Annotated in this window: 53 protein-coding genes, 1 other RNA gene and 1 pseudogene; 50 read left to right on the top strand and 5 right to left on the bottom strand. The window is 39.3% G+C overall.

Translation table 11 applies throughout. The annotated features are described in order from the left end of the window. On the top strand, nt 1-200 hold a 200-nt coding region (locus BLP54_RS15980), incomplete at its 5' end, for a hypothetical protein (RefSeq protein WP_207646782.1). A 248-nt stretch (nt 201-448) separates the two neighbouring features. After that, nucleotides 449-1,423, top strand: coding sequence for an aldolase catalytic domain-containing protein (locus BLP54_RS13575; protein WP_090170567.1), 975 nt, complete (start codon nt 449-451; stop codon nt 1,421-1,423). On the opposite strand, the gene BLP54_RS13580 is transcribed toward BLP54_RS13575, so the two are convergent. Continuing rightward, nucleotides 1,420-2,580, bottom strand: a complete 1,161-nt coding sequence (locus BLP54_RS13580; RefSeq protein ID WP_090170569.1) for a glycosyltransferase — start codon at nt 2,578-2,580, stop codon at nt 1,420-1,422. The genes BLP54_RS13575 and BLP54_RS13580 overlap by 4 nt on opposite strands. A gap of 86 nt (nt 2,581-2,666) precedes the next feature. Here BLP54_RS13580 and BLP54_RS13585 point away from each other — a divergent pair, with 86 nt between their 5' ends. The 3 genes from BLP54_RS13585 to ilvC all read left to right on the top strand — a co-directional run bounded on the left by BLP54_RS13585 (nt 2,667) and on the right by ilvC (nt 5,017). Beyond that, on the top strand, nt 2,667-3,323 hold the full coding sequence (locus tag BLP54_RS13585; RefSeq protein WP_090170571.1) for a 4'-phosphopantetheinyl transferase family protein: 657 nt from the start codon (nt 2,667-2,669) through the stop codon (nt 3,321-3,323). Nucleotides 3,324-3,460: 137 nt separating this feature from the next. Beyond that, entirely contained in the window at nt 3,461-3,961 is a 501-nt protein-coding gene (ilvN, locus tag BLP54_RS13590) for an acetolactate synthase small subunit (protein WP_090170574.1), read from the top strand. 27 nt (nt 3,962-3,988) lie between these two features. Continuing rightward, nucleotides 3,989-5,017 carry a ketol-acid reductoisomerase gene (gene ilvC, locus BLP54_RS13595; protein WP_090170576.1) on the top strand — a complete coding sequence of 343 codons (1,029 nt, stop codon included), beginning with the start codon at nt 3,989-3,991 and terminating at the stop codon, nt 5,015-5,017. A 138-nt stretch (nt 5,018-5,155) separates the two neighbouring features. Here ilvC and BLP54_RS13600 read toward each other — a convergent pair whose 3' ends face one another. Beyond that, entirely contained in the window at nt 5,156-5,965 is an 810-nt protein-coding gene (locus tag BLP54_RS13600; protein WP_090170578.1) for a hypothetical protein, read from the bottom strand. 79 nt (nt 5,966-6,044) lie between these two features. Here BLP54_RS13600 and BLP54_RS13605 point away from each other — a divergent pair, with 79 nt between their 5' ends. The 16 genes from BLP54_RS13605 (at nt 6,045) to thiI (ending at nt 23,485) form a co-directional block, all read left to right on the top strand. Next, complete coding sequence (locus BLP54_RS13605) at nt 6,045-6,764, top strand: AzlC family ABC transporter permease (RefSeq protein WP_242870713.1); 720 nt, start codon at nt 6,045-6,047, stop codon at nt 6,762-6,764. Then, nucleotides 6,757-7,062, top strand: a complete 306-nt coding sequence (locus BLP54_RS13610) for an AzlD domain-containing protein (RefSeq protein ID WP_090170582.1) — start codon at nt 6,757-6,759, stop codon at nt 7,060-7,062. Before BLP54_RS13605 ends, BLP54_RS13610 begins: the two co-directional genes overlap by 8 nt. Nucleotides 7,063-7,252: 190 nt before the next feature. Continuing rightward, complete coding sequence (gene chvE, locus BLP54_RS13615; protein WP_090170584.1) at nt 7,253-8,392, top strand: multiple monosaccharide ABC transporter substrate-binding protein; 1,140 nt, start codon at nt 7,253-7,255, stop codon at nt 8,390-8,392. 66 nt (nt 8,393-8,458) lie between these two features. Then, complete coding sequence (gene mmsA / locus BLP54_RS13620) at nt 8,459-10,021, top strand: multiple monosaccharide ABC transporter ATP-binding protein (protein WP_090170586.1); 1,563 nt, start codon at nt 8,459-8,461, stop codon at nt 10,019-10,021. Then, nucleotides 10,011-11,177 carry a multiple monosaccharide ABC transporter permease gene (mmsB, locus tag BLP54_RS13625; protein WP_090170588.1) on the top strand — a complete coding sequence of 389 codons (1,167 nt, stop codon included), beginning with the start codon at nt 10,011-10,013 and terminating at the stop codon, nt 11,175-11,177. The genes mmsA and mmsB overlap by 11 nt, the downstream gene beginning before the upstream one ends. Before the next feature lie 71 nt (nt 11,178-11,248). Next, entirely contained in the window at nt 11,249-12,028 is a 780-nt protein-coding gene (locus BLP54_RS13630) for a response regulator transcription factor (RefSeq protein WP_090170591.1), read from the top strand. After that, the gene (locus BLP54_RS13635; RefSeq protein WP_090170593.1) at nt 12,029-13,846 is read left to right on the top strand and encodes a sensor histidine kinase; all 1,818 of its coding nucleotides are present in this window, start codon (nt 12,029-12,031) and stop codon (nt 13,844-13,846) included. Continuing rightward, nucleotides 13,836-14,783: a substrate-binding domain-containing protein gene (locus tag BLP54_RS13640; protein ID WP_090170595.1), complete on the top strand. Its 948-nt coding sequence runs from the start codon at nt 13,836-13,838 to the stop codon at nt 14,781-14,783. The genes BLP54_RS13635 and BLP54_RS13640 overlap by 11 nt, the downstream gene beginning before the upstream one ends. Nucleotides 14,784-14,795: 12 nt before the next feature. Continuing rightward, the gene (locus BLP54_RS13645; RefSeq protein ID WP_090170597.1) at nt 14,796-15,833 is read left to right on the top strand and encodes a galactose ABC transporter substrate-binding protein; all 1,038 of its coding nucleotides are present in this window, start codon (nt 14,796-14,798) and stop codon (nt 15,831-15,833) included. Nucleotides 15,834-15,851: 18 nt separating this feature from the next. Then, the gene (locus BLP54_RS13650) at nt 15,852-16,742 is read left to right on the top strand and encodes a cation-translocating P-type ATPase (protein WP_090170599.1); all 891 of its coding nucleotides are present in this window, start codon (nt 15,852-15,854) and stop codon (nt 16,740-16,742) included. Nucleotides 16,743-16,777: 35 nt separating this feature from the next. Then, entirely contained in the window at nt 16,778-18,448 is a 1,671-nt protein-coding gene (locus BLP54_RS13655; protein WP_090170601.1) for a glutamine--tRNA ligase/YqeY domain fusion protein, read from the top strand. Between the two features lie 29 nt (nt 18,449-18,477). Further along, the gene (locus BLP54_RS13660) at nt 18,478-19,359 is read left to right on the top strand and encodes a DUF2225 domain-containing protein (protein ID WP_090170603.1); all 882 of its coding nucleotides are present in this window, start codon (nt 18,478-18,480) and stop codon (nt 19,357-19,359) included. A 61-nt stretch (nt 19,360-19,420) separates the two neighbouring features. Beyond that, complete coding sequence (gene prmA / locus BLP54_RS13665) at nt 19,421-20,380, top strand: 50S ribosomal protein L11 methyltransferase (protein ID WP_090170605.1); 960 nt, start codon at nt 19,421-19,423, stop codon at nt 20,378-20,380. Nucleotides 20,381-20,389: 9 nt separating this feature from the next. Next, the gene (locus BLP54_RS13670; RefSeq protein WP_090170607.1) at nt 20,390-21,121 is read left to right on the top strand and encodes an RsmE family RNA methyltransferase; all 732 of its coding nucleotides are present in this window, start codon (nt 20,390-20,392) and stop codon (nt 21,119-21,121) included. Nucleotides 21,122-21,123: 2 nt separating this feature from the next. Beyond that, nucleotides 21,124-22,281 (top strand): cysteine desulfurase family protein, encoded by a 1,158-nt coding sequence (locus BLP54_RS13675; protein WP_090170608.1) that lies wholly within the window; start codon nt 21,124-21,126, stop codon nt 22,279-22,281. Between the two features lie 22 nt (nt 22,282-22,303). Next, on the top strand, nt 22,304-23,485 hold the full coding sequence (thiI, locus tag BLP54_RS13680; protein WP_090170610.1) for a tRNA uracil 4-sulfurtransferase ThiI: 1,182 nt from the start codon (nt 22,304-22,306) through the stop codon (nt 23,483-23,485). A 63-nt stretch (nt 23,486-23,548) separates the two neighbouring features. On the opposite strand, the gene BLP54_RS13685 is transcribed toward thiI, so the two are convergent. Continuing rightward, nucleotides 23,549-23,779, bottom strand: a complete 231-nt coding sequence (locus tag BLP54_RS13685; protein ID WP_015549566.1) for an HPr family phosphocarrier protein — start codon at nt 23,777-23,779, stop codon at nt 23,549-23,551. 119 nt (nt 23,780-23,898) lie between these two features. On the opposite strand from BLP54_RS13685, the gene mtaB reads away from it, so the two are divergent. The 11 genes from mtaB (at nt 23,899) to yajC (ending at nt 33,623) form a co-directional block, all read left to right on the top strand. Next, nucleotides 23,899-25,224, top strand: a complete 1,326-nt coding sequence (gene mtaB / locus BLP54_RS13690) for a tRNA (N(6)-L-threonylcarbamoyladenosine(37)-C(2))-methylthiotransferase MtaB (protein ID WP_090170612.1) — start codon at nt 23,899-23,901, stop codon at nt 25,222-25,224. Between the two features lie 68 nt (nt 25,225-25,292). Then, nucleotides 25,293-25,559 (top strand): IreB family regulatory phosphoprotein, encoded by a 267-nt coding sequence (locus BLP54_RS13695; RefSeq protein ID WP_090170614.1) that lies wholly within the window; start codon nt 25,293-25,295, stop codon nt 25,557-25,559. Continuing rightward, nucleotides 25,559-25,984 (top strand): Holliday junction resolvase RuvX, encoded by a 426-nt coding sequence (ruvX, locus tag BLP54_RS13700; RefSeq protein ID WP_090170617.1) that lies wholly within the window; start codon nt 25,559-25,561, stop codon nt 25,982-25,984. Before BLP54_RS13695 ends, ruvX begins: the two co-directional genes overlap by 1 nt. A 2-nt stretch (nt 25,985-25,986) precedes the next feature. Beyond that, nucleotides 25,987-26,250: a DUF1292 domain-containing protein gene (locus BLP54_RS13705; protein WP_090170625.1), complete on the top strand. Its 264-nt coding sequence runs from the start codon at nt 25,987-25,989 to the stop codon at nt 26,248-26,250. Nucleotides 26,251-26,290: 40 nt separating this feature from the next. After that, the gene (locus BLP54_RS13710; RefSeq protein ID WP_090170628.1) at nt 26,291-27,967 is read left to right on the top strand and encodes a ribonuclease J; all 1,677 of its coding nucleotides are present in this window, start codon (nt 26,291-26,293) and stop codon (nt 27,965-27,967) included. A 1-nt stretch (nt 27,968) separates the two neighbouring features. Further along, complete coding sequence (locus BLP54_RS13715) at nt 27,969-28,616, top strand: O-methyltransferase (RefSeq protein ID WP_090170630.1); 648 nt, start codon at nt 27,969-27,971, stop codon at nt 28,614-28,616. Continuing rightward, nucleotides 28,613-29,842: a peptidase U32 family protein gene (locus tag BLP54_RS13720; RefSeq protein WP_090170632.1), complete on the top strand. Its 1,230-nt coding sequence runs from the start codon at nt 28,613-28,615 to the stop codon at nt 29,840-29,842. The genes BLP54_RS13715 and BLP54_RS13720 overlap by 4 nt, the downstream gene beginning before the upstream one ends. 20 nt (nt 29,843-29,862) lie before the next feature. Next, a complete protein-coding gene (locus BLP54_RS13725; RefSeq protein ID WP_090170633.1) occupies nt 29,863-30,915 on the top strand; it encodes a lactonase family protein in 1,053 nt (350 codons plus the stop codon). 72 nt (nt 30,916-30,987) lie between these two features. After that, complete coding sequence (aroC, locus tag BLP54_RS13730; protein WP_090170637.1) at nt 30,988-32,082, top strand: chorismate synthase; 1,095 nt, start codon at nt 30,988-30,990, stop codon at nt 32,080-32,082. Beyond that, the gene (tgt, locus tag BLP54_RS13735; protein WP_090170638.1) at nt 32,079-33,215 is read left to right on the top strand and encodes a tRNA guanosine(34) transglycosylase Tgt; all 1,137 of its coding nucleotides are present in this window, start codon (nt 32,079-32,081) and stop codon (nt 33,213-33,215) included. The genes aroC and tgt overlap by 4 nt, the downstream gene beginning before the upstream one ends. Before the next feature lie 108 nt (nt 33,216-33,323). Beyond that, nucleotides 33,324-33,623 carry a preprotein translocase subunit YajC gene (gene yajC / locus BLP54_RS13740; RefSeq protein ID WP_090170641.1) on the top strand — a complete coding sequence of 100 codons (300 nt, stop codon included), beginning with the start codon at nt 33,324-33,326 and terminating at the stop codon, nt 33,621-33,623. A 49-nt stretch (nt 33,624-33,672) separates the two neighbouring features. Here yajC and BLP54_RS13745 read toward each other — a convergent pair whose 3' ends face one another. Further along, a complete protein-coding gene (locus tag BLP54_RS13745; RefSeq protein WP_090170644.1) occupies nt 33,673-34,536 on the bottom strand; it encodes a putative ABC transporter permease in 864 nt (287 codons plus the stop codon). Between the two features lie 140 nt (nt 34,537-34,676). Between BLP54_RS13745 and BLP54_RS13750 the strand changes: the two genes are divergently transcribed. From BLP54_RS13750 to BLP54_RS13780, 7 genes are all read left to right on the top strand, one after another. After that, entirely contained in the window at nt 34,677-35,198 is a 522-nt protein-coding gene (locus tag BLP54_RS13750; protein ID WP_090170646.1) for a hypothetical protein, read from the top strand. 111 nt (nt 35,199-35,309) lie between these two features. Further along, complete coding sequence (secG, locus tag BLP54_RS13755; RefSeq protein ID WP_015549579.1) at nt 35,310-35,552, top strand: preprotein translocase subunit SecG; 243 nt, start codon at nt 35,310-35,312, stop codon at nt 35,550-35,552. Between the two features lie 68 nt (nt 35,553-35,620). Then, on the top strand, nt 35,621-37,876 hold the full coding sequence (rnr, locus tag BLP54_RS13760; RefSeq protein ID WP_090170649.1) for a ribonuclease R: 2,256 nt from the start codon (nt 35,621-35,623) through the stop codon (nt 37,874-37,876). Nucleotides 37,877-37,878: 2 nt separating this feature from the next. Next, nucleotides 37,879-38,346 carry an SsrA-binding protein SmpB gene (gene smpB, locus BLP54_RS13765; protein ID WP_028247901.1) on the top strand — a complete coding sequence of 156 codons (468 nt, stop codon included), beginning with the start codon at nt 37,879-37,881 and terminating at the stop codon, nt 38,344-38,346. After that, entirely contained in the window at nt 38,343-38,897 is a 555-nt protein-coding gene (locus BLP54_RS13770) for a Maf family protein (RefSeq protein WP_090170652.1), read from the top strand. The genes smpB and BLP54_RS13770 overlap by 4 nt, the downstream gene beginning before the upstream one ends. Before the next feature lie 109 nt (nt 38,898-39,006). Then, nucleotides 39,007-39,348, top strand: a transfer-messenger RNA (tmRNA) gene (gene ssrA / locus BLP54_RS13775). A gap of 142 nt (nt 39,349-39,490) precedes the next feature. Further along, complete coding sequence (locus BLP54_RS13780; protein WP_176754576.1) at nt 39,491-40,630, top strand: D-alanyl-D-alanine carboxypeptidase family protein; 1,140 nt, start codon at nt 39,491-39,493, stop codon at nt 40,628-40,630. Nucleotides 40,631-40,725: 95 nt separating this feature from the next. On the opposite strand, the gene BLP54_RS13785 is transcribed toward BLP54_RS13780, so the two are convergent. Further along, on the bottom strand, nt 40,726-41,370 hold the full coding sequence (locus tag BLP54_RS13785) for an HAD family hydrolase (RefSeq protein WP_090170658.1): 645 nt from the start codon (nt 41,368-41,370) through the stop codon (nt 40,726-40,728). Nucleotides 41,371-41,539: 169 nt separating this feature from the next. On the opposite strand from BLP54_RS13785, the gene BLP54_RS13790 reads away from it, so the two are divergent. From BLP54_RS13790 to BLP54_RS15695, 11 genes and pseudogenes are all read left to right on the top strand, one after another. After that, on the top strand, nt 41,540-42,067 hold the full coding sequence (locus tag BLP54_RS13790) for a GNAT family N-acetyltransferase (RefSeq protein ID WP_090170661.1): 528 nt from the start codon (nt 41,540-41,542) through the stop codon (nt 42,065-42,067). A gap of 82 nt (nt 42,068-42,149) precedes the next feature. Beyond that, nucleotides 42,150-43,076: a glycoside hydrolase family 25 protein gene (locus BLP54_RS13795; RefSeq protein WP_176754577.1), complete on the top strand. Its 927-nt coding sequence runs from the start codon at nt 42,150-42,152 to the stop codon at nt 43,074-43,076. Between the two features lie 17 nt (nt 43,077-43,093). Next, the gene (locus BLP54_RS13800; RefSeq protein ID WP_090170667.1) at nt 43,094-43,531 is read left to right on the top strand and encodes a GatB/YqeY domain-containing protein; all 438 of its coding nucleotides are present in this window, start codon (nt 43,094-43,096) and stop codon (nt 43,529-43,531) included. A 247-nt stretch (nt 43,532-43,778) separates the two neighbouring features. After that, entirely contained in the window at nt 43,779-44,312 is a 534-nt protein-coding gene (locus BLP54_RS13805) for a GNAT family N-acetyltransferase (RefSeq protein ID WP_090170682.1), read from the top strand. A 5-nt stretch (nt 44,313-44,317) separates the two neighbouring features. Continuing rightward, on the top strand, nt 44,318-44,569 hold the full coding sequence (locus BLP54_RS13810) for a hypothetical protein (protein ID WP_090170671.1): 252 nt from the start codon (nt 44,318-44,320) through the stop codon (nt 44,567-44,569). Nucleotides 44,570-44,685: 116 nt separating this feature from the next. Beyond that, nucleotides 44,686-45,144: an isochorismatase family protein gene (locus BLP54_RS13815; protein WP_090170674.1), complete on the top strand. Its 459-nt coding sequence runs from the start codon at nt 44,686-44,688 to the stop codon at nt 45,142-45,144. 72 nt (nt 45,145-45,216) lie between these two features. Further along, complete coding sequence (locus tag BLP54_RS13820) at nt 45,217-45,810, top strand: HD domain-containing protein (RefSeq protein WP_330386171.1); 594 nt, start codon at nt 45,217-45,219, stop codon at nt 45,808-45,810. Nucleotides 45,811-45,816: 6 nt separating this feature from the next. Then, nucleotides 45,817-46,038 (top strand): hypothetical protein, encoded by a 222-nt coding sequence (locus BLP54_RS13825; RefSeq protein ID WP_072912303.1) that lies wholly within the window; start codon nt 45,817-45,819, stop codon nt 46,036-46,038. Between the two features lie 333 nt (nt 46,039-46,371). Then, nucleotides 46,372-46,620 (top strand): type II toxin-antitoxin system RelE/ParE family toxin, encoded by a 249-nt coding sequence (locus BLP54_RS16365; RefSeq protein WP_242870715.1) that lies wholly within the window; start codon nt 46,372-46,374, stop codon nt 46,618-46,620. Further along, the gene (locus BLP54_RS13840; protein ID WP_072912308.1) at nt 46,617-46,883 is read left to right on the top strand and encodes a helix-turn-helix domain-containing protein; all 267 of its coding nucleotides are present in this window, start codon (nt 46,617-46,619) and stop codon (nt 46,881-46,883) included. Before BLP54_RS16365 ends, BLP54_RS13840 begins: the two co-directional genes overlap by 4 nt. Before the next feature lie 237 nt (nt 46,884-47,120). After that, nucleotides 47,121-47,270, top strand: a pseudogene (locus BLP54_RS15695) (IS5/IS1182 family transposase); the annotation flags it as partial.

Here is a 47,270-nt window from a genome sequence, read left to right on the forward strand (position 1 = left end):
AAAGGAAACAACACCTGACGGTGTTGCCTTTAATAAACGTGCTTCGCACAAACCTAATCTTTCATTTGCTTGATTTACAGTGTATCTGCCCAGAAATGGGAGTCAAGGATGCTACGCACCGAAGGCTGAAGTCCTTGACACCCATTTCAAGGCAGATAAAATATCAACAAGCAAACGAAGGATTATTTGTCGTACAGTAAAGTACGCTTTGTGCACTTAATTAGAGGCCTGCGAAGCAGGGCTTCCTTTTAAAAGAGAAAAAGAGTAAGATTATAACAAATCTAATTCTTATCATAAAACACATGGATAGTCTTTTCTGTGATTTCCGAGTACAAATTTACGCTGCCCGCTTTGGTTAATCGATTGACTTTGCGTTGTTGTACGATTATAATTACTTTATCGCTTTTAATTGCTAAAGTGGAACGACATACTTAGGAGGATACGAAAGATGAAAGAGGTTTCAAAGCTTCTTGCTGTGCGAGAAAGCGTACGTGTAGTTGATGCAACTTTGAGAGATGGAGGTCTTGTAAATGATTTCTATTTCACTGATGAGTTTGCAAAGGCTCTTTATTTGACTAATGTTAAGGCGGGAGTTGACTACATGGAAATGGGCTATCGTGCTGATAAGGAGCAGTTCGATGAGTCGAAGTTTGGACCATGGAAGTTTTCATCTGATGACTATATTAGAAAAATAGTTGGAGATAATAATACTGACTTAAAGCTTGCTATCATGGCTGATGTTGGCCGTTGCAACTACAAGGAGGATATTCACCCAAAGGCTGAAAGCCCGGTTGATTTGATTCGTGTGGCAACCTATCTTCACCAGTTACCAGGTGCTATCGAAATGATAGAAGATGCTGACAAGAAGGGCTACGAGACAACCTGTAATATTATGGCTATTTCTACTGCATCAATGGAGGATGTAAAGGCTGCTCTTGATATTGTTTGCCAGACTCCAATTTCCTGCATTTATATTGTAGATAGCTACGGTTCACTCTATCCAGAACAGATTGAGCGTATCGCAGATGTTTACTGCAACGCAGCCGCTAAATATGGTAAGAAGGTTGGTATGCATGCTCACGACAATCAGAAGCTTGCATTCGCAAATACTATAGAGGCTGTTGGTGATGATGTTGATTACCTTGACGGAACATATTGTTCTATGGGACGTGGCGCTGGAAACTGTGCCATGGAGCTTTTACTTGGCTTCCTCAAGAATCCAAAATATAAAGAGCGCTATGCAATTAAGTTCGTAGAAGACTACATGCTTCCGCTTAAGGAACAGGGAGTTGTTTGGGGCTACGATATGCAGTACCTTGCAACAGGCCTTTTGAACCAGCACCCACGTACAGCTATTGAATTTACCAAACAGGGTCGTAAGGATTACTTCAATTTTTATCAGGAAATGCAGAATATAGATTAATTCTTAATTGTGAATAATATTTTATGTGCAATATTATCCCAGGTATGGTTTATCGACGCTATGTCGTAGCCTGCCTGGGCTATTTTTTTGAGATTAGAAGGGTCTGAAAGGGCAGAGTTTACCTTTTCAGTTACGGCATCAATGTCATCTAAGCTGTAAAATAGGATGCTTTGATTATCTTTATACTCGCATTGTAAGAGCGTAGTAGAGTCTGTAAGAGAAACGGCTCCATTTAACTGACCTGAGAAGACGCGATCGTGGCTCCCTGCTTTAAAGTTTGGCATAATATTTACACTGATTTTTGACTTCGCAAATACGGTAAAGGTGAGATTGAATGGTATTTCTCTGTGAAGCTCGGCGTGTTTTAGGTTTAGTTCTTCCCACAATGCACCAAATAAATGGAATTCATATCCGGTTCTATCCAGTGCCTGTACAAGCTTCTTTCTATTTAGACAGCGTATATATGTATCAGCCAGATAGAAGGTCTGGGTGTGTAATGGCTTATCTGAATTGATGTATTCATAGAATTCGTTTTCCGCAAGAATATCTACGGCAGCCTCTATGGTCATAGTGCTATCTGCTTTCATCATATCAATTAACGTATATACGTTTTCTGAGATTATTTCTGGCATTTTATTAATGGCAGTTTCGATTCTGACAGGGTCAGTATAGGTGCCAGAAAAGAGAATATCATAAGGCCGCAATTCCCAATTGTCCCAGTCAATTGAATCATGACCAAAGGCAAGTTCTCCAGTCATAGGGGTTACAGTTACAGATTTAATGTGTGGATAGTATTTTTCGATATAAGCCTTGTGGAGTGAATCAAGGCATACTACATGAAAATTATTGAGTTTATGCTTAAGCGTATCATGGTGATATAGTGGATGATCTAAAATTACATCAAAAAATGGTGCATCAACATGATCCAGAAAATGGGAATCGTCATCCATAAGAGCTCTAGGCAGGTCAGAATTGAAATCAATAAGAGCGTCATAGTGCTTTCCTACATATTGCTCTAAATCATCGAGGGTATTTTCGTCTACCTTGAAATATTCAACATTATGCCCTAATTTTGTCAAAGCAGCACCGAGAGAGTCTCCGAAATAGAGATAGGAATTGTAACAGACGGTTTTCATTTCGAAAATCAAAAAGTTCATAATCTCACCCCCTATGTTTAACCAAATTTTAACATACTTTTTACTCACTATGATATACTTTGTATTAAGAAGAGAAAGGGGAATCTATGATTAAAGCGGCTGCGTATAATTGCGAACCACTACAAAATCCATTTATTTTTGACGAAGTCTACGATATGATTAGCCCTCAGCGCAGGGCTCACGTGGATGAAGCCAAGACCCTCAAGGGAAAGTGCGAGAGACTCGGCGCGTCCCATCTTTTGGAAAAGCTATTGTGGGAAAACCACATTCAAAGACCTTACGTTTATTCAAACACTTCACAGGGCAAACCTATTTTTCTACAGCCAAAGAACGTGGACTTCAGTATAAGCCATGCAGATTTTTTTGCGGTAGCGGCTATATCTGATAAGCCAGTTGGAATCGATGTAGAAAGAATAAGGCCTTATGATCCAGATTTGGTAAAACGCTTTTTTACGAAGTATGATTTAGAACTTTTAGAGTCGGTAAAGAAGGCGGAGGTTAATAAGAAATTCACTGAGGTATGGACCTTTAAAGAGGCCACCTGCAAGATGATGGACAGGCCGTTGATGCAGGTACTACAGTGGGTAGATTACAGTGAATACTGTGACTGCGAAAAGGGCAATGTGGAATGGACAAAACAAGGCTTCGAGTTTAGGGATTATTACATCACCCTTTGCTATGAAGACAAAAGACAGCCTATTCAGATGGGTCTATATAATCCGTATGACGGGAAGTACTACTAAATAACCTTTGGGGTACTTCCTTTTTTATATTATTATTTAATAAATATTCAAGTTCGTATTGACATATAGATGGTTTGTGATAGAATTCTATTTAGTTTCATGCTTCACAGTAGTGAAGTGGAAAAGGAGTATAATTTATGGAATCTACAAAAGTTCTTTCAATATTAGTTGAAAACACACCAGGTCTGGCAAGCCGAATTTCTGGCTTATTCTCACGCAGAGGTTACAATATTGATAGTTTTTCATCTGGAGTCACAGCTGACCCTAGATACACCAGAGTTACAATTGTTACTCATGGTGATGAGCAGGTTCTTGATCAGATTGAAAAGCAGGTTTCAAAGCTTACAGATGTTGTTGATTTGAAGGTTTTGGAACATGGTATGTCTGTTAAGAGAGAACTTATGCTTGTAAAGATTTCTGCTAGAAATACAGACAGACAGGATGTGCTTACAATAGTTGAGATTTTCCATGGCAAGGTTGTTGATGTTACACATGATTCAATGATTCTTGAGGTTACTGGAAATCAGGATAAGTTGGCAGCATTTTTAGATATGCTTGCGGATTACGATATTTTGGAGCTCGCGAGAACTGGAGTTACAGGTCTTACAAGAGGCTCCGATGATGTTGTAATTTTATAATACAAACAAAAGTAGGAGGATAAAAGAATGTCACAGGAAGCAAAGATCTATTATCAGGAAGATTGCAATCTTTCATTATTGAAAGGTAAGACAATAGCTATTATCGGTTATGGTAGCCAGGGTCATGCACATGCACTTAACCTTAAGGAGAGTGGATGCGATGTTATTATCGGTCTTTACGAGGGTTCAAAGTCATGGGCTAAGGCTGAGAAGCAGGGACTTACAGTTTACACAGCAGCAGAAGCAGCTAAGAAGGCTGATATCATTATGATTCTTATCAACGATGAGAAGCAGGCTGATATGTACAAGAAGGACATCGAGCCAAACCTTGAGGCTGGTAACATGCTTATGTTTGCTCATGGTTTCAACATCCACTTTGGCTGCATCAAGCCACCAGCTGATGTTGATGTTACTATGATTGCTCCTAAGGGACCAGGCCACACAGTTCGTTCTGAGTACCTTGCAGGTAAGGGGGTTCCTTGTCTTGTTGCTGTAGAGCAGGATGCTACAGGTAAGGCTCTTGACCTTGCACTTGCATATGCGCTTGGTATCGGCGGTGCTCGCGCTGGTGTTCTTGAGACTACATTCAGAACAGAGACAGAGACAGACCTCTTTGGTGAGCAGGCAGTTCTTTGTGGTGGTGTTTGCGCTCTTATGCAGGCAGGTTTCGAGACTCTTGTTGAGGCAGGCTATGATCCAAGAAATGCATATTTTGAGTGTATCCATGAGATGAAGCTTATTGTAGACCTTATCTATCAGTCAGGCTTTGCAGGAATGAGATATTCTATTTCAAATACAGCTGAGTATGGTGATTATGTAACAGGTCCTAAGATCATCACAGACGAGACAAAGAAGGCTATGAAGAAGATTCTTTCAGATATCCAGGATGGAACATTTGCTAAGGAATTCTTACTTGATATGTCACCTGCAGGACGTCAGGTTCACTTCCAGGCTATGAGAAAGCTTGCAGCTGAGCATCCATCTGAGAAGGTTGGAGAGGAAGTTAGAAAGCTTTACAGCTGGAATAATGAAGAAGATAAGTTCATTAATAACTAATTATAACTATTTTCTATTCCAAAGGAATAGAAAAAGTTATACTGGAAGCCCCAAATTGCCGTAGGCAATTTTTAAAAATGGGGCTGACTGTCCTTAGAAAAAAGGGGTAATATCATTTATTGATATTACCCCATAATATTATGCTTCTCTATAGTTTTTATTTCTGAAGAACTTATATAAGTGAGATGATATTTTTATTTCAGTATATATATCTGCGTACTCTCTAGGTGAGTATTCAGAAACAAAGTTTGTGGGGAACTTCCTCTTCATGCCACGCGAACGGCATAAGTCCACGGCTTTATTGTAGGCTATGGCAGCCTTTGCTTCGCTGGAGTATCGTCCTACTATGAAGTCTCCATTTAGATGAATTTTGGCAACGTACTTTACCTTGCCTTTTTTTTCTTCTTTTGAGACCCCGTGATATTTATTTACAAGTATGATGTTGGAATATCGTAAATCCGTATCATCACCGTTGGCAAATTTATAATCACGATCCTTTACGCTGTAAGGTTTTATTCCATAGCGACCAAGAATGTTGTATTGCATTCCGTAGTCACTTACAAACATGTGCCCACCGCGGTTTTGAATTTTGTGAGTTGAGTAGTAGAACAAATCATCATTATCAAATTTAAGAACAGTGGACGCATCCAAATAGTATACAAAATAATTTCTTTGAAGATAGATAGGATTCTTAATATAAATCTTATTATCTCTATAATTTATAAGAGTGACCACCTTATCGAAAGGTAAATCTTTTATTACGTTTTGATAGGAGAGCAAGGTGATTTTATTATCCTTTAGAAGCTTCCAGGCTTCCTTGTAAGCGCGGTTGCACTGAGCTTCAGTGTTATAACTTCCGATGCTGATGTGCTTTCCGTTATAGGTAATGTTTCCACGGTAGTAGGAAGTACCATTTTTTCGTGTTGCTTCATAAACGCCAGGCTTCATCGTTTGCCTCCTTTTTTATGACTATTATTATTTTACCCTTTTGCGAAAGTGAAAGTATTAAAATTCTATGAAAAATTTGATGACAAATTCTAAAAAACAAGCCTTTAGAGAGGGCTTTAAAGATGGTATTCCAATAGGACTTGGATATTTCGCAGTGGCGTTTTCTCTTGGAATACTAGCTAGAAACGCAAGCTTTACACCTCTTCAGGGCTTTATAAATTCCTTTTTGAATCACGCCAGTGCGGGGGAGTATGCAGTTTATACTGTTGCTGCAGCTGCCTCTGGATTTATAGAGATGGCTATTATGACGCTTGTAGTCAACGCTAGATATTTGCTTATGTCCACAGCTCTCAGCCAGAAGTTTGATGAGTCCACATCAATGCTGGATAGAATATTGGTTGGTTTTACTGTTACAGATGAATTATTCGCAATTACGATAAAGCGCCCAGGGTTCATCGAGCCAATATATAATTACGGTGCATTTCTTATTGCGGCGGTATGTTGGTCTGCTGGAACTTCCTGTGGAATTGTGGCAGGAGAGCTTATGCCAGTTAGACTTGTTAGTGCATTATCGGTTGCTTTGTATGGAATGTTTTTAGCCTGCATTATGCCAGAAGCTAGAAAGCATAGAATAGTGGCAGTTTTGATTCTGATTTCCTTTGTTTTAAGTTACATTGCTTCCAGATTATCTGTATTTGCTAGCATTTCTGCTGGCACGAAAACTATTATTCTCACAGTTGTGATAGCTTCTGTGGCTGCTATTTTATTTCCCCATCCGGAGGTAGAAGACGATGACTAATACCTATATGTATATATTGGTGGCTGCAGTTGTCAGCACCCTGATTAGGGTTTTGCCAGTCACTGTTTTTCGAAAGCCAATTAAAAACCGATTTGTAAGGTCATTTCTTTACTATGTGCCATATGTCACACTTGCAGTAATGACTTTCCCTGCCATCATCGATGCCACCCAAAATAAAATCGCAGGCATCCTGGCGTTGATTTGTGGAACAATAGCAGCATGGCTTAATCAGTCACTTTTTAGGGTAGCATGTATATGTTGTGCTGTTGTTTTTATATGTGAACTTGTTTTATGTTAATAAGTAATTGTAGGTCCAGCTTTATAGCTGGGCCGTTTTTATTTAGTAAAAGATAACACTGTGTAGAAATTTAAAGCTTTATAATAGAATTTTATATTTATGTCTAAACTGTGAACTGATAATATTTATGTAGATAAAAGAGGTATGCAGCCGGGGGGCTGCTAACATCAGATTTTAGGAGGAGAAGGAAATGAAAAAAAGAGTTCTAAGTTTAATGCTCACAGCACTCATGACTATGGGGCTTGCAGTTGGATGTGGACCTGCTGATACAGGAGCAGCTCCTGATGCAGCAACAGACACTGCTAGCGAAACAGTGGAAGATTCAGAGACACCATTGGCTGGTGGCAAGAAGGTTGCAGTGGCAATGCCTACACAGTCTTCTGAGAGATGGATTAATGATGGTAGCAACATGAAGGAAAAGCTTGAGGCGCTTGGCTATGAAGTTGACCTTCAGTATGCTGAGGATGATGTACAGGCTCAGGTTTCTCAGATTGAGAACATGATTGCTGCTGGTGCAGATTGCTTAGTTATCGCAGCTGTTGATTCATCAGCTCTTGTAAATGTAGAGGCACAGGCAAAGGAAGCTGGTATTCCTATCATCGCTTATGATCGTCTCCTTATGGACACAGATGCAGTTAGCTACTATGCAACGTTCGATAACAAGGGTGTTGGTACAGCAATTGGTAAGTACATTGAAGAGTCTAAGGATCTTAAGAATGCAAAGGATTCTTACACAATTGAGTTCTTCATGGGCTCTCCAGATGATAACAATGCTGTAATGCTTTACAACGGACTTATGGAAGTTCTTCAGCCATATCTTGATAACGGCACATTAGTATGTAAGTCTGGAAGAACATCTTTCGAGGATACATGTATTCTTAGATGGTCTCAGGAAGGTGCTCAGAAGAACTGTGAAGATTACCTTACAGGTTTCTATGCTAATGACAAGTTAGATATCTGCGCGACAGCTTTTGATGGTTTTGCTTATGGATGTAAGGCAGCTCTTGAGGGAGCAGGCTACAAGGTAGGCGAGGATTGGCCACTTATCACAGGTCAGGATGCTGAGCTTATGGCTACAAAGAACATCATCGCTGGTTCTCAGACAATGTCTATCTACAAGGATACACGTCTCCTTGCTGACAAGTGTGTAACAATGGTTCAGGCAGTTCTTGAAGGCACAGAGCCAGAAATCAACGATAAAGAGCAGTATGATAATGGAAAGCTTGTTGTTCCTTCATACCTTTGCACACCTGTTGCAGTTGATAAGGACAACTACAAAGAAATTATTGTTGATGGTGGTTACTATACTGAAGAGCAGTTAGCAAATTAGTTAGTTGATTAATTGTAGTGGCGGCTTATTATAAGTCGCCACTATTTATAAGAAGGAGAAGTTAATATGTCAGATTACATCTTGGAAATGAAGCATATCACAAAAGAGTTTTCTGGGGTGAAGGCTCTTGATGATGTAAATCTGCAGGTGAAAAAGGGAGAAATCCATGCTCTTTGTGGAGAAAATGGAGCTGGTAAGTCTACACTGATGAATGTACTTTCTGGAGTGTATCCTTACGGTACCTATGAGGGTGACGTTGAGTATCATGGTGAGGTTTGTAAATTCCATAACCTTAGGGATTCAGAAGCCAAGGGTATTGTTATTATTCATCAGGAGCTTGCATTAAGCCCCCTTCTTTCCATTGCAGAAAACGTATTCTTAGGTAATGAACAGCTTTCCATGAAGGGTGTTATAGACTGGACAAAGACAAGACAGCGTGCCCAGGAAATGCTTGCTAAGGTTGGACTGGAAAATGAAAATGTAAATGCCCCTGTAAATTCACTCGGTGTTGGAAAACAGCAGCTGATTGAAATTGCAAAGGCTATGGCAAAAAAGGTAGAGCTTCTCATTTTGGATGAGCCAACAGCAGCCCTTAATGATGAAGAATCCAGAAAGCTTCTGGATATTATGTTGGAGCTTAAGAAACAGGGAATTACCTGCATTATCATTTCTCATAAGCTTAATGAGATAAGCTATGTTGCAGATGCAGTTACTATCATTCGTGATGGTAAAACTATTGAGACTCTTGTAAAGGGAGTTGATGATTTCTCTGAGGATAGAGTTATCAAGGCCATGGTAGGTCGTGAGCTTACAAACAGATATCCTGTACGAGAGGGTGTCACAATTGGTGATACAATTTTTGAGGTTAAGAACTGGAATGTTTATCATCCAGATGATGCAAATCGTCAGGTTCTTAAAGACATTAACATTGAAGTTAAGGCAGGAGAGGTAGTTGGTCTGGCAGGACTTATGGGTGCTGGTAGAACAGAGTTTGCTATGAGTGTTTTTGGACACAGCTACGGACAGAAAATCTCAGGTACAGTAAAGATTAATGGAAAGGAAGTTAATCTTCATACTGTTAAAGATGCTATTGATAACAAGCTTGCTTACGTTACTGAAGATAGAAAAACAAATGGACTTATCCTGATTGGTGATATCAAGGAAAATATGACAATTGCAGCCCGTCCAAAGTTCTTCGCAAAGCGCGGTGTTATCAATGGAAATGAGGAGATTTTAGCTGCAGAAGAATATAAAAAGAAAATTAACGTAAAAGCGAATTCCATCAATCAGGTGGTTGGTTCACTTTCTGGTGGTAACCAGCAAAAGGTTGTGCTTGCAAAGTGGATGCTTACTCAGCCAGATGTTTTGATTTTGGATGAGCCAACACGAGGCATCGATGTAGGTGCTAAATACGAAATATACTGCGTCATTAATGAACTTGCAAAGCAGGGAAAGGCGGTAATTGTAATTTCATCAGAAATGCCTGAAATTATTGGTACCTGCGATAGAATCTATGTCATTAATGAGGGAGAGATTGCGGGCGAGCTTTCAAAAGAAAATGTATCGCAGGAGAAAATCATGCAATGCGTAATGGCCCACAATAGAAAGGATGATGGAAATGGAAAATAAGAGAGTTAATTTAGACATGAAACAATATGGCATGTTCATTGCTCTTATTGTTATTTATTTGATATTCGCCCTTCTTACAGGGGGCAAAAACCTTACACCAATGAACATTAACAACCTTGTTATGCAGAACGGCTATGTAGTCATTCTTGCGATAGGTATGTTGCTTTGTGTATTAACTGGTAATGTAGATCTTGGTGTTGGTTCGGTAGTTGCTCTTTGTGGTGCCACAGCTGGTATCATGATGATGGACTTAAAGATGAATATGTGGGTTGCCATTTTAGCAGCTCTCGTAATTGGTCTTTTGGTTGGTATGTTTGCTGGTTTCTTCATTGCTTACCTCAGCATTCCACCATTCGTAGTAACACTTGCTACCATGCTTATGGGTCGCGGTCTTACCTATACACTTTTACAGGCTCAGACAAAAGGACCACTTCCAACAGAGTACAACTTTATTGGAGCAGGCTTCCTTCCAACCTACAAGATTTTCTTTGGAGATGGTATTCTTGATTTGGTTTCAATTGCAGTTGCTATTATTGCTTCCGCAGCACTTATCTGGTCAGAGCTTCGAGAAATCAAGACAAAGAAAAAGTACAACTTTGCACTTGCTCCAGCTTGGCAGACAATATTAAAGGTTGCAATCGAGCTTTTCATTCTTTGGTTCTTCCTTTACAAGCTCGCTCGTTACAACGGACTTCCATTTGTACTTCTTATCATGGTTGTGCTTATTGCAATTTATGCTTTCGTTACAACAAAGACAGTAGCTGGTCGTCAGATTTATGCTCTTGGTGGTAACAGAAAAGCAGCAAACCTTTCAGGTATTGATACTAATAAGGTTTTCTTCTGGGTATACACTAACATGGGTGTTTTATCAGCTATCGCTGGTATCGTACTTTCAGCAAGAAACGGTTCATCTACACCAAAAGCTGGTGATGGTTTCGAGATGGATGCCATTGCATCATGCTACATCGGTGGTGCCGCCGTAGCTGGTGGTTCTGGTACAATCCTTGGAGCAGTTGTCGGTGCCTTTGTAATGGGTGTACTTAACAATGGTATGTCACTTTTTGGATGGTCAACTGATATCCAGAAAATCGTAAAAGGTGCGGTTCTTCTTGGTGCCGTAACAGTAGATGTAATGTCAAAACGTAAGAAGAATTAATGATTTTTAGGGGTGTCGCAAGGCACCCCTTTTGCTATAATATACATACAACGTATTCGGGGGAATAATGTATGTATAATGTTATGTTAGTGGATGACGAGGAAGAAGTGCGCCTCGCCATTGAAAAAAAGATTAATTGGGAAGAGTTGGGGTTCAAGGTGGTTGGCACAGCGGAGAATGGCTATGAGGCTCTTGATATGGCCTTGGAGCGTCGTCCAGATGTGGTGATGACCGATATTAATATGCCTTTCCTGAATGGACTGGAGTTTTCCAAGCAGTTGAAGGCAGAGCTTCCAACTACAAAATTTGTTATTCTGACAGGTTATGATGAATTTGAATACGCCAAGGAGGCTATAGAGCTTGCCGTGGTGGAATATGTTCTTAAGCCTGTTAATTCTGATGAGCTATATCAGCTTTTTTCACGTCTTAAGGTTCGTCTTGATGACGAAGAGGAACAGAGACGTAATCTTGAAAATCTAGAGAAGTATTACCAGGAAACTTTTGCACAATTTAAAGATATCAATACCCATGACCTTGTTGAAAAAGCCAAGGTTTATATTGCTGAACATTTTAATGAGAGTGATTTGTCTGTTGATACTTTGTCTAATTATCTGAATGTTACTCCTAATTATTTTTCTTCTTTGTTTAGAAAAAAGACAGGCTATACATTCGTGACTTATCTTACAAATCTCAGAATGGAAAAAGCTAAGTGGTTACTTGATAATACAGATGAAAAAGCCTACATCATTGCAGGGCTTGTAGGTATAGAAGAACCAAACTATTTCAGTTATGTTTTCAAAAAAGCGTATGGTATTTCGCCATCAAAGTATAGATTAAAAAAGGAACAATAAATGAAAGAACTAGACGTTAAAAGGCAATTGCACCGTGTTAAAAGAGCGTCTAAGAGAAGAAGCATTCAGTTGATTATTTCTTTATCATTTACCATTGTTTCAATCTTAAGTATGGCCTTTATGACCTTTGCCTTTTATACCAATTATATAAATACAGCAAAAGCTACAGCTATAGAAAATAATAAGCAGGTCATAGAGCAGATTAGCTGGAATCTCAATTCATATCTTAAGAATATGATGAGAATTTCGGACAGTATGTATTACAACGTAATAAAAGACCTAGACCTGACAAGCGACACCATGAACAATGAGATGGATCTTCTCTATGAGGCAAACAAGGATAATCTTATCAGTATTGCCTGCATTTCTCAGGATGGTGCTCTTATTTCTGCTGCTCCAATTGCCACCCGTAAGGCTGGTGTGGATTTTACAGATCAGGCTTGGTTTTACAGTACAGAGGAGCGCATAGAAAACTTCCATTTCTCAACTCCTCACGTACAAAATATGTTTGAAAGCAGTAATTATCGCTATTACTGGGTTGTTTCTCTTAGCCGAAGTATAGATCTTAATTACATGGGCTATAACAGGCGTGGAATCCTTTTGGTTGATATGAACTACTCTGCAATAGAGCGGATGTTTTCAAGAGTCAATGAAGGGGGAACAGGATACGTTTATCTAATAGATTCTGAAGGAGAGATTATTTATCATCCAAAGCAGAAGGCGATTTATACAGGTCTTGTAAATGAAAACAACACCTTGGCTGCCACCTATGAGGATGGAAATCATATTGAAAGATTCGAGGGAAAAGAGCGTTCTATTATCGTAAAGACGGTAGGATATACTGGCTGGAAAATAGTTTCTGTTGTTCCAATCAAAGATTTGGCGGCACCATATAACCAGCTGAGAGCTTTCATGCTTATTATTATTACCGTTACAATTTTCCTTATTGTTTTTGGAAACATTTTTATTTCAAAGATTGTAACAGATCCTATAAGAAGGCTGGAAGACTCTTTAAATTATATTGAGGATGGAAAATTTGATGAGTCAAATATTTATATAGGTGGTTCCCATGAAATACGCCATCTGGGACGCACCATAAAATCTCTTGTTGGTCAGATGCACAAGCTGATGGATGAGAGAGTAAAGGAGCAGAAGGAAAAACGTAAATCCGAATTGAATGCTCTTCAGGCTCAGATTAATCCGCATTTTCTATATAACACTTTGGATTCTGTTATTTGGATGATTGAAGCTGAAAAATATCCTGAGGCAATTTCTATGATAAAAAGCCTTGCTTCTTTATTCAGAATAAGTCTTAGCAAGGGAAATAATATCATCACCATCAAGGATGAAATAACTCATGCAAGAAATTATCTGGCCATCCAAAAGGTGCGCTATAAAAATCGTTTCGAAGCAAACATTGATATTGATCCAGAAATTGAAAACTGTGTAACCATTAAGCTTATCATCCAACCACTTATTGAAAATGCAATCTATCATGCAGTTGGCGAGATGGAGGATGATGGTTTAATCGATATAAAGGGCTATCAGAAGGATGGAGATATCTACATCGAGGTAATCGACAATGGCATGGGTATTCCTCAGGAGGTATTAGATAATTTACTTACGGAAAAGATCGAATCTAAGGGTAAGGGCTCTGGAATCGGCTTATGGAATATTAATCAGCGAATTAATCTTTATTTCAAGGAAGATTATGGTCTGACTATGTACAGCGAGCTGGACGAAGGTACCAGAGCGGTTATTCGTTTGCCAAAGCTTACCATGGAAGAATATTTGGGAGGTGAAGGCAATGAAAAATAAAAAGCTTATTACTGGCTTCATAGTGGCTGTTGTGCTTCTACTGGTTGTAGAGTCATATATCTATATTAATAACAGCAGACAGCAGAAGAATCAGACTAAAATAACCTTTGTGGTCACAGGGGATAACCTTGATAATTATGAGAATATGATAGCTGGGGCAGAAACAGCTGCCATGGATGAGGATTGTTTTGTAGATTTCATTAATTCACCAACGGAGTATGGAGTTGATGGGGAAATAGACTTAATAGAGCGTCAATTGACTGAAGGCACGGATTACATAGTGACGGTTTCAAGCGACTATGAAGCCATGAAAGAATATGTTAAAAAGGCTAACATCTCTGGAAAGGTACTCTTTGTTAAAAATGGAAGCTATGGTGATTTGAAAAATTCAATAATGGTAGATGACAGGGAGCTTGCTGGAAATTTTGTAGACTATATACTTGAAAATTCAAAGGCTTCCAAATTGCTATTGGTTTCCACTAGAGAGGATGTCAATACCGATACATTAAGGGAGGAAATAGAGCGTGCACTTTCGGATTCGAATATAAAACTTGAGTACAGATTATTATCAGCAACCTCTGGTACTATCAATCAGAGTATGTATAATCTAGGACAATCCCGTTTTTTCGATGGTTTTATCACTTTGGATTTTGAGACTCTCGAAGCAGCGGCGAAGGCACAGTCCAAGCTGAAAAATAAGGTGGAGGTTTATTCTATCGATAATAGCAAGGAGGCAGTTTACTATTTGGATTCAAATTTGATAAATGCCCTTGCTTTTAAAGATGATTATTCTATGGGGTTCTTGGCTGTTAAGGAAGCGCTGACTGGCAATTTGCGAAATAAAATAGAGGCAGATGAAAAGCTTTATTATATTTCAGACAAGGAGACCATCCATTCAGATAAGTTGGAAAAGGTTTTGTTTCCGTTCGTTAAGTAGTTGGAGATTTACATGAAAAGAATTTTAATAGTATTGATATCAGCATTGATGCTTACAAGTTTTGTGGGTTGTACCAATTCTGACGAAAATGAGAAGAAAGACAGCATCAAGGTGGGCATAACAATGTACAATGAGTTTGACCCATTTACTGAGGATATCAGGCATAACATTGAGGACAATTTAATAAAATATCAGGAAGAATATGGAGTGGAGATCACATCAACGGTGTCCTATGCAGGCAAGAATCAGCTCCTTCAGAATGATCAGGTTCAGGATTTTATTGATAAGGGCTATGATGTAGTCTGCGTTAATTTGGTGGACCGTACTGATCCTTCAGTGATAATAGAAGCTGCAAAAGCCGCTGATATTCCTATCATCTTTTTTAACAGAGAGCTTGTAGAAGATGATTTAAAACGCTTTAATAAGCTTTATTATGTGGGGGCGCATCCAGAGGAAAGTGGAAAAATCCAGGGACAGATTGTTATTGATGCAGTAAATGAGAAGATGGATGAGGTAGATTTGAATCATGATGGTGTGATTCAGTATGTGATGCTGGAGGGAGAGCCTGGACATCAGGACGCCATTGTTCGAAGCAGAGTTTCAGTGGATACTATTACGGGTGCTGGAATTCAGCTTGAACGTCTGGGAGACGAAATTGCAAACTGGGACAGACAGCAGGCTCAGACTAAAGTTACCTCTCTTTTGGCAGGATATCCTCGTCATATAGAGTTGATTCTTGCAAATGATGATAATATGGCGCTTGGTGCTTTGGATGCACTTAAAAATTACGGTGTTCAGACTTTTCCGATGATTGTGGGCGTTAATGGTCAGGAAGAGGCCCTTGATATGATTCAGGAAGGTCTAATGGAGGGTACAGTATTAAATGATTCTGCTGAAAAAGGGCATATTATTGCTAAAATGGCTGTAGGACTTGGGGTTTACGGAAAAGTTCCTGCAGATATTTCCCTTTTCAATAACAAATATTATTATGTTCCATATCAAAAGATAGATAAAAATAATATTGCTAACATAGGCTTTAAAGGGTTATAATCTTTAAAGTCTATTATTATGTCTAAATATAAATTGCGGAGGTTTACATTGCTAGATAAATTAGAGAAAAAAATAGGTAAATACGCAATTCCAAATCTCATAGTTTACTTGCTTATTGGCTATGTGATTGGATATTTGCTTCAGTTTGGTCAGAAGTATACAGGGGTTCCATATCTCAACTATTTGACATTGGAGCCACACTATATTCTTAGAGGTCAGATTTGGAGACTAGTGTCATGGATTATTATTCCACCAGACACTTCCTTTATTTGGGCTATTATCATGTTTATGCTGTATTATCAGCTGGGATCAAGCCTTGAAAACACATGGGGGTCCTTCCGTTTTAATGTTTACATTTTCGGAGGAATGCTCTTTACAATAATAGGTGCTTTTATTACATATGCCATTTATGGGCCTACAGTACCAATTGGTCAGTTTATCAGCACTTATTACATTAACTTATCTATATTCCTTGCATTTTCTACTTGTTTTCCAGATATGCAGGTTATGTTATATTTCATCATTCCAGTGAAGATGAAATGGATGTCGATTTTCTATCTTGTTATAGTTGGATATTCAATCGTCAGCTATCTTATGGCAGGCTATTTATTTGCAGCTATGCCTATTATTGCATCGCTTTTAAACTGGTTTATTTTCTTTATGATGACCAGAAATCTCCAGCGCTACAATCCAAAGGATATTCATCGTAGAGCTGAGTTTAGACGTCAGGCCACACCGCCTCGTACACAGTACAGAGATGGCACACCTATCGCGCGTCACAAGTGTGCAGTTTGCGGACGCACTGAGGTTACAAATCCAGAATTGGAATTCAGATTCTGCAGTAAGTGCAATGGAAATTATGAGTATTGCAGTGATCATCTGTTTACTCACCAGCACATTCAGCATTAATTAAAAAGTAATTTATAGAAGGGACTATATAAATAATGAGTGAAGAAGTAGTAAGCAAAAATTTTATCGAGCTTGAGATCGATAAGGACTTAAAGGAAGGGGTTTACGACCACGTTTGTACACGTTTCCCTCCAGAGCCTAATGGATATTTACATATAGGACATGCAAAATCAATCATCTTAAATTACGGTCTTGCTAAGAAGTACAATGGCGAGTTCCACATGAGATTTGATGACACAAACCCTACAAAAGAAAAGGTAGAGTTCGTTGATTCTATCAAGGCTGATATTCAGTGGCTTGGTGCAGATTGGGGCGAGCACCTTTATTTTGCATCAAATTATTTCGATAAAATGTATGAGGTTGCTGTTGACCTTATCAAGAAGGGTCTTGCTTATGTTTCCGACCTTACAGCAGAGGAAATGAGAGAGTACCGTGGTGATTTTGAGCACCCAGGTAAGGAAGATCCAAACAGAAATCGTTCAATCGAAGAGAACCTTCAGATGTTTGAGGATATGAAGAACGGTAAGTATGAGGATGGAAGCCACACACTTCGTGCAAAGATTGATATGGCTTCACCTAACATCAACATGCGTGATCCGATCCTTTACAGAGTTGCTCACATGACACACCACAACACAGGTGACAAGTGGTGCATCTATCCAATGTATGATTTCGCTCATCCACTTGAGGATGCCTTCGAAAATATTACACATTCTATTTGTACACTAGAGTTTGAAGATCACAGACCTCTTTATGACTGGGTAGTTAAGTCAGCAGGCTTTGCTAATCCACCTCGTCAGATTGAGTTCGCAAAGATGTACCTTACAAACGTTGTTACAGGTAAGCGTTATATCAAGAAGCTTGTTGAGGACGGAATTGTTGATGGATGGGATGATCCACGTCTTGTATCTATCGCAGCTCTTCGTCGTCGTGGCTTCACACCAGAGTCATTAAGAAAGTTCGTAGAGCTTTCTGGTGTATCAAAGGCTAATTCATCATCAGACTACGCTATGCTTGAGTACTGTATCCGTGAGGATCTTAAGACAAGCCGTAGCCGTGTAATGGCAGTCCTTGATCCAGTTAAGCTTGTTATTGATAACTATGAGAGTGATGAAGTAGAGTGGCTTGAGGCTCCAAATAACCTTGAGAATCCTGAGCTTGGTAGCCGTAAGGTTCCATTTGGTAAGGAACTTTACATCGATAGAGAGGATTTCATGATTGAGCCTCCAAAGAAATACTTCAGACTTTATCCAGGAAATGAAGTACGTCTCATGAATGCTTATTTTGTTACATGTACTTCATATGAGACTGATGAAAACGGCAATGTTACTTGCATTCACTGTACATACGACCCAGCTACAAAGGGTGGAGATGCTCCAGATGGCCGTAAGGTAAAGGGTACAATCCACTGGGTTGCAGCTAAGACTGCTCTTAATGCAGAAGTTCGTCTCTACGAAAATATTGTAGACGAGGAAAAAGGAGTGTATAATGAAGATGGTAGTTTGAATCTCAATCCAAACTCACTTACAGTTCTTAAAAACTGTCTTGTGGAGCCATCTTTAAAGGATGCAAAGGCATACGACAGTTTTCAATTTGTAAGACAGGGATTCTTCTGTGTAGATGCTAAGGATTCTAAGGAAGATGCTTTAGTATTTAACAGAATCGTGTCTTTAAAGAGTTCTTTTAAGTTACCTACAAATAACTAATTGTTTACTCACAAAGAAGAGGACGAGTTATGAATTTACTTTCTGGAATGGAAAAGTTCGGTTTCTCAATGGATGGGGAACTGGATATTTTGGCAGAAGAAAAGCCAAAGAAAGGCGACGCTGCTGGCGCAAAGGCCGCAGCACCTGTTGTTAAGCAGGAGACGGACTTTGTTATCGACAAGAAAGTTCGCTGTCCTGTATGTGACAAGGAATTTCCTATTAAGGCAGTCCTTGCTACAAAGCTCAAGAGACTTGAGCCAGATTTTGACTTGAGACCTAACTATGAGCACATAGACAAGATAAAATATGATTTCTTGTCTTGCCCAAATTGCGGTTTTTCGGCTCTTGACACCACATTCTCTAAGATTGATACAGCTCGTGTGAAGCTTATCAGAGCAGAGTTCTGTCCAAGCTTTAAGCCACAGCCAAATGAGCCGCTTCCAGAGACTTATTCTTACGAATATTCAATTGAAAAATTCAAGCTTGCACTTATCTGCACCATGAAGAAAAAGGCAAAGATGTCTGAAAAGGCGTATGTATGTCTTAAGATTGCATGGCTCAGACGTGCTCAGTTAAAGGAGCTTGAAGGAAATAAAGAAGCTGATCCAAAGGTAGTGGAAATGATTAAGAAGGAATACGATGGCTTTTATAGTCAGGCCTATGAGGGCTTTATGAAGGCTATTTCTTCTGAGACACCACCTTATTGTGGAATGGCTTCCGAAGCAGTTGATTTCATGCTTGCTAATATGTCTATGTATTACAAGAAATATGATGCAGCTATGAAGCTTGTTGCGAGACTTATCCAGTCACCTAGCACATCCCGTAAGCTTAAGGACAAATGTGTTGATCTTAAGGATGAGATTACAGCAAAGGTTGCGGCGGAAAAAGCGGCGGCAGCAGAAAATCAATAATAAAGACTTATGGACCACATATCATTACGATATGTGGTCTTAAAATGTATAGAGGTAGACTATGAATTGGATTAAATATTCCATTAATACAACTACAGAGGCAGAGGATATCGTTGGCGCTACTCTTATGGAGCTTGGCATTGTCTCAATCGAAATTGAAAACAATGTACCAGTTTCAGGTGAGAAGCAGGGCGGCGAGTACGAGGAGCTTCAGCCAGATCTTCCAGAGGATGAGGGCTTATCAAAGGTAAGCTTTTATTTGGGGGAGGAAGAAGATCACGAATCACTTCTTCTTCAGGTTAAGGCAGCTCTCGAGGAGCTTAAAGAGACTATGGATATTGGTCAGGGTACAATCGATACATCTGTTACTAAGCAGGAGGACTGGATTAACAATTGGAAGCAGTTCTTCAAATCCTTCTATATTGATGATATTCTCATCAAGCCTACCTGGGAGGAGATTGCTCCTGAGGACAAGGGAAAGATTTTTGTTGAGATTGATCCGGGCGTTTCATTTGGTACTGGAAAGCATGAGACTACACAGCTTTGCATCCGTCAGCTCAAGAAATACTTAAAGGCTGGGGACGAAATCCTTGATATCGGCTGTGGCTCAGGAATTCTTTCAATCATTGCCAACAAGCTTTTAGATGGTAAGTGCCATCTTGTTGGTACAGATATAGATGACGACTGTATTGCATCTACATACGAGAACTTTGAGGTTAATCACATCTCAAAGGATGCAGGAGATTTTTATGTAGGAAATCTTATCGATGACAAGGATTTACAGGATAAGGTTGGTTACGAGAAGTACGATGTTGTTGTAGCTAATATTTTGGCAGACATTATCATTGCTATGGCACCAGCTATTCCGCCTACAATGAAGTCAGGTGCATATTTCATCTCTTCTGGAATTATCAATTTCAAAGAAGATGAAGTTAAGAATGCTCTTGAGGCAGTTGGTCTAGAGATAGTAGAAATCAATCATCAGGGTGAATGGGTAAACATCACCGCAAAGAAAAACTAAGAGAAAAGTATGCAACAGGTATTTGTTAATGAGCAGCCAGTTGATGGCAAATTTAATATTACAGGTCAGGATGCACACCATCTCACAAAGGTAGTACGTCTTCGTCCAGGAGAACGTATTCGTGTTTCCGTGGCAGACGGCGCCAATTACATTTGTGAGGTTTCGGATTATGTAGATAAGGATTTGGTAGCCACAGTTGTGGAGGAGGTTCCATCTACTGAGCTCCCAAATAAAATTTATTTGTTTCAAGCTCTTCCAAAGGGTGATAGAATGGAGACTATCATTGAAAAATGCGTGGAGCTTGGTGCCTACGAAATTATCCCAGTGGAGATGAAAAACTGCATCGTGAAGCTGGATGATAAAAAGAAGAAATCCAAAGTAGAGCGTTATCAGGCAATAGCCAAATCTGCGGCAGAACAGTCAAAGCGCTCTATCATCCCTAATATTCATTCCGTTATGACCTTCAAGGAGGCATTTGAATATGCCAAGTCTCTTGATGTGTTGTTACTTCCTTTTGAGAGTAAGAATGGAATGAAGGATACATATGACTGTCTTTCAGAATTAAAGAAAGGACAGAGCATTGGCGTATTTATTGGACCTGAAGGAGGCTTTGCTCCAAATGAGATAGAAATGGTTGAAGGAAGCGTTAAGCTGATTTCTTTGGGCCACCGAATACTTAGAACGGATACAGCAGCAATATGCTCACTCAGTATGTTGATGCTTAAATGTGAGGAATTTTAGAAATGATATATTTTGACAACTCAGCTACTACTAAATGCGATGAAGACGCAGTTGCTTTAATGAATAAATGCCTTTTAGAGGATTTTGGAAATCCTTCATCTCTCCACGGGATGGGAGCAAAAGGTAAGGATTATTTAAAAGAATCCAGAGAAATAATCGCTGGCATCTTAAAGGCTCAGCCAAAGGAAATTTATTTTACTTCAGGTGGTACTGAAAGTAATAACTTAGCTATAAAGGGCGGCGTTGCAGCAAAGAAACGTCGTGGCAATCACATCATCACTACAAAGATTGAGCACGCATCAGTGCTTAATCCAATCAAGTATCTTGAAAAGAAGGAAGGCTTTGAGGTTACTTATCTGGGAACAGACGAGTATGGTGTTATCAGACTTGATGAATTAAAGGCAGCTCTCCGTGAAGATACTATTTTTGTTTCTATTATGATGGTAAACAATGAGATTGGCGCCCTTCAGCCAATAGAGGAAGCATCTAAGATTATTAAGAGCTTCAATAAAGAAATCCTTTTCCATGTGGATGCTATTCAGGCTTTTGGAAAGCTCGCTATTCAGCCTAAGAAGATGGGTATTGATCTTCTTACAGTCAGCGGACATAAGATTCATGGACCTAAGGGCTCTGGATTTATATATATCAATGAGGCAATCTACAATATTATGGTTCCTCAGATTCTCGGCGGCGGTCATGAGAGAGGCATGCGTTCAGGTACAGAGAATGTTCCTGCTATTGCAGCTCTTGGTGTGGCAGCTAAAAAAGCCTACGAAAACCTTGACGAGAATCAAAAACGATTGTATGCTATGAGACATCGTCTGATCGAAGGAGTTTCTGCAATCGAGGGTGTATCTGTAAATGGTCATCTTGATGAGAACAGTGCTCCTCAGATTGTCAGTGTTTCTATCAAAGGAAACCGCACAAGAGCCCAGGTTATTTTAAATGCTCTTCAGGATAATTATGGTATATACGTATCAGCTGGTTCTGCATGTTCATCAAATAAGCCAGCAATCAGTGAGACATTAAAATCAATCGGACTTGAAAAAGATTTATTAGAGCGAACAATCCGTTTCAGCTTCTGCCCAGAAAATACAATGGAAGAAGTGGAGACAGCTATTAAAGCTCTTACAGAATTAGTACCAATGATGCAACTATAGTTTTTATACAAGAAAGGTTATTATGACATACCAGGCATTTTTAATTAAGTATTCAGAAATCGGTGTAAAGGGAAAGAATCGCTATATCTTTGAGGACGCCCTTGTACGCCAGATTAAGAGATCTCTTTATGAGGTTGATGGCAAATTTATCGTTAAGAAGCAGAGTGGTCGTATCTTCATCTCTGTTGAAGGCGATTATGATTATGATGAGGCTGTTAAGGCTCTTCAGCATGTATTTGGTATCAGCGCAATCTGTCCAACAGTAGTTGTTCCAGATGAGGGCTTTGATGCTCTTGCAGATGCTGTTGTTAAGTACGTTGAGGAAGAGTTCGAGGATAAGAACTTCAGCTTCAAGGTTATGGGACGTCGTGCAAATAAGCAGTATCCTATGACATCTATGGAGGTTGCTGCTGAGGTTGGAGCACGTCTTCTTGATGCATTCCCAGAGATGCATGTAGATGTACATAATCCAGATAAGATTATCTATGTAGAGGTTCGTGAGAATATTGCTATTTACTCTACAGAGATTCCGGGACCATGTGGAATGCCTGTTGGTACAGCAGGAAAAGCCATGCTTCTTCTTTCTGGTGGTATCGATTCACCAGTTGCTGGTTATATGATTTCAAAGCGTGGTGTTACACTTTCAGCTACATATTTTCATGCGCCACCTTATACATCAGAGCAGGCAAAGCAGAAGGTTGTTGACCTTGCAAAGCTTGTAGCAAAATATTCAGGTCCTATCGATTTACATATTGTCAACTTTACAGATATTCAGCTCTATATTTATCAGCAGTGCGCTCATGATGAGCTTACTATCATTATGCGTCGTTATATGATGAGAATAGCAGAACATTTTGCTAAGGAGAATGACTGCCTCGGACTTGTTACAGGCGAGTCTATTGGACAGGTAGCATCTCAGACAATGCAGTCACTTAACTGCACAAACGCTGTATGTTCACTTCCTGTTTACCGTCCACTTATCGCTTTTGATAAGCAGGATATTGTAGATATTTCAGAGAAGATTGATACATACGAGACTTCTATTTTGCCTTACGAGGATTGCTGTACAATTTTCGTAGCAAAGCATCCTGTTACAAAGCCAAAGCTTGAGGCTATTGAAAAGCACGAGCACAATCTTGACGAGAAGATTGATGAGCTTATGAAGCAGGCAATCGAGTCAGTAGAGATTATCAAAGTAAAATAAAGCAATAAAAAAGGCCAGACATAAGTCTGGTCTTTAGAATTACTTTTTTAAGGTAAAAAAGGATTAAACGATATAATCCTTTAATGTAGACATTACATCTTCTGCATCGCCATCAGCGTGAACAGTAAGATCGATTGGCTTAGAAAGATCAAGAGAGAAAATTCCCATGATAGACTTAGCATCAATCACATAACGTCCGCTAACAAGATCAAAGTCATAATCGAACTGGCTAATAGTATTTACAAATGACTTTACCTTGTCGATTGAATTAAGAGAAATTTGAACTGTTTTCATTTCCTTATGTGCCTCCTCCGTGAAAATATGTTTGAATACAGCTTTTATACTATAGCAATGGTGCCTAAAAGTCAACAAACTCTTAGATTTTTACATGATTCAGAAAGGTTTTTAATACAATGAAAAAAGCTGCTTTACACAACCTTGGTTGTAAGGTAAACGCATATGAGACAGAAGCCATGGAAGAGCTTCTCAAAAAAGACGGATTTACGATAGTAGGATTTGATGAAATTGCTGATGTGTATGTTATTAATACATGTTCAGTTACTAATATAGCTGACAGAAAATCTCGCCAGATGATTCATAAATGTAAAAAGCTCAACCCAGATGCATGCGTAGTTGCTGCTGGCTGTTATGTTCAGAACTTTGGTAACGAGGTAGCTGATGAGCTTGGTGCTGATATCATTCTTGGAAATAACAAAAAGAATGAGTTAGTTGATAGAATACATGATTATTTTGGAAATTTAGATTCTAACGACGGCCCAATTATGGACTGGATTGATATAAATGATGGCAACATTTCTTACGAGAACATGCATATCGAAAAGGATTCAGAGCACACCAGAGCCTTTGTTAAAGTTCAGGATGGTTGTAACCAGTTTTGTAGTTACTGCATCATTCCTTTTGCAAGAGGCCGAATCAGAAGCCGTGACATCGACGATGTTGTAGAAGAGGTTACAGGTCTTGCAGCAAATGGCTACAAGGAAGTTGTCATTACTGGTATTCACCTCAGCTCTTATGGAAGCGGCACAGATTATAATCTTGCTGATTTGTTGGAGGCTATTCAGAATATTGACGGCGTAGAACGTATTCGTCTTGGTTCTTTGGAGCCACAGATCGTTACAGAGAATTTCGCAAAGAGAGTTTCGGCTCTCTCCAAAATGTGTCCTCATTTTCATCTTTCTCTTCAGTCAGGTTGTGACTCTGTTCTAGTTCGAATGAACAGAAAATACACAATTGAAGAGTATACTAGGGGAGTAGAAATTCTTAGGAAGTATTTCGATAATCCAGCTATTACAACTGACATAATCGTAGGTTTCCCAGGTGAAACAGAAGAAGAATTTGATATTACAGCAAATTACGTTAAGGAAATAGCTTTTTATGAGCTTCACGTATTTGCGTATTCAAAGAGAAAAGGCACTAAGGCTGCTACAATGTCAGGTCAGCTTACAAATGCTGTAAAAAAGGAGAGAAGTGCAAAGCTTATCTCTATTGGAAATGAAACAACAGAGGCTTACAGAAAATCCTTTATCGGAAAAGACCTTGATATTCTCTTTGAGGAAAAAGCGGTAATTGATGGTAAGGAATACTTCATCGGATTCTCTCGTGAGTACATTAAATGTGCTATTTTAGCAGAGGATTCAAAGGACTATACAAACCAGATTTTAGTGGCAAAGGGTACTGTTTTATCAAAGGATAAGCAATACTTGATTGTTGAAATTTAAAGGTTTGTATATTACAATTAATTTGAAATAGTTTTTATTGTGGTACGGTTTTGAGAGACGAGGTAGATATGGCAGATTTAAGTAATACACAATACTTTAAGGTTCAGAAGGAAAATCCTGTTGGTGTAAAAGAGGTTCTCGAGCAGGTATATAGTGCACTTTCGGAGAAGGGCTATAATCCTGTGAATCAGATAGTGGGATATATTATGTCAGGAGACCCTACGTACATTACCAGTCACAATAATGCACGAAGTCTTATTATGAAAGTAGAACGTGATGAGCTCGTAGAGGAGCTTCTTAAGGAATATATAGCTAGTGAAAGCTGGAGTAAATAATGAGCAGGATTCTTGGTCTTGATTATGGGACGAAAACAGTTGGGGTCGCTATTAGTGACCCTTTACTTTTGACTGCGCAGGAATTTGAGACAATCACCCGTGAAAGAGCCAGTGCACTTCGACATACCTTAGTTAGAATCAAGGAAATCTGCGAAGAGTATCAGGTAGAAAAGATTGTATTAGGATATCCTCGTAATATGGACGACACTGAGGGGTTCCGCTGTGAAGATACCCTTGAATTTAAAAAGTTATTAGAAAAGAGAGTTACTATTCCGATAGAGCTCGTTGATGAGCGTCTCACTACCGTATATGCGGATGAGATTCTTGAGGAATCAGGCGTAGCGAAAAAGGACCGCAAGAAAGTAATCGACCAGATTGCTGCGGCGATAATTTTACAGGATTATTTGGATAATTATAGGAGTTAATTATGGAACCAATTTATTTGCCAGATGAAGATGGTAATCAGATTAAATTATTTGTTGTTGAGGAGACTCAGTTATCAGGCATCAAATATTTATTAGTATGTGAAAGCGACAATGAGGAGGAAGACTCAGACGCTTATATTTTAAAAGAGGTTTCAGTAGAAGGCGACGATGTTGTCTACGAGTTTGTAGAGGACGACGTTGAGTTTGATGCTGTAGCCAAGCTTTTTGATGAATTAGTTGGCGACGAAGCCGACCTTGAAATGTAATGAACGATTATTATTTGATTTGAAATAGGAGGTTATTTTTTTGAAGAAGAAAACTGAACAGAAGGCTGAAAGGCTGAAGATTATTCCACTTGGCGGTCTTGAGCAAATCGGCATGAATATTACTGCTTTCGAGTATGGAGACAGTATTATTGTTGTGGATTGCGGACTTTCATTTCCTGAGGATGATATGTTGGGCGTGGATCTGGTTATTCCAGATATATCATATCTGAAAGACAATCAGGATAAGCTAAAGGGATTCTTTATTACCCATGGTCACGAGGACCACATTGGGGCGATTCCTTATGTTTTTAAGGAGCTTAATGTATGCCCTATTTATTCAACTAAGCTTACTAATGGTCTTATCGAGCATAAGCTTGAGGAGCACAAGATGCTCACAAAGGTTAAGCGTAAGGTTGTTAAGTACGGCACTCATATCAATGCAGGTGAATTCAGAGTAGAGTTCATCCGTACAAATCATAGTATTCAAGATGCAGCTGCACTTGCTATTTATTCACCAGCAGGTATTGTTGTGCATACAGGCGATTTCAAGGTTGATTACACACCTGTTTACGGTGATCCAATCGACTTACAGCGTCTCGGTGAAATCGGCAAGAAGGGTGTTCTTGCGCTCATGTGTGACAGTACAAATGCTGAGCGCCCAGGCTTTACAGCTTCAGAAAAGACAGTTGGTAAGACTATCGATTCAATTTTTGCTGACAACACAACAAGCCGTATTATTATTGCTACTTTTGCATCTAACGTTGATCGTGTTCAGCAGATTATTAATTCGGCAGATAAATATGGACGTAAGGTTTGTGTGGAAGGCCGTTCAATGGTTAATACTATTGATACAGCCCAAAAGCTTGGATACCTTCACATTCCAGACAATACACTCATTGATATCGAATCACTTAAGGCATACCCAGATGAGAAGATTGTACTTGTTACAACAGGTTCTCAGGGTGAGTCTATGGCAGCTCTTTCAAGAATGGCAAATGGTACTCATAAGAAAGTACAGATCAAGCCAGGTGATATGATTGTATTTTCATCTCACCCAATTCCTGGTAATGAGAAGGCCGTTTCAAATGTTATTAACGATTTAACAATGCGTGGCGCACAGATTGTTATGCAGGATGTTCACGTTTCAGGACATGCCTGTGCAGAGGAGATTAAGCTTATTTATTCTCTTGTACGCCCACAGTTCTCTATTCCAGTCCATGGTGAGTTCAAGCATCTTACAGCTCAGGCTCGTATTGCTGAGTCCCTTGGTTGGGATCATGACCACATCAAGATTATCCGTTCAGGTGATGTGTTAGAGCTTGGAGATAATTACTCTAAGATTACAGGACATGTTCACACTGGAGCTATCATGGTTGATGGTATTGGTGTAGGTGATGTTGGAAACATCGTACTTCGTGACAGACAGAAGCTTGCTGAGGATGGAATCATTATCGTTGTTCTTACCTTAGACAGCGCATCAGGTACAGTTCTTGCTGGTCCTGATATTGTATCCCGCGGTTTCGTTTATGTTAGAGATTCTGAGGATCTTATGGAAAGTGCTCGTGCAGTCCTTGCAGAGACTATGGAGGTTCTTGAGGAAAAGAATATTACAGATTGGAACAAGATTAAGTCAGATATCAGAGACAATCTTTCTGATTTCGTATGGCATGAGACTCAGAGACGTCCAATGATTATTCCAATCATTATGGAAGTATAAAATGATAGTTGATGAGAGATATACCACTTATTTGAATAGCCTTTATCCAGAGCTTAGCCCTGTTTTAAAGGAGATTCAAAAAGAAGCAATAGAAACCTTCGTTCCAATTATTAGACCGGAGACCGTTAATTTACTTCAGCTTCTTGTTAAGATGAACAAACCAAAAAGAATCTTAGAGGTTGGAGCTGCCGTTGGTTTTTCTGCTAACGTAATTGCGGAAGCGGCAGGAGATGATGCTACTATTACCACCATCGAAAATTATGAGCCTCGCATTCCTATCGCAAATGCGAATTTTAAGAGAACAGGAAGAGACAAACAAATCACTCTTTTAGAGGGAGATGCCATGGAGATTCTTCCTACTCTTGAGGGACCATATGATTTCATTTTTATGGATGCGGCAAAAGGTCAGTACATTAATTTCTGGCCAGAGATTAAAAGACTTATAGCCTACGATGGTTTGATTGTTACTGATAATGTATTACAGGATGGGGATATAATTGAGTCCAGGTACGCTATTACAAGACGTAATCGTACTATACACAAGCGAATGAGAGATTATCTCTATGAGTTGACTCACGATGAAGGTTTTACTACTACGATTCTTCCTTTGGGAGATGGCGTTAGTATCAGCGTGAAAGGAAAGAAATGAGAAATACAGAATTATTAGTTCCTGCAAGCAGTCTTGAGGTACTTAAGGTTGCTGTTATTTACGGAGCAGATGCAGTTTTTATTGGTGGAGAAGTTTTTGGTCTTAGAGCTAAGGCAAAGAATTTTTCTAAGGAAGATATGATTGAGGGCGTAAAGTTTGCTCATGATCATGGTGTAAAGGTTCACGTTACTGTTAATATTTTGGCTCACAATAATGACCTTGAAGGCGTTAGAGAGTACTTAAAGGAACTTAAGGAAATTGGTCCTGATGCTCTTATTATTGCAGATCCAGCAATCTTTATGATGGCAAAAGAGATTTGTCCTGAAATCGAGCGTCATGTCAGCACACAGGCCAACAACACAAACTATGGTACCTATAAGTTCTGGTACGATTTAGGTGCATCAAGAGTTGTTTCAGCCAGAGAGCTTTCACTTGCCGAAATCAAAGAGATAAGAGCGAACATTCCTGATGATTTAGAGATTGAATCTTTCATTCATGGAGCAATGTGCATTTCGTATTCAGGCAGATGCCTTCTTTCAAACTATTTTACAGGTAGAGATGCAAATCAGGGTGCTTGCACACATCCTTGCAGATGGAAGTATGCTGTTGTTGAAGAGCAGCGTCCAGGAGAGTATTTCCCTGTATATGAGAATGAGAGAGGAACTTATATCTTCAATTCAAAGGACTTATGTATGATTGAGCATATTCCTGACTTAATTGATGCTGGTATCGACAGCTTTAAGATTGAAGGTCGTATGAAGACTGCTCTTTATGTTGCAACTGTTGCTCGTACATATCGTAAGGCGATTGATGATTACAAAGAATCACCTGAGAAATACGAGGCAAATATGGACTGGTACAAGGATCAGATTTCAGCCTGCACTTATCGTCAGTTTACAACAGGTTTCTATTATGGAAAACCATCTGAGGAATCTCAGATTTATGATAATAATACCTACAATATTGGATACACATATCTCGGTATCTGCGGAGCTCCTGATAGTGAGGGCTTTGTGGAGATTGAACAGAGAAATAAATTTTCAGTTGGCGAAACTATTGAAATTATGAAGCCAAACGGAGATAATGTAGAGGTAGAAGTATTAGGAATTAAGAATGAAGATGGTGAGGATATGGAGAGTTGTCCACATCCAAAGCAGAAGCTCTTTATTAAGCTTAGCACTACACCAGATGAGTTCGACATTCTTAGAAGAAAAGAAGAAGCATAAGTTAAAACAAGGAGAATACAATGGCAGAAAAATATGTTGCTTATGTGGGTACCTATACACACGAGACAAGCGTTGGTATCTATGTTTATGATGTAAATCCTGACACAGGATTGCTTACTGAGCAGAGCGTTGCTCCAATTAATAATCCTTCGGATATTATTAATTCTCATGATAATAAATTCCTTTATTCGATTGCAGATGAAGGTGTTGCAGCTTTCAAGATTCTTGAGAACGGTGACCTTGAGAAAATGAATCAGGAGTGGGTTGGAGGCATGCGTGGCTGCAATCTCTGCGTTGATTCTCAGAACAGATATTTATTCGTAGCAGGCTATCATGATGGTCGTGTTACAATGATGAAACTTAACGAGGATGGAAGCATTGGCGGTATCGCTGATGGTATTTTCCACCAGGGTATTGGTAAGTCAGTTGCTGACAGACCTTTATATCCACACTGTACATGCGTAGAGCTTACACCAGAGGAGAAGTACCTTTGCGTTGTTGAGAATGGTCTTCATCAGATCAAAATCTACGAGGTAGATTATGAGGAAGGCAAGCTTCGTCTTGCAGATATCGTTAGATGTCCAATGGGTTCAGCTCCACTTAAGATGAAGTTCTCTCATGATGGAAAGTATGCTTACGTTATCACAGAGATGTCAAACGAGATTCTCGTTTATGATTATCATATCATCGGAGATCGTCCTGATTTCGAGAACATCCAGACAGTATCATTACTTGTTGGTGTTGATGAGGAAATCTCTACAGGAACTAATGTTAAGTTTGGTGATGATGATAAATATTTATACGCCAGCGTAGATGGCCTTAATGCTGTTTGCATGTACGAGAGAAATGTTAGATCTGGAAAGATTGAATACTTCTCACACAACTTTATCAGTGGTGATTATCCAAAGAGCTTTGCAGTTCTTCCAAAGGACAAATATTTCGTTTCACTCAATCACGATACAAACGAAATCAGAAGCTTTACAATTGATAAAAAGACTGGTCATTCTCTCATGCAGAATCCACCAATCAAAATTGCTAAGCCAAACAGTATTATAGTTGTAAAGATTAAATAAGAGTGGTTCGGGGGCTGTTAAGCGCAGCCCCTTTCTTTACTATATAGGGTTTCTTTTTAGGAGGGCATCATTATGGCAGGTTCAACATTTGGTAATAGAATTTCAATCACTACTTGGGGAGAATCCCACGGAGCAGCTCTTGGAGTTGTTATAGATGGTTTTCCAGCTGGTCTTAAGCTTTGTGCTGCAGATATTCAGATGTATTTGGATAGAAGAAAGCCAGGGCAGTCAAAATTCACTACAGCACGTGCTGAAAGTGATGAGGTGGAGATTCTTTCGGGAGTATTTGAAGGTCGTACCACAGGCACTCCGATTTCGCTTATGGTTAGAAACAAAGATCAGCAGTCTAAGGATTACGGTGACATCGCTACTACTTACAGACCTGGTCATGCTGATTTTGGTTTCCATGAGAAATTTGGAAGAAGAGATTACCGAGGAGGCGGACGTTCCTCTGGAAGAGAAACTATTGGACGAGTTGCTGCAGGAGCAATTTGTGCAAAGCTTTTAAGAGAGCTTGGAATAGAAGTATTCGCATATACGAAATCAATTGGAGATATTGTTATTTCCGATTTTGAATTAGGCTATAGAGACCAGAATCCGCTTGCCATGCCAGATTCAAAGGCTGCGGATGAAGCTGCTGATTACCTGGCAGCATGTATGCTTAACAACGATAGTGCTGGTGGTGTTATCGAATGTGTTATCACAGGTGTTCCTGCCGGAATTGGAGACCCAGTATTTGAAAAGCTTGATGCAAAGCTTGCTCAGGCTGTTGTTTCAATCGGCGCTGTTAAGGGTGTTGAGATTGGTGATGGATTTAAGGCCTCCAAAAATGTCGGAAGTTTAAATAACGATGAGTTTGAATTAAACAATGAAAAGGTAGTTAAGGTTACTAATCACAGTGGCGGTATAATCGGTGGTATTTCCGATGGCGACGATATCATCTTAAGAGCCGCTATAAAGCCTACACCATCTATTTCTAAGACACAGCATACAGTTAATGAAGCTGGAGAAGAGGTAGACATTGAGATTCACGGTCGCCACGATCCTATAATTGTTCCTAGAGCAGTTGTAGTTGTTGAGGCAATGTGTGCGATTACAGTTTGTGATGCTTTGCTTAGTCATATGACTGACAGAGTTGATTATATTAAGGAGTTTTATAAGAGTTGAAGTACGAGTTATTAAAGACAGAGGGAAGAGCAAAAAGGGGACGTTTTCACACTGTTCATGGTGTTATTGAGACGCCTGTGTTTATGAACGTCGGAACAGTTGCAGCCATTAAGGGTGCTGTTTCTACAGATGATTTGCGTGAGATTAAATGTCAGGTTGAGCTTTCTAATACTTACCATCTTCATGTTAGAACTGGAGATAAGCTTATTAAGGAGCTTGGTGGTCTTCACAAGTTTATGAATTGGGATAGACCAATCCTTACTGATTCAGGCGGATTTCAGGTATTCTCTTTAGCAGGAATCAGAAAGATTAAGGAAGAGGGCGTTACCTTTAATTCTCATATTGATGGTCGCAAGATTTTCATGGGACCAGAGGAATCTATGCAGATTCAGTCTAATCTGGGTTCTACAATTGCTATGGCCTTTGATGAGTGTCCACCAGCACTTGCAGAACGTAAATACGTAGAGGATTCTGTTGCACGTACTACCAGATGGCTTTATCGTTGTAAGGAGGAGATGGCTCGTCTTAATAGTCTTGAGAACACAATCAATAAAGAGCAACTTCTTTTTGGTATTAATCAGGGTGCTGTTTTCAATGATATAAGAATTGAGCATGCGAAAATTATTTCTGAGCTTGATTTGCCTGGATATGCAGTTGGTGGCCTTGCTGTAGGTGAGAGTCATGAGCAGATGTATGATGTTTTGGATCACGTAGTACCTTACCTTCCTCAGAACAAGCCTACGTATCTCATGGGTGTTGGCACACCTGCAAACATTTTAGAGGCAGTAGACAGGGGCGTAGATTTCTTTGATTGTGTTTATCCTAGTCGTAATGGACGTCATGGTCATGTTTATACAAATCATGGCAAACTCAATCTTTTCAACCAGAAGTTTGAGAAGGATATGCGTCCAATCGAGGAAGGCTGTGGATGTCCTACTTGCCGTTCTTATTCAAGAGCCTATGTTCGTCATTTGCTTAAGGCAAAGGAAATGCTTGGAATGAGACTTTGTGTTCTCCACAATCTTTATTTCTACAACACAATGATGGAAGAGATAAGAGATGCCCTTGATGCAGGTGAGTTTGCTGCATATAAGAAACGTAAGCTTGATTCAATGGCTCAGGGAGAGAATTAATCTTAAAATTTCATTAAATAATCTTTTTTTCTTGCTTAACAAGGAAAATTTAGATAAAATTAATGTCAGTGATTTGTGGCACAGGCCATGTAGTAGGAGGATAACTTAATGAATAGTTCAATTAGCTTAATTATTTGGGTAGTGGTACTTTTCGTATTCATGTATTTCTTCATGATTCGCCCACAGCAGAAGGAGCAGAAGGAAAAGACTGCTATGATGTCATCTCTTGCAGTTGGCGATACAGTACTTACAACAAGCGGTTTTTACGGAGTAATCATTGCTATTCCTGATGACGCTACAGTAATCGTAGAGTTCGGAAGCAATAAGAACTGCCGTATTCCAATGACTAAGAACGCTATCGCACAGGTTGAGAAGCCTGAGGATGCTGTTAAGTCTACAGAGAAATAATTAATTAAAAATAAAAATAGGGATTTGGCTTTTGCCAAATCCCTATTTTTTATTCTTTCTTTTTATGTCTTAAGAATTCGGAGCCCTTCTCAAGCAAAGCTTTGGTTGAGGCAACAGGGTGTGTAAATTTTGCAATGTGACGGAACTGACCACGTTGAGTTTCCGTAGCATTGAGTACCCATTGTTTTACTGCTTCAGTAGACAGCTGTTCTTTTATTTCAGCTAGTTTTTCTGCGTTTAATTCTTTCTTCATAAGGGCTACCTCTTTTTTTACAGCAGCTTTTTCTATTCGAGCAATTTTTGATTCTTCTAAGTTTGTCTGTAGTGCAGCAACTCTTTCAGCCATCTGACTGTTGATTTGCTCGTTTATTCGTTCGAAATCCTTGGCGAAAGTGGTAAGGGCCGATATTGTTAGAGCCATATCCATACCGAAGATAAACATGAATATCAGGGCTAATAGCTCAATTACAACGGAAGGAATTAAGGCTATAAGTTCAACTATTGGTGGTACTATGAGTTGTGTTACCAGAATTCCCGCAAAACCAAAACAAAGAGTGAAAACAAGGCAAACTCGTCCGTTTATATTTAAAGGAAAATCTGAATAATCCCACCATCTGGCGTGGAATCTTTTTTCCAAAACGTATGAAGTTCCATATTCCAGGAAAAAGGAACCAACGGCACAGCCTATAAAAATCGTGACATATGATGGTTTGCACGAGGTGCAATGTATAGGTAAATCTAAAAATAGAATCTGAGCGAGAGTGGCGCCTACACCATATAATGGAATGCAAGGCCCATAAAGAAAGCCTCTGTTTTCCCAAGACTTTTCATGAATGGTACAGTAACATGTTTCGTATATCCAACCTAAGAAACTATATATTATGAAATATAGAAAATATCTGCAGATAATCATTATTCTGTCCCTCCGATACTTTAGTATAAGATAAGTGAGTAGAAAATTAAAGAATAATAGGGATTGTTCATAGTTATTTACGATTTTAATGCTAAAATATAATTACCTATAGATATGTAGTTTTATGGGTGGTGGTTTTTATGTTAGGTATTAATTCTGTTGGGCAAAATCAATATCTAAATGGCCCATCTTTGGATTTATCTAATTATGGTTCCTCAAAGGTTGCAGACGAATTAAAGGCCGAAGGTAAAAGCACAGACTTAGCAAAGAATTATGCATCTGAGCGTGCAGCTAAAAGAGCCGGGGTTATTGTATGTGAGACCTGTGCCAGCCGAAAGTATCAGGATGGCAGTGATGAGCAGGTTTCTTTTAAGTCTGCCCAGCATATATCTCCACAGGCAGCGGCTGCCAGAGTCAGAGGCCACGAGGCAGAGCATGTAAGCAATGCTTATGACAAGGCTAAAGAGAAGGGTGGAAAGGTACTCAATGCGACTGTATCCATCCATACTGCAGTATGTCCAGAGTGTGGCAGGACATACGTATCAGGCGGAACAACACATACTCAGATTAAGTATCCTAATGAGGAAAATCCATATCAGAAAAACAGAAAAAATGCAGATGGCGGATTGCTTGCAGGAATGAATTTCGACGCAGAGGTTTAATGGGAGTCTTTTTTTATAAAAGTGTGTATTAACTATTGAAAATAATAGGGTTCCTGTGATATACTTCATTTGTTGCGTGAAGCGTAACACTTTTTCTATTAGGAGGAAATTATGCAAGCATTAAAGTATGTTCTTATTATATTATTAATCGTCATTTGTGTGGCACTTACAGTTATCATTCTTTTCCAGGAGGGCAAGCAGAACGGACTTGGTTCTTTATCAGGCCAGCAGTTCGATTCATACTGGAGCCGTAACAAGGGTCGTTCACGCGAGGGCTTATTAGTTAAGCTTACAAGCGTATGTGTTATCCTTTTCTTCGTGCTTTCTGCTGTTCTTAATATTGGTAGCTTCTAGGATTAAGATTTTAATTGCCACCCGTATGGGTGGCTTTTCTAGTTATAAGAGTTTTATTTAGGAGGAATATGAAAGATTTCGATAAACAGAGACATTTTTTAATGGACGTCTTTAAAAGTCCGGCTTATATACCTATGAAAAAGAAGGATCTTGAGATTCTTTTGGATGTAGAGAAGAACAAAAGGGCTGAATTTGCTGAGGTACTTCAGGATTTAGTTGATGATGGACAGGTAGAGATTACCAAGAGAGGCAAATATCAGATCCCAGAGAATCGCCCTAAGTTCATTAAGACAAAGGATCATAGGTCAAAGAAGTCAACAAAGGCTGAGACTGCCACTAAGAAACAGTCTCTTAATCAGGTGGCAAAGCGTGCAAATCGACCATCAGATGATAATATTGAGCCTGATATTATCGGAAGATTTATTTCCCATAAGGATGGCTTCGGCTTCATCGAGGTGGAGGGTCAGGAAGAAGATTACTTCGTCGGCAGAGATAACACAGGCTTCGCTATGCAGGATGATATAGTCGCGGCTGTTCTTACTTTTGGAGCACCAGGTAAGCGTCAGGAGGCCCGCGTTGTAAGAATTATCACTCATGGTTTTTCTGATGTGGTTGGTACTTACGAAGACAGCGGTACTTTTGGTTTTGTTGTTGCGGACAGCCAGAAGATGCTTAGAGATATATTTATTCCATCAGGCAAGAGTATGGGTGCCGTATCTGGACATAAGGTAGTATGTCATATAGATGATTATGGCGATGACGAGCACAAGCCAGAGGGTCACATCACAGAGATTCTTGGTCACAAGAATGATCCGGGCGTAGACATCCTTTCAATCGTAAAGGCTTTTGGTATCACTACAGAGTTCCCAGACAAGGTTATCAAGCAGGCATCCACTGTAGCAAAGCCTGTTTCTGAGGCTGATATGGCAGGCAGAAATGATATTAGAGATTTGTGTGTTGTCACTATTGATGGAGAGGACACAAAGGATATAGATGACGGTGTTTCTCTTGTTATGGACGGGGATAATTATGTCCTTGGCGTACATATTGCAGATGTTACTAACTATGTTCAGGAGTCTTCAGCACTTGATGTTGAGGCTTTGAAGCGCGGTACTTCTGTATATCTTGCAGATAGAGTTATACCTATGCTTCCTCACACCTTATCAAACGGTATGTGCTCCCTTAACGAGGGCGAGGATCGTCTTGCACTTTCCTGCATCATGACTTTTGATAAGAAGGGAAATCTTGTGGATCACGAGATTTGCGAATCTGTAATCCACAGTAATCACCGCATGACATATACAAGCGTTTATGCCATAATGACTGGTGATGCTGAAGAGCGTGAAAAGTACGCGGATGTAGCGGAGATGATTGATAATATGTATGAGCTTTCAAAGATTCTTCGTGCTAAGCATAAGAAGAGAGGCTCTATCGATTTCGATTTTCCAGAGACACACATTCTTATTGATGAGAATGGCAAGGTGGTTGGTCTTGCTCCTTACGAGAGAAATGATGCCCATAAGCTTATAGAAGATTTCATGCTTGCAGCTAATGAAACAGTTGCAGAGCATTTCAATCTTATGGAATCTCCTTTTGTATATCGTGTTCATGGAGCGCCTGATCCAGAAAAGATGCAGACCTTGGGTAAGTTCCTTGGAGCCTGTGGTTATTCTCTTAAGGGTAATAAGGACAGTATCCATCCAAAGGAAATTCAGAAGATGCTTGATTCCTTGAAGGGGCATGAGGATGAAGCAGTCATTACAAAGATGACTCTTCGCAGTATGCAACAGGCAAAATATGATACAGAGTGCAAGGGACACTTTGGTCTTGCTGCTCAGTATTATTGTCATTTCACTTCGCCTATACGTAGATATCCTGATTTACAGATTCACAGAATCATTAAGGATCATTTGCGTGGACGTATGAACGAACGTAAGCTTTCTCACTACGAATCAATCTTGCCAGAGGTAGCTCTCGAGACTAGCAAGCTTGAGCGCAGAGCAGAAGATTGCGAGCGTGAGGTAGATAAGCTTAAGATGGTTCAGTACATGAAGGAATTCATCGGACAGCAGTTTGAGGGAAGCATTTCTTCAATCACTGGTTGGGGAATGTATGTAGAGCTTGAGAATACTGTGGAGGGACTTGTACACGTATCTACACTCTACGATGACCATTATGAGTTTGTGGAGGAAAATCTTACACTTGTTGGCGAGCGTACAGGACGTACCTTCAAGCTTGGTCAGCCTGTCACTGTAGTTCTCGATAGCGTAGACGAGCAGGCTCGTACGATAGATTTTATACTAGAAGAGTTTCAGAGGTTTTAGTCATGAATAAAGAAGGCAGAAAGTTAATAGCTAATAATAAAAAGGCTTATCATGAGTATTTTATGGAAGAGGAATATGAAGCAGGTATTGAGCTTCACGGAACAGAAGTAAAGTCCATGAGAATGGGTCAGTGCTCCATTAAAGAAGCCTTTGTAAGAATCGATAATGGTGAAATGTTTATCTACCAGATGCATGTTAATCCATATGAGAAGGGAAATATCTTCAACAGAGATCCCCTTCGTCCAAGAAAGCTTCTTTTACACAAGTCAGAGATTAACAGGCTTCTTAGCAAAATAAAGGAAAGCGGTTATACAATCGTTCCTTTGGAGGTTTATCTTAATAACGGCCTTGTAAAGGTTAAGATTGCGTTGGCAAAAGGTAAAAAGCTTTATGATAAGAGAGCTGATATCCAGAAGAAGGATATGAAGAGGGAAGCAGAAAGAGACTTTAAGATAAGGAATTTAGGATAATGAAAATTGTACTTGCATCGGGATCACCACGTAGAAAAGAATTATTATCACAGGCTGGTATTGAGTTTGTTGTAGATCCAGCAGATATTGATGAGGTTACAGAGGAGACACTTCCAGCAAAGGTTGTTGAGAACCTGAGCCGACAGAAGGCTCTTGCAGTAGCAAAAAAGCATCAGGGAGAGACAGTACTTGCTGCTGATACAGTTGTTGCTTTTGACGATAAAATCCTTGGTAAGCCAAAGGATGAAGAGGATGCTTTCAGAATGCTTACAGAGCTTTCAGGAAGAGCGCATCAGGTATATACAGGAGTTACTATTGTGGAAGCCAATGGAGAGGTTAAGACTTTCTCTGAGTGTACAGAAGTAACAATGTATGAGAACTCTTCAGAGGCTATTAGAAGCTACATCGCATCAAAGGAGCCTATGGATAAGGCTGGTGCTTATGGAATCCAGGGCTTAGGTGCAGTATTGATTAAGGGCATTGAGGGAGACTACAACAATGTTGTAGGATTACCGCTTGCGAAAGTATACAGAGTACTATATAATTTGTAGTGCACGTTAGATTGCGGGCTAGTCATGGTTTCGACATAGTGATGTTAAAAGCAGAATGAAATGAATGCTTTTAATATCAGAAACCTGTATAGTCATTTATTTAGTTTTTGGGCTAGTCATGGTTTCGACAGGGGTCATGCAGCGGAAGAAGCGAGTCCCACGGCGATGGGTTAAATGGCCAAACTTAAAATTAAACGCTAACGATAATTTAGCATACGCTGCCTAGTTGCGGCAGTCTGACCTAGAGCACCTACACTTTAGGACCCAGACTTCGACTCTGTAGGAAACGACGTTATCAAAGCTTTGAGATGGCGGGCGTATCATGAAGCTACTAAAGCATAAATCCTGTTTGTGGGAGTTATGTGGAGGGAATGTAAAAATACAAACTACACTCGTAGAAGGGCCGGGAATTGGCTTTTGGACACGGGTTCGACTCCCGTCTAGTCCACTAAAATCAATCCAATCGAAGTATTGAACTTCGGTTGGATTTTTTTATTTGGACAATAGTTACGAAAAGTTTGTTCTGAATTGTTTATGATACTTATCAATGATAAACTTTTTGTATCGGTATTGGGGAGATGGAGTATATTGTTATGAGTAATAATTTTAGAAATAGAAATATGTCTGAGGACGAGCGTAGAGCATATCGCAGACGCAAGAAGTTGATTCGTAGAATTCAGGTTTATTCTGAAATGGCTTTGATAGCTATTGCAATAATAGTTACAGGCTGTCTTATTATTTCCCATATAAAAGGAAAAGATGATGGTACTTTAAAGGTTGCTGCCGAGGAAAAGGTTGTGGCAGAGGCTGAAACCTCTGAGGAAAAGGCTACAGGTCTAAAAGTATCTGCAAAAGCTTCTGAGGAACCAAAAGAGGAAGAAACAAAGGAAATAGAAGAGGAAGAGGCACCAAAGGCTGGCAATTATTCTGCAAAGGAATCTGAGGAAACAGTTCAGATTGGCGGAGATGTTGTCAGTGAATCTGCAGTGTTGATTAACAATAAAACAAAGACAATAGTAGCTACCAGAAATGCTACTGAAAAGATTGTTCCTGCATCCATGACAAAGGTTATGACTGTTCTTGTAGCAGCTAATCATATTTCACCTGAAAAGCTTGATGAGAAGATCGTTATGAGCCATGAGGCGATTGACTATTCATATGCAGGAGGTGGCTCCACATCGGGCTTTGTTGAGGATGAAGAAGTTACAGTAAGAGATTTGTTCTATGGAACAATTCTTCCATCCGGTGGTGATGCTGCAGCTCAGCTTGCAATCTACGTTGCAGGTGATATCGACAGCTTTGTTAAAATGATGAATGAAGAGTGTAAAGCTCTTGGTATTAGTGAAACTACACATTTCACAAATCCTGTAGGGTTCCATAGCAAGGAGCACTATAGCACCCCTTATGATATAGCAATTATTATGATGGCTGCCCTTGATAATGAGGTTTGCAAGGAAGTCGTTACCACTAAGGTTTACAATTCTACAGCTACAAACGTTAATCCAGAAGGAATCACCATTTCTAACTGGTTCTTGCGTAGAATAGAGGATAAGGAATTTGGTGGTGAGATAGAGGGTGCCAAGACTGGATATGTAGATGAATCGGGAAGCTGTGCAGTAAGCTCCATGATATCAGAAAGCGGTACAGAATATATATGCTGCACCGCTCACTCAAGCTCCTCATGGAGATGTATCTATGATCATGTAGATATTTATAAAACTTACGCTAAATAAAATCCGCCAGTTACAGTAACAAGCATTAGTATTTCTACACTCAGCTGAAGAAAGCTTCGTTTAAGAAATCTAATAGCTTGTTACTTACTGGCTTATTATATATCCAGGATTTTTGAAAAGCTATCTACGTACGCTATTGGATTGAACTGCTGAAGTACATCCATATCACGGAAACCATAGGTGCAAAGCACGTAATCAAGCCCTGCATTTTCTGCTGTGGCTGCATCTACTTCGGAATCACCCACATAGAGTACTTTTGACTTATCACTGATTCCGAGCTTTTTCAAAGCGATTTCGATTGGCTCTGGATCAGGCTTTCTTTTGTGGATGCCATCATCGCCTACCACGATAGTGATGTTTGGCGCGAAAAAATCATCAATTAATGAATCACTGGCTGTCTGACCTTTATTGGTTACGATAGCCATTTTTTTGCCCATTTCTACAAGCTTTCCGGTGGTTTCCATAACACCATCGTAAGGCTTTGTCTTAATGAGATTATGGCAGTTATAGTATTCAATGAATTCTTTAAGGAATTCTTCAAAATGTTCATAATTAGCTCCCTCAGGAAGAGCACGTTCCACGAGCTTTCTAAGGCCATTGCCTACAAATCTTCGAACGTCATCTATAGAATGGGTAGGAAAACCATATTTTGCCAGCATATAATTAATGCTATCAGTCAAATCTTCCAGAGTATATAAAAGTGTTCCGTCCAAATCGAATAATATTGCTTCGTATTTCATGTTTAGCTCCTATAAAAATGTTTTGATTTCTAATCCTCAGTTATAGTTGAATTTATGGGATTTGTAAAGAGTGGTAGTATAATTAATGGACAAATAGTTGTTATTTTGTTTGAATTATACATGTGGTTTTGTTATCATTTTTTTATATTAGTTTTTGCGGAGAAATGCTATGAATATTATTATACGTGATGCTGTTGAAGCTGATGCTAAGGCTATTCATGATATTTACGGATATTATGCTGAAAACACAGCAGTTACTTTTACAGAACAGAATCCCTCTGTGGAGGAATACAGACAGAGTATTATTGATACGAAGAAGGCGTATCCTTACATAGTAGCCTGTGATGAGTCTGGTAAGGTGCTTGGCATGGCATATGGCGGACAGGTTAGACATCACGATGCATATAAGTTTTCTGTAGAGACTACTATTTACGTTTCAAAGGACGCGCCAAAGCGTCAGGGAATCGGCAGCAAATTATATACAGCTCTTGAGGAAAGACTCTCCGCAATGGGCTACAAATTCATGTACGGTGTTATTACTGATGACAACGAACCAAGTATCGCTCTGCACAAGGCTCTTGGTTTCGAGGAGGTCGGCCATTTCAAAGATATTGGCTATAAATTTGGACAATGGAAGGGAATAGTGTGGTATCGCAAGCAGATAGGTTCTCTTGATGATATGACACTTAGAATATAAGATGAGAAAAGCAATCAGATATTTTTTAATATCTATTATTTCGATAATAGTGACACTAATAGCGGTGGGTGTTATTTACATAGTGATTGATACTAAGGGCCGCATTCAGGTGGACAAGGTAGAAGAGGGACAGACTTATTCTTCTGCCGAGGTGGAGGCTCTTGTTGATGAGGCAAAGGAAGAGGGAAGGATTTCTGTTCTTGATTCTTTGAGAGAATCTCTTGAAAACGGAAATACGATAATTTCTGTTTTAAAATCTTTCTATCCTGAATATATCGTTGTAGCTGCAAATCAAAAGTACAACTTTGTTCCAATTAATGAGGAGCTTACAAAGAGTGCCTTTAACATTGATAATCTTGTTGAGGATGAGGAGACTGGACGATACAGCTATGTAGAAGATGGTAAGGTTACTTCTAAGTTTGGTATAGATGTTTCCTCTCATCAGGGAGATATCGATTGGCAGGCTGTAGCTGAGGATGGCGTTGAGTTTGCTTTTATCCGTGCAGTTTACCGTGGTTATGGCACAGGAAAGCTTGTTGTAGATGAGAAATGCATCGAAAACATCGAGGGCGCTCAGGCCGCCGGAATCGATGTTGGTGTTTACGTATTCTCACAGGCTATTTCAAAGGATGAGGTTTTAGAAGAAGCTTCTACAGTAATAGATCTGCTAAAAGGATATGAGCTTCAGCTTCCAATCGTATTTGATGTGGAAAAGGTAAGCGACAGCGAGGCCCGCACAAATACACTTTCTGTTGAAGACAGAACAAATCTTACCATCGGATTCCTTAATTCAATCAAGAATGCTGGATATGATGGAATGATTTACCATAACACTGAGATGGGCGCTATGCTTATCGATTTGACACAGCTTACAGAGTATCCAAAGTGGTTTGCAGGATACAACAAAGAATTTTACTGGCCATATGAATATCAGCTTTGGCAGTATTCAGAAAAAGGTTCAGTTAAGGGAATCAAAGGTAATGTAGATTTAGACCTTTGGTTACAATAAGAGGAGGATATGGAAAAATGCAATTTGAAACATTACAAAAAGACATGGTTGCAGCAATGAAGGCTAGAGACAAGGCTAGAAAAGATGCTATTTCTTCACTTGTATCTGATGTTAAGAAGGCAGCCATTGATGCTGGAACAAGAGATAACATTGCGGACGAATTGGTAGATCAGGTTATTCTCAAGTCATTAAAGACAGCAAAGGAACAGCTTGATACATGTCCAGCTGAGAGAACAGATTTAAAGGACGAGTATCAGTTTAGATATGATGTTATTAAAGAATATGCGCCTGCAATGATGAGCGATGATGAGATTCGTGCATTCCTTCAGGAAAAATTCGCAGATGTTATAGCATCTAAGAATAAGGGCGCTATCATGAAAGAGGTAATGCCTGCTTTAAAGGGAAAGGCTGATGGAAAAGCAATCAATATGATTGTTGCTGAACTTTGTAAATAATTATTTGTTTAATTTGCTCTATATCAGTATTGTTCAAAATACCGATATGGGGCTTTTTTAATGTACAGAAAAACGATATAGTTGATTAAGAGCATTTTGTTGGAGACTATGAGCAGAAAACAGTTCTGCTAGTGTACAAAGATAAATATCATTACACAGGATGGGAGACAGATCCTGGATTGGAAATATACAACCATCGCAAGAAGCTATAGAAAAGGTTGCTAATAAGGATATAGGATTAAAGATTATGTCAATTACATTAACACAATTGTCACCAGATGACCGTGAGCAATTTATATTAGATAATCAGGAGGCGTTTAATTATGGCGCCCTAGAAGAGTTTGGCCGTAGGGATGATCATTTCGAAGAGAATGAACAAATCATATCGAGGGAGACCATAGAGCAATCTATTGATGGCGGAGAGGCTTATCGTATTATGGATGATGGCAAACCTGTTGGAGGAGTTATTATCAAGGTCGATGGAGCTAGAGGAGATTTAGATATTCTTTTTACATTGCCAAAGGAACATAGCAAGGGTGTGGGTTATGCTGCCTGGTGTGAGGTAGAGAAGCTTCATCCAGAGGTAAAGGTATGGGAGACAGTGACTCCATATTTTGAGACTAGAAACATCCATTTCTATGTGAACCGATGTGGATTTCATATTGTTGAGTTTTACAATAAGTTTCATCCAGATCCAAACGACCCTGATGGGGAACATATGGATTTGGATGACCAGTTCCCAGATGGGATGTTTAGGTTCGAGAAGGTTATGGGAGAATAAGATTTATGGATTTAAATTCTCTTGAAAATATAAGTATTAAACGTGTGATAGAACGTGGCACTGCAAAGATATTAGAGCAGAATGAAAATTGCATTTTAGTTTATGACGAAGTTAGTAAAGCGCTTATGCTAGATTGTGTTAATATCGATGAAGCAGAGAGGGTACTTGAGGCAAATGATGTTGAAAATCAGGAGGCCTTTCTTTTAGAGAAGCCACAATGGATGATTTCCCATTTATTTCATCAGAGTATGACCTGATATCAGAAGATGAATGAAGCATCACTCAAGTTGCAGGAGAGCATGGGACTTACAAGATCTGAGAATACGGTGCTTTGGATGTGGCGATAAATGAGCTTTATGCAAAGGATTGATCTATGGAAATACTTCTTGTTATTGATATGCAACAAAAGTATATGGATAAATATGATTCAGAACTACTTGACCATGTCAATATGCGTATTCATGAGGCTATGGTCGCAGAAATACCAGTAGTCTATGTTAGAAATGTAGGTAAACCGGAGACCGAAAAGAATTATGTCCTGGCCGAAGGACTGGATATTGTATCCGAATTCGTATTTACGAAAAGATGTCCAAGTGCTTTTTCATCTGTGGAGTTTGTTGATTTCATAGAACGGATGAAGGTTGATATCATCAATATGGTTGGTATTGATGGTAGATGCTGTGTGGCTAAAAGTGTTTTGGATGCGAAGCAAAGAGGTTATGAGGTGAGGCTATATCTGGATTCTGTGGCAGCTACTAATGATAAGTTTTATTTAAAAGAGATTCCTGACATGCAGGAGGTTGGAATAGAGATAATATCTGATTATACATAGCATAAAAGTCATTGCTATTAACCTACTAAAGGAGTATGCTTTTAGAAAAAGAAGAGAAGGGGGATAATACAAATGATTTCAAGAGATGAGGCCTTCGACTTATTGAAAAAATACAACAAGGATTCTTTTCATATTCAACACGCATTAACCGTTGAAGCTGTTATGAAATGGTATGCAAATGAACTTGGTTATGCAGATGAAAAGGAATATTGGGGAATTGTTGGACTTTTACATGATATAGATTTTGAATTGTATCCAGATGAACATTGTTTAAAAGCTCCAGAATTATTAAAAGAGGGCGGTGTGAGTGATGATATTATTCATGCAGTATGTTCACACGGATACGGTATTACTGTTGGTTGCGGAGAAACTATAGATGTAGAGCCAATAAGAGAGATGGAAAAAGTACTCTTTGCAGCTGATGAGTTGACAGGACTTATTTGGGCGGCGGCTCTGATGCGACCATCTAAGAGTACTAAAGATATGGAACTAAAATCTCTTAAGAAGAAATATAAAAGCAAAGGATTTGCTGCAGGATGTTCACGAGAGGTTATAGAACGTGGTGCAAATCAGCTTGGCTGGGAGCTTAATGACTTGTTAGATAAAACATTGCAAGCGATGGCAGCTAGTGAGGATACAATTAACAAGGAAATGTTAGCGGGGTAAAGGCCTATGAAATCAATCCTTATTAAAGATACAACACGAGAGGAGCGCGAGGAGATTATAAAAGCATCTCTTGATTGTGGGGGCGGATGTGAAAACTGTTCTTCTTGTTGGCTTGGTGGCGGTAGTCCGTGGGATATTTATCAGGACTATATAGATGGAAAACGTGAAATTAGTGATATTAATAAGGATTATATGTCTATATACCGTCAGGATAGGCAAATAAAATAGGTATATTTATGAAAGAAGCTCCAGATATTATAAATTCAACCGAACAAGAACGGCGCGATTATATAAAGCAAAGATTTCCATGTATTGCAGATTGCGATATGTGTGGGCTTTGTAAAGTATTTCATGGAAAAGATGCAGAAACAGCTTATGACGATTACATCTCAGGGGTACGGACGTTTTTTGATGTATCAGCGGATTATAAAAGATGATTTGCGAACGATTTGCGAATATTCCAATTGACAATTGATAATCTATAAGTTATCATAACTTTAGATAACGAATAAGTTATCATTAGGAAGAGGAATAAATATTGCACGAATTAACGCAAATAAAGTGAATGATTATATTCAATCATTAGCAACCTATGGTACATATATAGGAGAACCTGTTTGTAAGCATCTTGACGGAGAAATATGGGAATTAAGACCGCTAAGTAATAGAATTTTATTTGCAGCATTGGTAAATGGCAAGTTTATTTTATTACACCAGTTTCCTAAGAAAACACAAAAGACACCAAAGCGCGAGATAGAGCAAGCAAAGCGAGAGCTGGCGGATTATTTGGAAAGGAATGAACAGATATGAGTAAAACATGGAATGAAGTAAGAAGTGAATTGTTCACACCTGAAGAAATTGCGGAAAGTGATTTAAGGGTTGCTCTTATGGGTGAGTTAATTAAAGCTCGTAAGGAACAAGGAATATCTCAGCGTAAATTAGAAGAACTAAGCGGTGTTAAGCAGCCTGTTATAGCAAGAATCGAAAATGGAACCAGCAATCCGCAGCTTGAAACAATAATTAAGTTGTTGGCAGCCTTGGGCAAGACTCTAGCTGTTGTACCTATGAAATAGTGTGGATAGAATAATGTATATGGAAAAGACTACTGTAAAAAAACAGTAGTCTCAGAGTGTAGACAAAGTGTCGCGGCTTCCGCCGCGACATTTTCTTTTTAATAAGGAGGAACTGGAGTCTGCGGACTCCAGTTCTTTCATTTTTAGATTATCCAAATCCTTAGAAAGCCTTGATTTTACAAGCGTTCTAGTTACTTTTTTGGTATAATAATACTATCAAAACAAGGGGTTAGAATAATGATTACAGAACAGAATGAGAAGGCAAGAAAGCAGATTGAATTTGTATGTACTGATGACTTGGTTCCTCAAGATCATCTTCTTAGGATTATAGATAAAGCTATTGATTGGTCTTTTATTTATGATTTAGTCAGAGATAAATATTCTCCT

Source organism: Pseudobutyrivibrio sp. 49 (assembly GCF_900100545.1).
Lineage (GTDB): Bacteria > Bacillota > Clostridia > Lachnospirales > Lachnospiraceae > Pseudobutyrivibrio.

What these genes read in the sequence shown, in the direction of transcription:
- BLP54_RS13610 (WP_090170582.1), top strand. Translation starts at nt 6,757, where the DNA reads ATGACTAATACCTATATGTATATATTGGTGGCTGCAGTTGTCAGCACC.
- BLP54_RS13805 (WP_090170682.1), top strand. Translation starts at nt 43,779, where the DNA reads ATGTCAATTACATTAACACAATTGTCACCAGATGACCGTGAGCAATTT.
- ruvX (WP_090170617.1), top strand. Translation starts at nt 25,559, where the DNA reads ATGAGCAGGATTCTTGGTCTTGATTATGGGACGAAAACAGTTGGGGTC.
- BLP54_RS13575 (WP_090170567.1), top strand. Translation starts at nt 449, where the DNA reads ATGAAAGAGGTTTCAAAGCTTCTTGCTGTGCGAGAAAGCGTACGTGTA.
- thiI (WP_090170610.1), top strand. Translation starts at nt 22,304, where the DNA reads ATGACATACCAGGCATTTTTAATTAAGTATTCAGAAATCGGTGTAAAG.
- BLP54_RS13685 (WP_015549566.1), bottom strand. Translation starts at nt 23,779, where the DNA reads ATGAAAACAGTTCAAATTTCTCTTAATTCAATCGACAAGGTAAAGTCA.
- secG (WP_015549579.1), top strand. Translation starts at nt 35,310, where the DNA reads ATGCAAGCATTAAAGTATGTTCTTATTATATTATTAATCGTCATTTGT.
- rnr (WP_090170649.1), top strand. Translation starts at nt 35,621, where the DNA reads ATGAAAGATTTCGATAAACAGAGACATTTTTTAATGGACGTCTTTAAA.
- yajC (WP_090170641.1), top strand. Translation starts at nt 33,324, where the DNA reads ATGAATAGTTCAATTAGCTTAATTATTTGGGTAGTGGTACTTTTCGTA.
- BLP54_RS13580 (WP_090170569.1), bottom strand. Translation starts at nt 2,580, where the DNA reads ATGAACTTTTTGATTTTCGAAATGAAAACCGTCTGTTACAATTCCTAT.
- BLP54_RS13605 (WP_242870713.1), top strand. Translation starts at nt 6,045, where the DNA reads ATGACAAATTCTAAAAAACAAGCCTTTAGAGAGGGCTTTAAAGATGGT.
- BLP54_RS13635 (WP_090170593.1), top strand. Translation starts at nt 12,029, where the DNA reads ATGAAAGAACTAGACGTTAAAAGGCAATTGCACCGTGTTAAAAGAGCG.
- mtaB (WP_090170612.1), top strand. Translation starts at nt 23,899, where the DNA reads ATGAAAAAAGCTGCTTTACACAACCTTGGTTGTAAGGTAAACGCATAT.
- smpB (WP_028247901.1), top strand. Translation starts at nt 37,879, where the DNA reads ATGAATAAAGAAGGCAGAAAGTTAATAGCTAATAATAAAAAGGCTTAT.
- BLP54_RS13780 (WP_176754576.1), top strand. Translation starts at nt 39,491, where the DNA reads ATGAGTAATAATTTTAGAAATAGAAATATGTCTGAGGACGAGCGTAGA.
- BLP54_RS13675 (WP_090170608.1), top strand. Translation starts at nt 21,124, where the DNA reads ATGATATATTTTGACAACTCAGCTACTACTAAATGCGATGAAGACGCA.
- ilvN (WP_090170574.1), top strand. Translation starts at nt 3,461, where the DNA reads ATGGAATCTACAAAAGTTCTTTCAATATTAGTTGAAAACACACCAGGT.
- BLP54_RS13695 (WP_090170614.1), top strand. Translation starts at nt 25,293, where the DNA reads ATGGCAGATTTAAGTAATACACAATACTTTAAGGTTCAGAAGGAAAAT.
- BLP54_RS13670 (WP_090170607.1), top strand. Translation starts at nt 20,390, where the DNA reads ATGCAACAGGTATTTGTTAATGAGCAGCCAGTTGATGGCAAATTTAAT.
- BLP54_RS13800 (WP_090170667.1), top strand. Translation starts at nt 43,094, where the DNA reads ATGCAATTTGAAACATTACAAAAAGACATGGTTGCAGCAATGAAGGCT.
- BLP54_RS13820 (WP_330386171.1), top strand. Translation starts at nt 45,217, where the DNA reads ATGATTTCAAGAGATGAGGCCTTCGACTTATTGAAAAAATACAACAAG.
- aroC (WP_090170637.1), top strand. Translation starts at nt 30,988, where the DNA reads ATGGCAGGTTCAACATTTGGTAATAGAATTTCAATCACTACTTGGGGA.
- BLP54_RS13715 (WP_090170630.1), top strand. Translation starts at nt 27,969, where the DNA reads ATGATAGTTGATGAGAGATATACCACTTATTTGAATAGCCTTTATCCA.
- BLP54_RS13785 (WP_090170658.1), bottom strand. Translation starts at nt 41,370, where the DNA reads ATGAAATACGAAGCAATATTATTCGATTTGGACGGAACACTTTTATAT.
- BLP54_RS13725 (WP_090170633.1), top strand. Translation starts at nt 29,863, where the DNA reads ATGGCAGAAAAATATGTTGCTTATGTGGGTACCTATACACACGAGACA.
- mmsB (WP_090170588.1), top strand. Translation starts at nt 10,011, where the DNA reads ATGGAAAATAAGAGAGTTAATTTAGACATGAAACAATATGGCATGTTC.
- BLP54_RS13840 (WP_072912308.1), top strand. Translation starts at nt 46,617, where the DNA reads ATGAGTAAAACATGGAATGAAGTAAGAAGTGAATTGTTCACACCTGAA.
- prmA (WP_090170605.1), top strand. Translation starts at nt 19,421, where the DNA reads ATGAATTGGATTAAATATTCCATTAATACAACTACAGAGGCAGAGGAT.
- BLP54_RS13720 (WP_090170632.1), top strand. Translation starts at nt 28,613, where the DNA reads ATGAGAAATACAGAATTATTAGTTCCTGCAAGCAGTCTTGAGGTACTT.
- BLP54_RS13810 (WP_090170671.1), top strand. Translation starts at nt 44,318, where the DNA reads ATGGATTTAAATTCTCTTGAAAATATAAGTATTAAACGTGTGATAGAA.
- BLP54_RS13630 (WP_090170591.1), top strand. Translation starts at nt 11,249, where the DNA reads ATGTATAATGTTATGTTAGTGGATGACGAGGAAGAAGTGCGCCTCGCC.
- BLP54_RS13640 (WP_090170595.1), top strand. Translation starts at nt 13,836, where the DNA reads ATGAAAAATAAAAAGCTTATTACTGGCTTCATAGTGGCTGTTGTGCTT.
- BLP54_RS13660 (WP_090170603.1), top strand. Translation starts at nt 18,478, where the DNA reads ATGAATTTACTTTCTGGAATGGAAAAGTTCGGTTTCTCAATGGATGGG.
- BLP54_RS13790 (WP_090170661.1), top strand. Translation starts at nt 41,540, where the DNA reads ATGAATATTATTATACGTGATGCTGTTGAAGCTGATGCTAAGGCTATT.
- BLP54_RS13585 (WP_090170571.1), top strand. Translation starts at nt 2,667, where the DNA reads ATGATTAAAGCGGCTGCGTATAATTGCGAACCACTACAAAATCCATTT.
- BLP54_RS13650 (WP_090170599.1), top strand. Translation starts at nt 15,852, where the DNA reads ATGTCTAAATATAAATTGCGGAGGTTTACATTGCTAGATAAATTAGAG.
- BLP54_RS13750 (WP_090170646.1), top strand. Translation starts at nt 34,677, where the DNA reads ATGTTAGGTATTAATTCTGTTGGGCAAAATCAATATCTAAATGGCCCA.
- mmsA (WP_090170586.1), top strand. Translation starts at nt 8,459, where the DNA reads ATGTCAGATTACATCTTGGAAATGAAGCATATCACAAAAGAGTTTTCT.
- BLP54_RS13600 (WP_090170578.1), bottom strand. Translation starts at nt 5,965, where the DNA reads ATGAAGCCTGGCGTTTATGAAGCAACACGAAAAAATGGTACTTCCTAC.
- BLP54_RS13825 (WP_072912303.1), top strand. Translation starts at nt 45,817, where the DNA reads ATGAAATCAATCCTTATTAAAGATACAACACGAGAGGAGCGCGAGGAG.
- ilvC (WP_090170576.1), top strand. Translation starts at nt 3,989, where the DNA reads ATGTCACAGGAAGCAAAGATCTATTATCAGGAAGATTGCAATCTTTCA.
- BLP54_RS13815 (WP_090170674.1), top strand. Translation starts at nt 44,686, where the DNA reads ATGGAAATACTTCTTGTTATTGATATGCAACAAAAGTATATGGATAAA.
- BLP54_RS13645 (WP_090170597.1), top strand. Translation starts at nt 14,796, where the DNA reads ATGAAAAGAATTTTAATAGTATTGATATCAGCATTGATGCTTACAAGT.
- BLP54_RS13655 (WP_090170601.1), top strand. Translation starts at nt 16,778, where the DNA reads ATGAGTGAAGAAGTAGTAAGCAAAAATTTTATCGAGCTTGAGATCGAT.
- chvE (WP_090170584.1), top strand. Translation starts at nt 7,253, where the DNA reads ATGAAAAAAAGAGTTCTAAGTTTAATGCTCACAGCACTCATGACTATG.
- BLP54_RS13705 (WP_090170625.1), top strand. Translation starts at nt 25,987, where the DNA reads ATGGAACCAATTTATTTGCCAGATGAAGATGGTAATCAGATTAAATTA.
- BLP54_RS13745 (WP_090170644.1), bottom strand. Translation starts at nt 34,536, where the DNA reads ATGATTATCTGCAGATATTTTCTATATTTCATAATATATAGTTTCTTA.